This is a genomic window from Bradyrhizobium sp. PUT101 (assembly GCF_052043945.1).
In the GTDB taxonomy this organism is placed as follows: Bacteria; Pseudomonadota; Alphaproteobacteria; order Rhizobiales; family Xanthobacteraceae; genus Bradyrhizobium.
This window is the reverse complement of sequence record NZ_CP197207.1, coordinates 2782561-2835189: the sequence shown is the minus strand read 5'-3', so window position 1 is coordinate 2835189 and position 52629 is coordinate 2782561. Positions and strand designations below refer to the sequence as shown.

66 protein-coding genes, 1 pseudogene and 1 riboswitch (1 of these 68 only partly in view) are annotated in these 52629 nt (G+C 63.7%); of the genes and pseudogenes, 37 read left to right on the top strand and 30 right to left on the bottom strand.

Annotated features, from left to right (window positions below; all coding sequences use genetic code 11):
* Window positions 1-137: 137 nt before the first annotated feature.
* Window positions 138-794 (top strand): glutathione S-transferase family protein, encoded by a 657-nt coding sequence (locus tag ACSHT2_RS14040; protein WP_440642086.1) that lies wholly within the window; start codon window positions 138-140, stop codon window positions 792-794.
* A 278-nt stretch (window positions 795-1072) separates the two neighbouring features.
* On the opposite strand, the gene ACSHT2_RS14035 is transcribed toward ACSHT2_RS14040, so the two are convergent.
* Window positions 1073-1297 carry a hypothetical protein gene (locus ACSHT2_RS14035; RefSeq protein WP_024339451.1) on the bottom strand — a complete coding sequence of 75 codons (225 nt, stop codon included), beginning with the start codon at window positions 1295-1297 and terminating at the stop codon, window positions 1073-1075.
* Between the two features lie 184 nt (window positions 1298-1481).
* Here ACSHT2_RS14035 and ACSHT2_RS14030 point away from each other — a divergent pair, with 184 nt between their 5' ends.
* A complete protein-coding gene (locus ACSHT2_RS14030; RefSeq protein ID WP_440642085.1) occupies window positions 1482-1838 on the top strand; it encodes a hypothetical protein in 357 nt (118 codons plus the stop codon).
* Window positions 1839-1847: 9 nt separating this feature from the next.
* Here the strand turns inward: ACSHT2_RS14030 and ACSHT2_RS14025 are convergent, their stop codons facing one another.
* Window positions 1848-2951, bottom strand: coding sequence for a mandelate racemase/muconate lactonizing enzyme family protein (locus ACSHT2_RS14025; protein WP_440642084.1), 1104 nt, complete (start codon window positions 2949-2951; stop codon window positions 1848-1850).
* A gap of 172 nt (window positions 2952-3123) precedes the next feature.
* Between ACSHT2_RS14025 and ACSHT2_RS14020 the strand changes: the two genes are divergently transcribed.
* The 18 genes from ACSHT2_RS14020 (at window position 3124) to ACSHT2_RS13935 (ending at window position 16767) form a co-directional block, all read left to right on the top strand.
* Window positions 3124-3969 carry a GyrI-like domain-containing protein gene (locus ACSHT2_RS14020; RefSeq protein WP_440642083.1) on the top strand — a complete coding sequence of 282 codons (846 nt, stop codon included), beginning with the start codon at window positions 3124-3126 and terminating at the stop codon, window positions 3967-3969.
* A gap of 250 nt (window positions 3970-4219) precedes the next feature.
* The gene (locus ACSHT2_RS14015; protein WP_440642834.1) at window positions 4220-5146 is read left to right on the top strand and encodes an SMP-30/gluconolactonase/LRE family protein; all 927 of its coding nucleotides are present in this window, start codon (window positions 4220-4222) and stop codon (window positions 5144-5146) included.
* A gap of 198 nt (window positions 5147-5344) precedes the next feature.
* Window positions 5345-5938 carry a GNAT family N-acetyltransferase gene (locus tag ACSHT2_RS14010; protein ID WP_440642082.1) on the top strand — a complete coding sequence of 198 codons (594 nt, stop codon included), beginning with the start codon at window positions 5345-5347 and terminating at the stop codon, window positions 5936-5938.
* 224 nt (window positions 5939-6162) lie between these two features.
* Window positions 6163-7809: a GMC family oxidoreductase gene (locus ACSHT2_RS14005; protein ID WP_440642081.1), complete on the top strand. Its 1647-nt coding sequence runs from the start codon at window positions 6163-6165 to the stop codon at window positions 7807-7809.
* Between the two features lie 98 nt (window positions 7810-7907).
* On the top strand, window positions 7908-8165 hold the full coding sequence (locus ACSHT2_RS14000; RefSeq protein WP_440642080.1) for a BrnT family toxin: 258 nt from the start codon (window positions 7908-7910) through the stop codon (window positions 8163-8165).
* Window positions 8152-8445 (top strand): BrnA antitoxin family protein, encoded by a 294-nt coding sequence (locus ACSHT2_RS13995; RefSeq protein WP_271530967.1) that lies wholly within the window; start codon window positions 8152-8154, stop codon window positions 8443-8445. Before ACSHT2_RS14000 ends, ACSHT2_RS13995 begins: the two co-directional genes overlap by 14 nt.
* Window positions 8446-8950: 505 nt before the next feature.
* Window positions 8951-9373: a helix-turn-helix transcriptional regulator gene (locus tag ACSHT2_RS13990; RefSeq protein ID WP_440642079.1), complete on the top strand. Its 423-nt coding sequence runs from the start codon at window positions 8951-8953 to the stop codon at window positions 9371-9373.
* Between the two features lie 3 nt (window positions 9374-9376).
* Entirely contained in the window at window positions 9377-10261 is an 885-nt protein-coding gene (locus tag ACSHT2_RS13985; protein WP_440642078.1) for a hypothetical protein, read from the top strand.
* A complete protein-coding gene (locus tag ACSHT2_RS13980; protein WP_440642077.1) occupies window positions 10258-10641 on the top strand; it encodes a hypothetical protein in 384 nt (127 codons plus the stop codon). Before ACSHT2_RS13985 ends, ACSHT2_RS13980 begins: the two co-directional genes overlap by 4 nt.
* 65 nt (window positions 10642-10706) lie before the next feature.
* Window positions 10707-12977, top strand: a complete 2271-nt coding sequence (locus ACSHT2_RS13975; RefSeq protein ID WP_440642076.1) for an AAA family ATPase — start codon at window positions 10707-10709, stop codon at window positions 12975-12977.
* Window positions 12978-13134: 157 nt separating this feature from the next.
* Entirely contained in the window at window positions 13135-13395 is a 261-nt protein-coding gene (locus ACSHT2_RS13970) for a hypothetical protein (RefSeq protein ID WP_440642075.1), read from the top strand.
* Window positions 13379-13669 carry a hypothetical protein gene (locus ACSHT2_RS13965; protein ID WP_440642074.1) on the top strand — a complete coding sequence of 97 codons (291 nt, stop codon included), beginning with the start codon at window positions 13379-13381 and terminating at the stop codon, window positions 13667-13669. The genes ACSHT2_RS13970 and ACSHT2_RS13965 overlap by 17 nt, the downstream gene beginning before the upstream one ends.
* 49 nt (window positions 13670-13718) lie before the next feature.
* Window positions 13719-14768: a phage major capsid protein gene (locus ACSHT2_RS13960; RefSeq protein WP_440642073.1), complete on the top strand. Its 1050-nt coding sequence runs from the start codon at window positions 13719-13721 to the stop codon at window positions 14766-14768.
* Window positions 14762-15241, top strand: coding sequence for a hypothetical protein (locus ACSHT2_RS13955; protein ID WP_440642072.1), 480 nt, complete (start codon window positions 14762-14764; stop codon window positions 15239-15241). The genes ACSHT2_RS13960 and ACSHT2_RS13955 overlap by 7 nt, the downstream gene beginning before the upstream one ends.
* Window positions 15242-15299: 58 nt before the next feature.
* Window positions 15300-15488, top strand: coding sequence for a hypothetical protein (locus tag ACSHT2_RS13950; protein WP_440642071.1), 189 nt, complete (start codon window positions 15300-15302; stop codon window positions 15486-15488).
* 101 nt (window positions 15489-15589) lie between these two features.
* Window positions 15590-15925, top strand: a complete 336-nt coding sequence (locus ACSHT2_RS13945) for an HNH endonuclease (protein ID WP_440642070.1) — start codon at window positions 15590-15592, stop codon at window positions 15923-15925.
* Between the two features lie 213 nt (window positions 15926-16138).
* Complete coding sequence (locus tag ACSHT2_RS13940) at window positions 16139-16399, top strand: hypothetical protein (RefSeq protein ID WP_440642069.1); 261 nt, start codon at window positions 16139-16141, stop codon at window positions 16397-16399.
* Window positions 16400-16401: 2 nt separating this feature from the next.
* The gene (locus ACSHT2_RS13935; protein ID WP_440642068.1) at window positions 16402-16767 is read left to right on the top strand and encodes a hypothetical protein; all 366 of its coding nucleotides are present in this window, start codon (window positions 16402-16404) and stop codon (window positions 16765-16767) included.
* A gap of 488 nt (window positions 16768-17255) precedes the next feature.
* Here the strand turns inward: ACSHT2_RS13935 and ACSHT2_RS13930 are convergent, their stop codons facing one another.
* Complete coding sequence (locus ACSHT2_RS13930; RefSeq protein ID WP_440642067.1) at window positions 17256-17444, bottom strand: hypothetical protein; 189 nt, start codon at window positions 17442-17444, stop codon at window positions 17256-17258.
* A 321-nt stretch (window positions 17445-17765) separates the two neighbouring features.
* Window positions 17766-17969 (bottom strand): hypothetical protein, encoded by a 204-nt coding sequence (locus ACSHT2_RS13925; RefSeq protein WP_440642066.1) that lies wholly within the window; start codon window positions 17967-17969, stop codon window positions 17766-17768.
* Between the two features lie 101 nt (window positions 17970-18070).
* On the opposite strand from ACSHT2_RS13925, the gene ACSHT2_RS13920 reads away from it, so the two are divergent.
* On the top strand, window positions 18071-18223 hold the full coding sequence (locus ACSHT2_RS13920) for a hypothetical protein (protein WP_440642065.1): 153 nt from the start codon (window positions 18071-18073) through the stop codon (window positions 18221-18223).
* A gap of 29 nt (window positions 18224-18252) precedes the next feature.
* Here ACSHT2_RS13920 and ACSHT2_RS13915 read toward each other — a convergent pair whose 3' ends face one another.
* The 3 genes from ACSHT2_RS13915 to ACSHT2_RS13905 all read right to left on the bottom strand — a co-directional run bounded on the left by ACSHT2_RS13915 (window position 18253) and on the right by ACSHT2_RS13905 (window position 21572).
* Window positions 18253-19665 (bottom strand): tyrosine-type recombinase/integrase, encoded by a 1413-nt coding sequence (locus ACSHT2_RS13915; RefSeq protein WP_440642064.1) that lies wholly within the window; start codon window positions 19663-19665, stop codon window positions 18253-18255.
* A gap of 724 nt (window positions 19666-20389) precedes the next feature.
* Entirely contained in the window at window positions 20390-21232 is an 843-nt protein-coding gene (locus ACSHT2_RS13910) for an AAA family ATPase (RefSeq protein ID WP_440642063.1), read from the bottom strand.
* A gap of 94 nt (window positions 21233-21326) precedes the next feature.
* Window positions 21327-21572 (bottom strand): GlsB/YeaQ/YmgE family stress response membrane protein, encoded by a 246-nt coding sequence (locus ACSHT2_RS13905; RefSeq protein ID WP_028179892.1) that lies wholly within the window; start codon window positions 21570-21572, stop codon window positions 21327-21329.
* A gap of 155 nt (window positions 21573-21727) precedes the next feature.
* On the opposite strand from ACSHT2_RS13905, the gene ACSHT2_RS13900 reads away from it, so the two are divergent.
* The 3 genes from ACSHT2_RS13900 to sseA all read left to right on the top strand — a co-directional run bounded on the left by ACSHT2_RS13900 (window position 21728) and on the right by sseA (window position 24428).
* Window positions 21728-22903: a vWA domain-containing protein gene (locus tag ACSHT2_RS13900; RefSeq protein ID WP_440642062.1), complete on the top strand. Its 1176-nt coding sequence runs from the start codon at window positions 21728-21730 to the stop codon at window positions 22901-22903.
* Between the two features lie 124 nt (window positions 22904-23027).
* A complete protein-coding gene (locus ACSHT2_RS13895) occupies window positions 23028-23441 on the top strand; it encodes a rhodanese-like domain-containing protein (RefSeq protein ID WP_028179894.1) in 414 nt (137 codons plus the stop codon).
* A gap of 132 nt (window positions 23442-23573) precedes the next feature.
* A complete protein-coding gene (sseA, locus tag ACSHT2_RS13890) occupies window positions 23574-24428 on the top strand; it encodes a 3-mercaptopyruvate sulfurtransferase (protein ID WP_440642061.1) in 855 nt (284 codons plus the stop codon).
* Window positions 24429-24446: 18 nt separating this feature from the next.
* On the opposite strand, the gene ACSHT2_RS13885 is transcribed toward sseA, so the two are convergent.
* Entirely contained in the window at window positions 24447-25187 is a 741-nt protein-coding gene (locus ACSHT2_RS13885) for a hypothetical protein (RefSeq protein WP_440642060.1), read from the bottom strand.
* Window positions 25188-25541: 354 nt separating this feature from the next.
* Between ACSHT2_RS13885 and ACSHT2_RS13880 the strand changes: the two genes are divergently transcribed.
* Window positions 25542-26738, top strand: a complete 1197-nt coding sequence (locus ACSHT2_RS13880) for a L,D-transpeptidase family protein (protein WP_440642059.1) — start codon at window positions 25542-25544, stop codon at window positions 26736-26738.
* A 121-nt stretch (window positions 26739-26859) separates the two neighbouring features.
* Here ACSHT2_RS13880 and ACSHT2_RS13875 read toward each other — a convergent pair whose 3' ends face one another.
* Window positions 26860-27822: a D-2-hydroxyacid dehydrogenase family protein gene (locus tag ACSHT2_RS13875; protein WP_440642058.1), complete on the bottom strand. Its 963-nt coding sequence runs from the start codon at window positions 27820-27822 to the stop codon at window positions 26860-26862.
* Between the two features lie 129 nt (window positions 27823-27951).
* A complete protein-coding gene (locus ACSHT2_RS13870; RefSeq protein ID WP_440642057.1) occupies window positions 27952-28167 on the bottom strand; it encodes a hypothetical protein in 216 nt (71 codons plus the stop codon).
* 231 nt (window positions 28168-28398) lie between these two features.
* On the opposite strand from ACSHT2_RS13870, the gene ettA reads away from it, so the two are divergent.
* Both ettA and ACSHT2_RS13860 read left to right on the top strand, forming a co-directional pair.
* Window positions 28399-30048: an energy-dependent translational throttle protein EttA gene (ettA, locus tag ACSHT2_RS13865; RefSeq protein WP_319328119.1), complete on the top strand. Its 1650-nt coding sequence runs from the start codon at window positions 28399-28401 to the stop codon at window positions 30046-30048.
* 7 nt (window positions 30049-30055) lie between these two features.
* Window positions 30056-31282 (top strand): lytic murein transglycosylase, encoded by a 1227-nt coding sequence (locus ACSHT2_RS13860; protein WP_440642056.1) that lies wholly within the window; start codon window positions 30056-30058, stop codon window positions 31280-31282.
* A gap of 79 nt (window positions 31283-31361) precedes the next feature.
* On the opposite strand, the gene ACSHT2_RS13855 is transcribed toward ACSHT2_RS13860, so the two are convergent.
* Both ACSHT2_RS13855 and ACSHT2_RS13850 read right to left on the bottom strand, forming a co-directional pair.
* Window positions 31362-31646 carry a hypothetical protein gene (locus ACSHT2_RS13855; protein WP_028179902.1) on the bottom strand — a complete coding sequence of 95 codons (285 nt, stop codon included), beginning with the start codon at window positions 31644-31646 and terminating at the stop codon, window positions 31362-31364.
* A gap of 213 nt (window positions 31647-31859) precedes the next feature.
* The gene (locus ACSHT2_RS13850) at window positions 31860-32180 is read right to left on the bottom strand and encodes a hypothetical protein (protein ID WP_440642055.1); all 321 of its coding nucleotides are present in this window, start codon (window positions 32178-32180) and stop codon (window positions 31860-31862) included.
* 128 nt (window positions 32181-32308) lie between these two features.
* On the opposite strand from ACSHT2_RS13850, the gene ACSHT2_RS13845 reads away from it, so the two are divergent.
* The 3 genes from ACSHT2_RS13845 (at window position 32309) to bfr (ending at window position 33677) form a co-directional block, all read left to right on the top strand.
* On the top strand, window positions 32309-32620 hold the full coding sequence (locus tag ACSHT2_RS13845; protein WP_440642054.1) for a hypothetical protein: 312 nt from the start codon (window positions 32309-32311) through the stop codon (window positions 32618-32620).
* A gap of 162 nt (window positions 32621-32782) precedes the next feature.
* On the top strand, window positions 32783-33055 hold the full coding sequence (locus ACSHT2_RS13840) for a (2Fe-2S)-binding protein (RefSeq protein ID WP_440642053.1): 273 nt from the start codon (window positions 32783-32785) through the stop codon (window positions 33053-33055).
* A gap of 133 nt (window positions 33056-33188) precedes the next feature.
* Window positions 33189-33677 (top strand): bacterioferritin, encoded by a 489-nt coding sequence (gene bfr / locus ACSHT2_RS13835; protein ID WP_440642052.1) that lies wholly within the window; start codon window positions 33189-33191, stop codon window positions 33675-33677.
* A 133-nt stretch (window positions 33678-33810) separates the two neighbouring features.
* Here bfr and ACSHT2_RS13830 read toward each other — a convergent pair whose 3' ends face one another.
* Together ACSHT2_RS13830 and ACSHT2_RS13825 are read right to left on the bottom strand one after the other, a co-directional pair.
* A complete protein-coding gene (locus ACSHT2_RS13830) occupies window positions 33811-34413 on the bottom strand; it encodes an MSMEG_1061 family FMN-dependent PPOX-type flavoprotein (RefSeq protein ID WP_440642051.1) in 603 nt (200 codons plus the stop codon).
* Window positions 34414-34485: 72 nt separating this feature from the next.
* Window positions 34486-34830 carry a hypothetical protein gene (locus tag ACSHT2_RS13825; RefSeq protein ID WP_440642050.1) on the bottom strand — a complete coding sequence of 115 codons (345 nt, stop codon included), beginning with the start codon at window positions 34828-34830 and terminating at the stop codon, window positions 34486-34488.
* A gap of 282 nt (window positions 34831-35112) precedes the next feature.
* Between ACSHT2_RS13825 and ACSHT2_RS13820 the strand changes: the two genes are divergently transcribed.
* Window positions 35113-35382: a DUF2277 domain-containing protein gene (locus ACSHT2_RS13820; RefSeq protein ID WP_440642049.1), complete on the top strand. Its 270-nt coding sequence runs from the start codon at window positions 35113-35115 to the stop codon at window positions 35380-35382.
* 94 nt (window positions 35383-35476) lie between these two features.
* Window positions 35477-35692: a hypothetical protein gene (locus tag ACSHT2_RS13815; protein ID WP_124160074.1), complete on the top strand. Its 216-nt coding sequence runs from the start codon at window positions 35477-35479 to the stop codon at window positions 35690-35692.
* A gap of 9 nt (window positions 35693-35701) precedes the next feature.
* On the opposite strand, the gene ACSHT2_RS13810 is transcribed toward ACSHT2_RS13815, so the two are convergent.
* The 3 genes from ACSHT2_RS13810 to ACSHT2_RS13800 form a co-directional block, all read right to left on the bottom strand.
* Window positions 35702-36214 carry a collagen-like protein gene (locus ACSHT2_RS13810; RefSeq protein WP_440642048.1) on the bottom strand — a complete coding sequence of 171 codons (513 nt, stop codon included), beginning with the start codon at window positions 36212-36214 and terminating at the stop codon, window positions 35702-35704.
* A 183-nt stretch (window positions 36215-36397) separates the two neighbouring features.
* Window positions 36398-36646, bottom strand: coding sequence for a helix-turn-helix domain-containing protein (locus ACSHT2_RS13805; protein WP_440642047.1), 249 nt, complete (start codon window positions 36644-36646; stop codon window positions 36398-36400).
* Window positions 36647-36911: 265 nt separating this feature from the next.
* A complete protein-coding gene (locus ACSHT2_RS13800; RefSeq protein ID WP_440642046.1) occupies window positions 36912-37679 on the bottom strand; it encodes an SDR family NAD(P)-dependent oxidoreductase in 768 nt (255 codons plus the stop codon).
* A gap of 111 nt (window positions 37680-37790) precedes the next feature.
* Here ACSHT2_RS13800 and ACSHT2_RS13795 point away from each other — a divergent pair, with 111 nt between their 5' ends.
* Together ACSHT2_RS13795 and ACSHT2_RS13790 are read left to right on the top strand one after the other, a co-directional pair.
* Complete coding sequence (locus ACSHT2_RS13795) at window positions 37791-38276, top strand: J domain-containing protein (protein WP_440642045.1); 486 nt, start codon at window positions 37791-37793, stop codon at window positions 38274-38276.
* Window positions 38277-38336: 60 nt separating this feature from the next.
* Window positions 38337-38843: pseudogene (locus tag ACSHT2_RS13790) on the top strand (REP-associated tyrosine transposase); the annotation flags it as partial.
* Between the two features lie 148 nt (window positions 38844-38991).
* On the opposite strand, the gene ACSHT2_RS13785 reads toward ACSHT2_RS13790, so the two are convergent.
* The 3 genes from ACSHT2_RS13785 to ACSHT2_RS13775 all read right to left on the bottom strand — a co-directional run bounded on the left by ACSHT2_RS13785 (window position 38992) and on the right by ACSHT2_RS13775 (window position 40296).
* Window positions 38992-39243: a hypothetical protein gene (locus ACSHT2_RS13785; protein WP_440642044.1), complete on the bottom strand. Its 252-nt coding sequence runs from the start codon at window positions 39241-39243 to the stop codon at window positions 38992-38994.
* Between the two features lie 249 nt (window positions 39244-39492).
* Window positions 39493-39753 (bottom strand): hypothetical protein, encoded by a 261-nt coding sequence (locus ACSHT2_RS13780; RefSeq protein WP_440642043.1) that lies wholly within the window; start codon window positions 39751-39753, stop codon window positions 39493-39495.
* Window positions 39754-39912: 159 nt separating this feature from the next.
* Entirely contained in the window at window positions 39913-40296 is a 384-nt protein-coding gene (locus ACSHT2_RS13775) for a RidA family protein (protein ID WP_440642042.1), read from the bottom strand.
* 475 nt (window positions 40297-40771) lie between these two features.
* Here ACSHT2_RS13775 and ACSHT2_RS13770 point away from each other — a divergent pair, with 475 nt between their 5' ends.
* On the top strand, window positions 40772-41206 hold the full coding sequence (locus ACSHT2_RS13770) for a hypothetical protein (RefSeq protein WP_440642041.1): 435 nt from the start codon (window positions 40772-40774) through the stop codon (window positions 41204-41206).
* Window positions 41207-41395: 189 nt separating this feature from the next.
* Here the strand turns inward: ACSHT2_RS13770 and ACSHT2_RS13765 are convergent, their stop codons facing one another.
* The 3 genes from ACSHT2_RS13765 to ACSHT2_RS13755 form a co-directional block, all read right to left on the bottom strand.
* Window positions 41396-43189: a phospholipase D-like domain-containing protein gene (locus tag ACSHT2_RS13765; RefSeq protein WP_440642040.1), complete on the bottom strand. Its 1794-nt coding sequence runs from the start codon at window positions 43187-43189 to the stop codon at window positions 41396-41398.
* A gap of 261 nt (window positions 43190-43450) precedes the next feature.
* Entirely contained in the window at window positions 43451-43963 is a 513-nt protein-coding gene (locus ACSHT2_RS13760; RefSeq protein WP_440642039.1) for a mismatch-specific DNA-glycosylase, read from the bottom strand.
* Between the two features lie 257 nt (window positions 43964-44220).
* Window positions 44221-44676, bottom strand: a complete 456-nt coding sequence (locus tag ACSHT2_RS13755) for a mismatch-specific DNA-glycosylase (protein ID WP_440642038.1) — start codon at window positions 44674-44676, stop codon at window positions 44221-44223.
* A 110-nt stretch (window positions 44677-44786) separates the two neighbouring features.
* Here ACSHT2_RS13755 and ACSHT2_RS13750 point away from each other — a divergent pair, with 110 nt between their 5' ends.
* Window positions 44787-45962, top strand: coding sequence for a Swt1 family HEPN domain-containing protein (locus ACSHT2_RS13750; protein ID WP_440642037.1), 1176 nt, complete (start codon window positions 44787-44789; stop codon window positions 45960-45962).
* A 91-nt stretch (window positions 45963-46053) separates the two neighbouring features.
* Here the strand turns inward: ACSHT2_RS13750 and thiC are convergent, their stop codons facing one another.
* From thiC to ACSHT2_RS13720, 6 genes are all read right to left on the bottom strand, one after another.
* Complete coding sequence (gene thiC / locus ACSHT2_RS13745; RefSeq protein WP_440642036.1) at window positions 46054-47952, bottom strand: phosphomethylpyrimidine synthase ThiC; 1899 nt, start codon at window positions 47950-47952, stop codon at window positions 46054-46056.
* A 266-nt stretch (window positions 47953-48218) separates the two neighbouring features.
* Window positions 48219-48827 carry a thiamine phosphate synthase gene (locus ACSHT2_RS13740; RefSeq protein ID WP_440642035.1) on the bottom strand — a complete coding sequence of 203 codons (609 nt, stop codon included), beginning with the start codon at window positions 48825-48827 and terminating at the stop codon, window positions 48219-48221.
* Window positions 48814-49596: a thiazole synthase gene (locus ACSHT2_RS13735; protein ID WP_440642034.1), complete on the bottom strand. Its 783-nt coding sequence runs from the start codon at window positions 49594-49596 to the stop codon at window positions 48814-48816. Before ACSHT2_RS13735 ends, ACSHT2_RS13740 begins: the two co-directional genes overlap by 14 nt.
* Before the next feature lie 150 nt (window positions 49597-49746).
* Window positions 49747-49944, bottom strand: coding sequence for a sulfur carrier protein ThiS (thiS, locus tag ACSHT2_RS13730; RefSeq protein ID WP_440642033.1), 198 nt, complete (start codon window positions 49942-49944; stop codon window positions 49747-49749).
* Window positions 49935-50960: an FAD-dependent oxidoreductase gene (locus ACSHT2_RS13725; protein WP_440642032.1), complete on the bottom strand. Its 1026-nt coding sequence runs from the start codon at window positions 50958-50960 to the stop codon at window positions 49935-49937. Before ACSHT2_RS13725 ends, thiS begins: the two co-directional genes overlap by 10 nt.
* Window positions 50948-51076: riboswitch (TPP riboswitch) on the bottom strand. It overlaps the preceding gene by 13 nt.
* Window positions 51077-51206: 130 nt before the next feature.
* The gene (locus tag ACSHT2_RS13720; RefSeq protein WP_440642031.1) at window positions 51207-51752 is read right to left on the bottom strand and encodes a transglycosylase SLT domain-containing protein; all 546 of its coding nucleotides are present in this window, start codon (window positions 51750-51752) and stop codon (window positions 51207-51209) included.
* A gap of 232 nt (window positions 51753-51984) precedes the next feature.
* Here ACSHT2_RS13720 and ACSHT2_RS13715 point away from each other — a divergent pair, with 232 nt between their 5' ends.
* Window positions 51985-52200 (top strand): hypothetical protein, encoded by a 216-nt coding sequence (locus tag ACSHT2_RS13715; protein ID WP_440642030.1) that lies wholly within the window; start codon window positions 51985-51987, stop codon window positions 52198-52200.
* Between the two features lie 93 nt (window positions 52201-52293).
* Here the strand turns inward: ACSHT2_RS13715 and ACSHT2_RS13710 are convergent, their stop codons facing one another.
* On the bottom strand, window positions 52294-52629 hold the end of the coding sequence (locus ACSHT2_RS13710; protein WP_440642029.1) for an ATP-binding protein. Its footprint extends 978 nt past the window's final position; only the last 336 of its 1314 coding nucleotides appear in the window; its start codon lies off the right edge, out of view — the gene reads right to left on this strand; its stop codon occupies window positions 52294-52296.

Sequence of the window (52629 nt, the reverse complement as noted above, 5' to 3'; positions counted from 1 at the left end):
ATCCGTCCCGTGCTGCCATGCAATAAGGACGCCAGACGGCAGTTTGGGTCGCCGCAGAATTGGCACGTCGCTTGCTGCTCATGACACGGGAAGCACAGAGCGGGCCGGGCTGAAGTCGGGACCAGGGAAGAGGCCACATGGCGAAGGCGACACTGACCATCAGCAGCAAGAACTACTCGTCCTGGTCGCTGCGTGGCTGGCTGCTGACGAGATTCTCCGGGCTCGATTTCGAGGAGATCGTCACCGCGCCGGACGATCCGTCGGCACGCGCCGAGATTTTGCTGCTGTCGTCCTCGATCCTGGTACCGTGCCTGCGGCACGAGGGCGCCGTAGTTTGGGATACGCTGGCGATCGCCGAATATCTCAACGAGGTGATGCCGGCCGCCGGCCTGTTGCCGGCCGACCGCATCCAGCGCGCCCATTGCCGCTCGATCTCAGGCGAAATCCATTCCGGTTTCACCACGTTGCGCGCCTCGCTGCCGGTCAACCTGAAAGGACACTTTCCGGGCTTCAAGATCTGGTCGCGGGCGCAGGCCGACATCGACCGCGTCTGGTCCATCTGGCGCGACTGCCTGGAGAAATCGGGCGGCCCCTTCCTGTTCGGCGCGCAGCGCACCATGGCGGATGCGATGTACGCCCCGGTGGTGACGCGCTTTGTGACCTATGACGTCAAGCTCGAGCCGCGCCTGAAGGCCTATGCCGATACCATCATGGCCATGCCAGAGATGCAGGAATGGATCGCGGCGGCGAAGGAGGAGCCAGCCGAGATCGAGGAGCTCGAGGTCGAATATTAGGCAGGTGTTGAGCGGCCCTGCCTGTTTCGGGGGCGGGCCCTCTCGCGGCGGCCCCACAGCGATACCCTTGCCGCGATTAACCTTTGGCGCCGGTGACAGGCCCGGGCTTTCCCGCATGGTGCGCAGATATTGTACGCGCCTGCAGAACCGAGTCGACATCTAGCCGTGAACAGGTGCGTACACGGCCTCTCGGCTGATTCGGACGCGATTCGTTCGGGCCGCGTTCCGAAGGTTAAGGTGGAGCGCGGCGCCGTCGCATTTTGAAACAGAGACCGCTCTCAGGCGGCCCCGCGTTGCTTCACGCGCGGCAGGCGCCAGCCGATGACGGTTGCTTCGACCGCAATGCCGGCCTCGTGGTTCTGCCAGCGTCCCTCGACGTAGCGGCAGGCGAACGGAAGCTGATATGTTCCGCTGTGATCCTCGCAGAGCACTTCGAGTGGCAGGCCCGGCGGTGGTTCTCCGGCTCCGTCGAATTCCGCCAAACGTCTGTCGCGCGTTGCCATTCCAAAAATCTCCCCTAAACAAAGCCGCGGAAAGAGCGCCCAGTTCTCCCGCGTGCGGATCCTCGTTCCCCGTCCAAGGGAACGGACGCAAGCTCAACGCGAGAATGCGGTACGAGTGTGGTAGCGTTACGCTGCGGCGCGCAAACGGCGCACATTGCCGTGATCGATTGGACGAGGAACTCTCATGCTGCTGCGCAATGCCGGCATTTGTTTCGCGATGTTGCTGCTCGCAGCGCTGGCGCCTCTGGCGGTGTACGCTCAGGACGTGCCCGGCATCGAGATCTGCACGGTCGAGAAGACCATGGAGCGGCGCACCAGCTGCCTCCAGAGCAATGTCGATTTCCTGCAGAAGACGATCACCAAGCTCAGCCTCGATCATCAGCAGAAGCTGGATGCCGCCAATCGCCAGATCGATGCGTTGAAGACGAGCCTCGCCGGCTTGCAGAAGACGCTCGGCGAGCTTCAGGCCGCGCAGGCGAAGACCGCCGAGGACCTGAAGAAGAAGCAGGACGCGCCGCCGCCCAAGGACGCGGCGAAGTAAGCGCGCCGTTCACGCGACGCGATAGCGCTCCATCACGCCACGATCAGGCTCGTAGCCGAGCCCGGGGCCTGTCGGCACCGCGACATGGCCGGTGGCATCGACATCGGTGCGTCCGCTCCAGAGGCAGGCCTCGCGCTTGAGATAGAACATCTCGACCAGCCCGTCGTCGCGCGTCGCGAGCAAGTGCAGCGTCGCCAGCAGGCCGGGGCCAAAATAGGGGGAGTGCGGGACGATCTTGACGCCGAGCCGATCGGCCAGCGCCGCGACCTTCAGGAATTCCGTGATGCCGCCGACCTTGATGACGGAGGGCTGGGCGTGGCTGACCGCGCCCGCATCCATCATCTGGCGGAATTGATATTCGGTGCAGGCATTCTCGCCGGCGGCAACGCCGAGCCCGCCTTTGCTGCGCACCTCGGCAAGCGTGGCAAAGTCTTCCGGTGGCCAGACCGGCTCCTCCAGAAACATTGGCTGCGCGTCCCGGCATGTCTTCGCAAATGCGATCGCCTCCTCGCCCGTCAACGGGCAGTTCATGTCGACCATCAACGGAATGCCGGAGCCGATCGCCTCGCGCGCGGCGAATACTGCAGGGGCCGTGGTCTCGTGCAGCTTGATCGCGCCATAGCCGAGCGCGAGCGCCTTCCTGCATTCGGCGGCGATGTTGTCGGGCGAGCCGATCCGCAAGAGGCTCGCGTAGGCTGGAATGGCCGTGCGCCTGATCTCGCCCAGCAGCCGATGCAGCGGCACGCCTTCGACCTTCGCAGCCAGGTCCCACAATGCGATATCGAGCCCGGAGATCGCGAACATGGTGATGCCGTAGCGGCCGAACAGATGCAGATTGCGCTGGATCTGTTCCATCAGCGCGGGAATGCCGGCCGCATCCGGCACCTTCATCCCGCGGGCCTGCGGCGCGATCATCTCCTCGACGGCGCTGCGCGTGGTGCGGGGGCAGACATAGGCGAAGGCATCGCCCCAGCCGGTCAGCCCGGAATCGGTCGTGACCTCGACGAGGACCATGTCGAGCGCGGAAATCGCGGAAGCACCCTGGCGGAAGCTTGCGACACCGGCGTCATAGGGGATGCGGATATGGTGCGCCCGCACATCGGTGATTTCCATGACCCGGTTCCTCTTTCTCTTGAGCGGTTTCAACGAGTGTAGCCACGAACGCCGGGGCGTTGCCAGTGGCTATTGCCGGACTATGCTCACGCGAAGGACAGCAATGCCGATCAAGCAGAGCGCTGCTGAGCGGCGCATCATCGCCGCGCTTCGAACGAGGGCCTGAACCGCCATGAATCCAGCCCAGCGCGCGCTCTGGTATATCGAGAGCCATCTGGCCGAGCCGATGACGCTCGACGAGATCGCGGCGATCTCTGGCGTATCGCGGTTCCACATCGTGCGTGCGTTTGCCGCAGCCACCGGCCTGCCGGTGATGCGTTACGTGCGCGCACGCCGGCTGACGGAGGCGGCGCGCAGTCTTGCAAAGGGCGCACCCGACATCCTGTCACTGGCGCTGGAGGCCGACTACGGCTCGCACGAAGCCTTCACCCGCGCGTTCCGCGACCATTTCGGCACCACGCCCGAAGCGGTGAGGGCGGCAACGTGCGTGAGCCAGCTCAAGCTTCGGGAGCCGATCCTCATGAACTCCACTATGCTCGACCATCTTGCCCCACCGCGTTTCGAGACGGCAAAGGCCTTCCTGGTCGCCGGCCCCGCCGAGCGCATCTCCTGTGACAACGGCGCCATGATCCCCGGCCTGTGGCACCGCTTCAATCAGGAGGTCGCCGACATTCCCGCGCGGGTCGGCCAAGGAAAAATTCATGTCGCCTACGGCGTCTGCTGCAACGGCGATGACGCCGGCAATTTCGACTACATAGCCGGGGTCGAGGTCGCCGATTTCTCCGACCTGCCGCGCCGCTTCGGCCACATCCGCATTCCCGAGCAGCGCTATGCTGTGTTCACGCATACCGAGCACGTCGCTTCGATCCGACGCACGGTGAACACGATCTGGAATCAGTGGCTGCCGGCATCTGGCCTCAAAGCCGCGGACGCGCCGAACTTCGAGCGCTACGATGAGACGTTCGATCCTGCAACCGGCAATGGCGGTTTCGAGATCTGGCTGCCGGTGAGGGAATAGCAGGATCCGGACCCGAAGGGCCGCGTTAGCGCAAAGTGTGCAGCGGCTTTCCGAAGGGATCATGCTCGAGCGATGACGCAAAGCGCGCTGACCCTCATCGCGCTGTGCAGCGCAACGCTGGCATACCGTCCCGCTTGCTTGGCAAGCCCCGGTGACTTTGTCATAACCGCGGGCAAATCTTGCCTGCGGAGCCCGTGCCGGACATCCCGTGCAAGCCATAACAAGCAGCCGGGAGGGTCCCATGTCCAACATCTCCAACATCCGCGTTCTCGCCAGCGACCTCGAATTTCCCGAAGGGCCGGTCGTGATGCCGGACGGCTCGGTGGTGCTGGTGGAGATCCGCGGCCAGCGTCTGACGCGCGTCTATCCCGACGGCCGCAAGGAGATCGTCGCCAGGATTCCGGGCGGTCCGAACGGCGCAGCGCTCGGCCCCGACGGCAAGATGTACATCTGCAACAATGGCGGCTTCTCCTGGATCCCGACCCGCAACATGATCATGCCGGGCCCGCAGCCCGACGATTATCTCGGCGGCTCGATCCAGCGCGTCGATTTGCAATCCGGCAAGGTCGAGACCGTCGTGAGCAAATGCGGCGCGCATGATCTGCGCGGGCCGAACGACCTAGTCTTCGACAGGCAGGGCGGCCTCTGGTTCTCCGATCTCGGCAAGCGCCGCGCGCGCGAGATGGACGTCGGCGGCATGTATTACCTCAAGCCCGGCATGAGCGAGATCGTGGAGGTCGTGCACGGGATCCTGCCGGCCAACGGCATCGGGCTGTCGCCGGACGAGAACACCGTCTACATCGCGGAGACGCCGACGGGGCGGCTCTGGGCCTATGAGCTCTCCGCGCCGGGAACGCTCAAGCCGCGCGACGTGATCTACCGCGGCGAGCGGGGAAAGCCGATCTGCGGCCTCGGCGGCTACCAGATGTTCGATTCGCTCGCGGTGGAGGGAGGCGGCAATGTCTGCGTCGCCACCCTCGTCTCCGGCTGCATCTCGGTGATCGCGCCCGACGGGACCCTGGTCGAGCAGGTGCCGACCGGCGACCGCGTCACCACGAACATCGCCTTCGGCGGTCCCGAGCTGAAGACCGCCTACATCACCCTGTCCGGCAAGGGCGAGCTGATCGCCATGGACTGGCCGCGCGGCGGATTGCCGCTCAATTTCCTAAACAAGTAAACGGTGCTAGTGACCGTCATTGCGAGCGGAGCAATTACCAGACCCTCACCCTGAGGAGCGCGCCTTTGGCGCGCGTCTCGAAGGGCTAGGCCACCGGCCGGGCCTTCATCCTTCGAGACGCGCGTTCCGCGCTCCTCAGGATGAGGATCTGGCAGTGCGGGCTGGTTCGCCGCACAATGACAAAGGAGAAAGTCTCAAATGCCCTGGCCCGACCCCATCACCCTGCGCGGACAGCACGCCCGTCTGGAGCCGCTGTCGCATCAGCATCGCGAGGGGCTGGCCGCGGCCGTCAGGGACGGCGAACTATTCAAGCTCTGGTACACTGCGGTCCCGACGCCTGAGAGCATGGCCAAGGAGATCGACCGCCGCCTGGGGCTCCAGTCCGCGGGCTCGATGCTGCCGTTCACCGTGTTCGATGCCGGCGGCAGGATCGTCGGCATGACCACCTACATGAACATCGATGCCGCCAACCGCCGCGTCGAGATCGGCTCAACCTGGTACGCAAAGAGCGCGCAGCGCGGCCCTCTCAACACGCAGTGCAAGCTTCTGCTGCTGCGCCATGCCTTCGAGACCCTGAACTGCATCGCGGTCGAGTTCCGCACGCATTTCTTCAACCACCAGAGCCGCCGCGCCATCGAGCGCCTGGGTGCCAAGCAGGACGGCATTCTGCGCAGCCACCAGATCGCGCCGAACGGCACGCTGCGTGACACCGTGGTCTACAGCATCACCGCCGCCGAATGGCCGACGGTGCAGGCGCATCTGGAATTTCAACTCAACGACAAGCCGCGCTAGAATAGATGCCTTCTGATCGATACGAGCTCGCCGCGATGGTTCTCACCTCTCCCCGGAGGGGAGAGGTCGATTTGCGCAGCAAATCGGGCGAGGGGGCTCCGGTCCCACGAGAGACCGCACCCCTCACCCGGCGCTCCGCGCCGACCTCTCCCTATGGGAGAGGTGATCGCGAGCGCGGCAGCAGTTCAACTAAATCAATTGAACGATAAGGCGGCCGAAGCACCATGGACAGATTCGATTACGTCATCGTCGGCGCGGGCTCCGCCGGTTGCGTGCTCGCCAGCCGGCTGAGCGAAGATCGCAACACCAGCGTCTGCGTGCTCGAGGCGGGCCCGAGGGACTGGCACCCCTACATCCATTTGCCGGCGGGCTTCATCAAGACCTTCCACATGAAGAGCATCAACTGGGCCTATCAGCAGGAGCCGGGGCCCTGGACTGGCGGGCGCAGCATCTACGCGCCGCGCGGCAAGACGCTCGGCGGCTCGTCCTCCATCAACGGCCACATCTACAATCGCGGCCAGCGCATGGATTTCGACACCTGGGCGCAGATGGGCAATCGCGGCTGGGGCTATGCCGACGTGCTGCCGTACTTCCGGCGGCTGGAGAAGCGCGTCGGCGAGGGCGAGGACACTTATCGCGGCCGCGAGGGCGGCCTCACGGTCACCACCATGGACTGGCGCGATCCGCTCTGCGAGGCCTTCATGGAGGGCGCGGTCTCGCTCGGCATTCCCCGCAATCCCGATTACAACGGCAAGACGCAGGAAGGCGTTTCCTACTGCCAGCGCACCATCAACAACGGCCTGCGCGTCTCCGCGGCTACCGCGTTCCTCAAGCCGGCGATGAAGCGGCCGAACGTGCATGTGCACACGCATGCGCACGCGACCGAGATCATCTTCGAGGGCAAGCGCGCCGTCGGTGTGCGCTACATGAAGGGCGGCCGCGGCGGTACGCCGATCGAGGTGCGCGCCAACAAGGAGGTGATCCTCTCCGGCGGCAGCTATAATTCGCCGCAGCTTTTGCAGCTCTCGGGCATCGGCTCGCCGGATCTGTTGCAGCAGCACGGCATCGCGGTGCGTCACGCGCTCCCCGTCGGCGAGGGTCTGCAGGACCATTACGCCCCGCGCACGGTGGCGCGGGTCAAGGACATCAAGACCATCAACGAGCTCCGCCGCGGCCTCTCGCTCTGGATCGAGGCGCTGAAATGGGCGACCGCGCGCCGCGGCCTGCTGTCGCTGTCGCCGACCATGGTCTATTGCTTCTGGCATTCCGGCGAGAGTGCGGAGAGCTCAGACCTCCAGCTCACCTTTACGCCCGCGAGCTACAAGGAGGGCGTGCAGGGCCAGCTCGAGGACGACCCCGGCATGACCGTGGCGTCCTGGCAGCAGCGCCCGGAGAGCCGCGGCTACGTCCGCATCCGCTCCTCTGATCCGTTCGCGCCGCCGATCATCCAGACCAACTATCTCGACGCCGAGCTCGACCGCCGCGTCGTCGTCGGCGGCATGAAGCTCGCGCGCCGTCTGCTGAAGAGCGCACCGCTGTCGCCCTATTACGCCTACGAGGATTTCCCCGGCCCGAACGTCAACACCGACGACGAATTCCTGCACGCCGCCACCGAGCGCGGCACCACCACCTTCCACCCCGGCTGCACCTGCCGCATGGGCCCGGCGGATTCCACCTGGGCGGTGGTCGACGACCAGCTCCGCGTCCATGGGCTGGAGGGCCTCCGCGTCATCGACGCCTCGGTGATGCCGCGCATGATCTCGGCGAACCTCAACGCCTCAACCATGATGATCGCCGACCGCGCCTCCGACCTGATCCGCGGCAAGGCGCCGATGGAAGCCGCGCGGATTCCGGATGCTGCGGTGGCGTGAAGCTGCGCGAGCTCCATTGATGCTCGCCAACTGGCGGTCTCATATTTTGTAGCTACAGGATGTTGACGTTGGACTAAATAGTAGCTACATTATGCCGGATGAAAATTGTCTGGGATGAACCGAAGCGGCTCGCCAATCTCGACAAGCACGGGCTGGACTTCGCCGATCTCGACGAGTCATTCTTCGACCGTGCGCTGGTTGTCCCCTCGCACAAGAGCAAACGCTGGGTCGCGATCGGCGTGAACATTCGCGGCGTCATCGTTGTCGTGTTCGCCCGGCTGGGGCGAGAGGGTGTCAGCATCATCAGCATGCGGCCCGCGAGTCGTAGCGAAAGGAAACTCTATGCCGAGCGCTAGGAAGAAATCTGGCTATACCAAGAGAGATCTGCTTGCGGTCAGCGACAATCCTGAACTGACAAAGGCGGATTTCGCCAAGGCCCGGCCGTTCTCTGAAGTCTTTCCTGATCTCAGCGCATCCATCCGGAAAGGGCGCGGTCCGAACAAGGCGCCGACGAAGAAGCTCGTCTCGTTGCGCCTAAGCCCGGAGGTTGTCGAGCATTTCAAGTCGACCGGGCCGGGCTGGCAATCGCGGATCGATGAGACCTTGCGCAAGGCGGTCAAGCGCAAGGCCTCGTGACGGCCAATCTGGGCGACGCGGAGCTGTCCGGGGCTTGAGGCGCCGAACGACCGGTCATTCTTGTCCCGTCGGGCAAAACACCCCGCACCCCGTCAACCCCTCTCCGCAAAAATATTCCACTTTACCGAAATTACGGCATAGATCGAAACAGCCCGGCCCGACGAAGAGGGGCGGTTCGCGAGTCGTTCGAAACGCGGGCCGGGTTGCGGTGGACGCGGCAGCGTCGGCACGAGATGGTGCGGGCAGGGCGGGTAGTCCCTGTGAGCCCGAAACCGCGTGCGGACGGACGGCGCTGAATGCGTACGGCAAAACCGTGTGGACTTGGCGTCAACCCCGTTTTCCCGGTGTTTTTGCATGGTCTTGCCAGCTGGGCCCTATTAGGCCCTTGTTTCACCATCGGTCGCCGGACCGAAACAAAATGCAAAAAGTGGTCGATAACTTTGCGCCGGAGGATTGATCTGGCCTTATTGATTAGCTCCGCACGAAAACCGTGGGAGCCCAAGCGATGCGAAAGACGCCCCGCCCCGCCCCGACCGTCAAGGCGAAATTCGAAACCGCCAAGGTCAAGGGCAAGCTGATCAGGGAAGATCAGGACGCCAAGCACAGCACCGCCCGGCGGATTCATCGACCACAAAGCAAGAGCGGTGGCGGCGAAGACGACGATAGCCCTGTGGTAGAGCGTCCGCGCCGGATGCTGACGGTCGAGCAGGTCTTGGCCATCGTCCCGGTCGGTAGAACAACACTTTGGCGCATGGAGAGGCGCGGCAGTTTTCCGCCCAGCACATACATCAGCCGAAACCGCGCCGTCTGGTACGAGGACGAGATCATCGCTTGGCAGAATCAAGTCGACGAGCGGGTTGCGAACCGCCGTCGTGGGCCGGGTCGTCCTCGCAAGCGCCGCACTGAGCGCGAGCAGGCGGAGGCGTGAATCATGGCCGACGAGTATTTTCAAACAGGATCGAAAAAGGGTCGTGGCCGGTCGCAGCGGTCGAAGAACCTGATTCAGGCGATGTACGACATCGCGGAAGACGCCCAACCAATCACAGGGCGAGGCGTTGGCTACAAACTGTTCTCGCTGGGCCTCATCCCGTCGATGAGCACGAATAGCATGCAGGGCGTCTATCGCCTGCTGAAATTGGCCCGGGAAGAAGGGACCATACCCTGGGAGTGGGTTGTCGATGAGACGCGCGAGCTGGAGCAAGTCTCAACTTGGGACGATCCGGCATCCTTCGTTCGTTGCGTGGCTCGTTCCTACCGGCGGGACTTCTGGATTCAACAGCCGGAGCGCGTCGAGGTCTGGTCTGAGAAGGGCACGGTTCGCGGTGTGCTGCAGCCCGTGCTCGATGAGTATGGCGTTGGCTTCCGTGTCATGCATGGGTTCGGCAGCGCCACCATCATCAACGACGTGTCAAGATGCGACGATGCTCGACCCCTGACCATTCTCTACATTGGCGATTATGATCCAAGCGGGATGTGGATGTCGGAGCACGACATCCCCGACCGCCTAGAGCGCTATGGCGGCAACCACATCTTCGTCAGGAGAATTGCACTGCTTCGCGGTGACTGCGATCTGCTCGGACGGAAGCCTGCGTTCAATCTGAAAGAGAAGAAGAAGGACCCACGCGCGCCATGGTTTCGAAAAACCTATGGGCAGTTGTGCTGGGAGTTGGACGCGATGGACCCGAACGATCTGCGCGACCGCGTTGATGCTGAAATCCAAACGCATATCGAGCCTGAGGCGTGGGAGCGCTGCCGGATCGTCGATCAAGCCGAGCGTGAATCTCTGCGCCACGTTCTGGACAAGTGGAATCAATGACCACCAACCCGGCTGCACGCACACTGCACCCAAGCCCCGGCATCGTCCGGGGCTTTTTAGTCAGGGAAGCTGACAACGGAAGTCGAATGGATCATCAAATGGCCTACCAATATCTGCAAGTCGTCGCTCGTCGCCCCAAGCCCGTTCGCATCTACCACTGGCTGAACAGGCAGTTTGCGCGACTCGAATCCATGGTCGCCACGGTCGAGCAGACGCGCGCCAGCGACATTGACATGGTCAGCGATATGCAGCTGGCGACGCTGGTCACCGCGCTACGCAGCACGGCCAATCACATCGAGGCTGGCATCAAGCAGCGCGCCGAACAACGCCGGACGGCCCACGTTCGCCAACTCGACACAAAGAACAACCGCCCGGCGTGAGCAGCGCCGGACGGTTTTATTTTCTTTGAGCAAGAAGGACATCCATCGCCAGAAGGAAATCCACGATGGAAAAATATCATCCGGACGCGGTCGATTCAAGCAGCAATCCATTTCTGCGGTACGCCGCGCAGGTCGAAGAGATCAAAGCCAACGCGCTCGAAGATGCGGTGGCCGAGCCGTCGGTCGCAGTGGCGTTCATCAGAGCCATGTTCGCCGATACCACAGAGGCGCCGATCTACATCTGCACTCTGCCCAATGATCGGCATGACCGCAAAGAACCAGTCGAACGTTCAGCCAGAACCAACGTCGGGAGTCGCATCAGAAGTTTCATAGACAAGTGGGATCGGCCCGGACGCGCCTTATACTTCTGCACCGGCATCGTCGAGCGCGACGCCAAACGCGAGAAGGCCAACATCGTCCAGACGGTCGGCCTGCACGCCGACATCGATTTCAAGGACATCGACGACACTCGCGCTGATGTGGAGCGCAAGTTGTCGACGAGGTTGCGCTATCCGCCGAGCATCTTGGTGTTCTCTGGCGGCGGCGTCCACGCCTACTGGCTGTTCAAGGAAGCGCTCGACACACAGGCTAACATCGAGAGAATCGAGTCTGCGTTGCGCCAGCTTGCCGACGTCGTCGGCGGTGATCTGCAAGTCTGCGAAGTCTCGCGCCTGATGCGCTTGCCCGGCACCCATAACACCAAGCACGGTGCTTGGACCGAGGTGCAGGTCATCAACGAAACTGGCGCGCGCTATGAGCTGGACGATCTGGAGGAATGGCTTTCCGAGCAGAGCCCGATCATCCTGCGCAAGTCGCGGGAGCCTGCGAAGACCGCAGGGCAGGACAACGTCTATCTGCAGTACGCACGTGAGCACGCCTACAAGCCGCTGATCGATGTCGAACAGCGTCTCACCAACATGATGTACATGGGCGGCGGAGAAAACAGCATCCACACCACGCAGATATCGGTGACTGCCTCGCTGCTGAATCGCGGTGTGCCGATTGATGACGTGGTTGCCATCGTGATGGGAGCGACCCGCGCTGCAGCCGGTGAATACGGCAAGCACTGGAATTGGAAGCGTGAGGAGCGCGCCGTGCGCAAGATGAGCGAGACCTGGATCAAGAAGCATCCGGAGGTCGAGCAACAGCCACCGTTGGCGCAAGAAGCTGAACAGGAATATCCACCGGTCAAGGTGCCGGTAGAGATCATCATGGCGACGCCCTATAAATGGGTCGACCCAAAGACCATGCCACGCCGCGATTGGCTCTACGGTCGTCGACTGATCCGCAGATATCCGACGGCGACCATCGCGGCCGGTGGCACCGGCAAGACCTCGTTGCTGATTGCAGAAACACTGGCGATGGTGTCAGGTCAGCCGTTGCTTGATCAACGGCCGTCAGACAGACTGCGCGTCTGGCTGTGGAATCTGGAGGACCCGCGCGAAGAGATCATTCGTCGCGTCCAAGCTGGAGCCGATCTCTACGGGTTGAATGCGGACGATATCGGAGATCGGCTGTTTCTCGATGTCGGTCGCGAGAAGCCGCTGATCGTGGCGAGAATGCTGCCGCGTACCGGCGTTGCGATCATTCGACCTATCGTCGACGCGCTCATTGCCGAGATCAAGCGCAGGGAAATCGACGTCCTGATCATCGATCCGTTCGTGAGTTGCCATCAGGTCACCGAGAACGACAACAACGCCATCGATAGCGTCGTGAAGCAATGGGGCCGGGTCGCCGAGGAAGGCAACTGCGCCGTCGAGCTGGTGCACCATGTTCGGAAAGGTGAGCAGGAAGTCACAGTTGAGAGCGCGCGCGGCGGCGGCTCATTCGGCGATGCCTGCCGCATGGTCCGCGTAGTCAACAGGATGACGAAGCAAGAGGCTCAGGCGGCCGGTATCAAGGATAGTCAGCGAGCCTACTTCCGGACCTACATCGATAAGAACAACCTCGCCCCTCCGGCTGAGGCGTCGGACTGGTTCAAGATCGAGAGCATCGACCTCGGCAATGGTCCTAACGGGCCGGTCGGCGGCGACAGCGTCGGCGTGGTCACCACATGGAACTATCCGAAGCCGCTCGACGGGATGACGGGGGCCGACTTCGAGAGGGTCGCCGCCGCGATCCGGTCCGGGCAGTGGCGCCGGGACAGCCAAGCCGCCTCGTGGGTCGGCTATGCGGTGGCCAAGGCGCTGGAACTGGACCTGCTGAACGAGGCGGCTAAGGCCAAGGTGAAAGGGCTGCTGAAGGTCTGGCTGGGCACCGGCAGCTTGGTTGTGGTCAGGCGTCAAGACCCTCAGCGGAAGGCCAAGGACTACGTCGAGGTGGCCGACGATGCCTAGTTTGCGCCACCTCGAAAATCCATTCTCGACCTGCGTTGCGCCACCGTCACCTCCTAGAGGAGGAGGTGACGTGGCGCACGGCATTGCGCCACCTTGCGTCACCTCTGCGTCACCTTGGGTGACGCAAGGTGGCGCAAACCAATGAGGAGCCCAAATCATGCCCGGCATCCACGTCACCAAAGAACAGGCCCGCGCCTATGAACGCCGCCGCGCCCGGCACCGCCGCGAGTGGGTCAAGCGGCGCGAGGGTAGCGAAGGCCCGGCCGGGCCGTGCCGCCGGATTTCGCCTGAGGACAGCGTGACGGTGCTTGGTGTGGTCGAGAGGCCCGAGGACACCGGCCCGGCCGAACGAACGCGCCAGCGCGGCTCTGGCGGGCCGCAGGAGGCCTTAGGAGCTGAGGATGGCCCGGAAGCTTAGCAACTCGCCCACGGCCGTCCGCAAGCGCCGGGAACGCGACCGCGAGAACAAGGGGCGCAAGCCGCTGATCACTGACCCGAGATGGGCACTGTTGTGCGATGCGCTGAAAGTGTTCGCACGGGTATCGGAGATCGATCCCCGGCACCCGGCGTTGGCAAAGGCGATCAGGGCAATTCAGACCCTGCCGGGATGGGAAGACGATTCCGAGCTACTGAGCACCATCGTAACGGCGATTGTCGACGAATGGGCAAAACACTGGGCCCGTAGCGAATAGTGTCACAGCGTGACGCCGCAGCCGAATGTTCGGGCTTATGCTGCGCGGCATGCTGAAGCCATTCATCCCTGATCGAACCATCCGCTCGCGTCCGTCCGACGCCGTGATCCGCGCCGTCGTCGCGAGTGCCCGCAACGTCACCGACGCCCGAGGGATCGGTGCCGAGCGCACTGCGACCACGCTCTATCCGGGCCAGCAAGGCGTCATCGACATCATCACCAAAGGCACGGTCACGCCAACCACGTCGAGCGCCGATCTCACCCGGCAGGCCATCACCGATCTGCTGATCAACGCGGGCGGCGCGACTTCCGGTCTCGCACAACGCGCGCTGTCGCTGCAGTTCGATGGCACGCAGAGCATCTTGATCCCGACGCTGGCAGCGAGCGGTGATCATGCGACTTTCGTCGCCGAGGCTGGCACAATTCCAATTCGCCAACTCGCCATCGATGGCGCGCTGATCACGCCGTTCAAGCTGGCATGTGCGTTCCTGCTGACGCGTGAGCTGATCGAAGGATCGCCAATCAATGCCGAGCAGGTCATCCGCGCGCTGATCAATCGATCCATCGCGCTGGGTTGGGACACTGCCGTCCTCTCTGCCGACGCCGCGACAGCCTTGCGTCCGGCTGGTGTCTTGAACGGCATCGCCGCGCTCCCCGCCACGGCAGGCGGCGGTCAAGTCGCTGCGGTTACCGATCTCGCCGCGCTGGCTGCTGCCGTCGGTCCGGTCGCCGGATCACAACTCGCGTTCGTCTGTTCGTTGAGCAGCGCGATCAAGATCGCCGCCTATGTGCCGAGCCTCGCGTTTCCGGTTCTCGTTTCTGCAGCCGTTGACGATGATACTGTCATCGCAATTGCGGTAGGTGCATTCGCGACCGCAGCCAATCCCGAGATCAGCGTGGACGTATCGCGCGAAGCCGTGGTGCATGCGGAGGACACGACGCCGCTCGCCATCGGCACGGCAGGAAATCCGAACGCGATTGCTGCACCGGCTCGCTCGCTCTGGCAAACGGACACGCTCGGCATTCGGCTTACGATGCGCTTGTCGTGGGCGCTGTGTGCCAGCGGTGCGGTCGCGTGGACCGAGAATATTACGTGGTGATCGTCATGGATGCAGATCAGATTCTCGAACGCGCACGCACCACGCTCCACCGGCTCGCGGATTTCAAGGTTGAGCATCGTTTAGACGATGAGCTATTGCGGCGCGACTGGATTCCGCCGCGACTGCGCAAACCAGAGCAGCCAGCGTCGGGCTTGATCTTCAAGGACGCGCCGCAGGAGCCGCCACCACCTCCCGCGAACGAACTCGTCGACATCGACTATTTGCAGCGCGCGATGGAATCGATGGCCTCGGTTCTCGGCGAGGAAGTTGCGCTGATCGAGACGCGTATCGTTGAGCGGCAGAGCGATGAGATCGCGGCATTGCGCGATCTGGTGGAGACGCTGCGCACCCAGCTGGCCGATCTCGCCAACACGGTCAACGATCAGCAATCCCGGATCGATGCGCTCGAAAGCGACATCGCCGATGTGGTCGACCGCGCTGTCAAACAGATGAGAAAATCGAATGCCGCATGATCACCTCGAATCCGCGCGGCGCGCTGTTCGGTTGCTACCATCGTCCGAGCGAGCCGCGATGCTGATCACGTCTGTCACTCCGGATGAGGGCAGCGCGATGGACTTCTTGATCAAGCTGCTCGGCCTAGTCGAGAAAATGGCGAGCGGCCTTGGCGTCACGCGAAAATGGCGGTTGTCCGAATTGTTGCGCGATGCGGCTGATCGGCTCGAAGCCGCGAGCGGTGAGCGCGAATGGCATTTCGACTGACACCAATCGCCGGGTGTCCTGTTTCGCCCGGCGCGCGGCCCGGTGCCCATTCCGCTCAGCCATGTCGTGGGCGCCGGGTCGCGACGGTTCGGAGGCAAACGATGGCCTTTTATGATGATGTGGAGCGCTGGCGCGGCTCGGCTCGGTGGCGCCGACGCGTTCGCTTCCAACTCGCCACAAACCCGCTGTGCCGGATGTGCGCGGAGCAAGGCGTGGTCACCGCCGCAACGATTGTCGACCATGTCATTCCGCATCGTGGCGATCAGCAACTGTTCTGGCTCGGTGAATTGCAGTCGCTGTGCGCCTCGCATCATAGCAAGGACAAGCAGCAGATTGAGACGCAAGGTTTCTCGACTGCGATTGGTGCTGATGGGCTTCCGCTCGACGCGAGGCATCCATTCTATCAAGAAAGCAAAACATGGCCGGGGGGCGAGTAATTCTTTTTACCGCAGCTGACGGTTTCACGCGGCCCGCAGCACGAATTTTGCTAAACGTCCAGTTTTCCGAAACACGAGGTCAGGTCCAAAGCGATGCGAAACCGAGGCCGACAATCCGCCGCGTCCTTGATCTCACTCCCGGTCACCGGCTCGCCAGCGCGCTTGACCCCGCCATCATCGCTGACGAAGGCCGAGCGAGCGCTGTTCATCGAGTTGGTCGGCAGCGTTGATCACCGGCATTTCGTCAAGAGCGATGTTTTGCTGATCGTCAGCTACATCCAAGCTGCGATGCTGGCGCGAAGTCTGGCGCGCAAGCCGACCCGGATCAAGGAATGGGAGTTGGCGGTTCGTGCGCAGTCGGCACTGGCGGTGAAGTTGAGGTTGACGCCGAGCAGTCGGTCAGATCACAAGACCATCGCGCGCCGCCTGCCTGAACGCGACGGACCTTTCCCTTGGGAGAAGGAGGAGAATTGATCATGCGCCCACATACCCGCGCCGATCACGCTGTTTCTTGGATCGAAAGGTTCTGTCTCTCTCCGTCTGGCGACACGCGCGGCCAGCAGGTCGCATTGACCATCGACGAGGTCAACACCATGCGCCGCATCTACGACAACGGCGAGCGCGTGCCGGTCACCGGACGGCTTGCTGCGTTCCTGTCTTTGCTGCACTTGGCCGGGCCTGAAGCGCTAGTGAAGGACAACGGTCCGCCGACCGACGTCGCGACGAATTCGTTCACAGTGTGGAGTGCAAGCGGACCTCGACTGCGTGACGTGCTCGAACGTCAAGGGGAGCGTGTAGTATGTCGCGAGCTGGGCACAAGCTATCCCCCGAGGGCGGCGTGAAACCAACTGGGGCTCAAGCCCCAGTTGCCAAGCGCACCGGCCGTTGACGGCATAGGAGCAACACACCATTGGTCGCGGTAGGAGTTCCCAACGAGAACATCTATCGAGTGTCGGAAAGACATCGGCCGCGCTGGTGAAGGAAGCCAGAGGGTGCTGGCCGGGCGCGGTGATCAGGGCGGGCGGATTGCTGGCCGCGATGAAGGCAAACGGCGAGCGTGACGCTGGCAAGTGGTGGCGATAGGAAAATCACGGTCGCAGGCAGCTACCGTGATCGCGCCCCGACCCTCGCCGGTCGCGCCGAAGCCGGGCGGGCCGTTCACGGTCCAAGCGGTCAAGCGTGTAGGCGCGCGAGTTACCCTGCTCAGGCTTGATAATGACATTGTCATCATCAGACCTGTGGACATGCTTCGCGCCTGTCACCGCCCGGCGCCATTCCTTCAAGCTTCAGAATTTCGGCCGCACCTCCGCGCCGCGCCTGCCTGCGGACGTCAGGAGGAATTGTCTTTGCTTGCCGATGGTTCTATTGCCCGCTCAACTTCGTCTGCCAATGTGTTGAGATGTTCGGCCAACCGCGAGAACAACTCTCGCTTTTTGGGCTCTGTCGCGAGATCGCGGATCAGGGCGCATTCGGCCGCATCTGTGCGTAGCTTCTCCGCTTGGGTCCGCATGTCCTTCATTGATCGCCCCATCGTTGGGAAGGTGAAGAGCCGAGGAAGGGTTGTCCGAGGCGGCAGATACTCGTTTTGTTCGAGGACTGTTCTTACCTAGTAGAACTACGGTGTCCGACGGCGGACACCCGCCTGCAGCAATGTCAGCCGCTTCGTTACGGCCCTACGCCGTCGCCCTGGCACGGTCGGGAGCGAACCTTGAAGCTTGCCACCCGTCTATCAAGCAGCCAAAGCTCAGCGCTCTGATCGGTCACCAATTGCCCGGCGCGAAGCATCGCCGCCCGGTCGTTTGGACAGTTCAGATCGTGGCGGTCTACGATGTGCCCGCTCTCATCCAGAATATAAAGCCGGTAGCCTGGCATCGGCGCCGATCCACTCGCGCAATGTGGTCAGAAACGTCCGCGCGTTGACGGTGTCGTGTCCCTTCCGCTCCAGCCCCGCTATCATGGCCTCTTGCTTGGCAACGTGACCCGCACCGAGCGCGACGTGGCGCTCGACCATAGCCAAATCCCTGAGGAGCGTGTCGTGGTCCATGTGCCCTTCTAGAGCGCGGCGGGAGCGGACGATTGATCTGGATCAGTGTTCCTTTGATCCACGTCAACGGCCCCCCCTCAGCCCTCCGCAACGATCCCGCCATGACCCCGAACGACGAACCACCGCCCCCAAAGCCCGCGCCCAAGCCGACCGGAGGCAAGGCGCGGCGCATGGAGGAGGCGCTACGAAACATCGAGGAGTACGCCGACGACCTGCGGGAGCTGATCAGGAAGCTCCGGCGGCGGCTGCATTGACGGTGGCGCGGCGGCTCGCGGAGACCCTATCAAGCCGCCTCCCGCAGCCCCGCATCCACCGTCCCCACGATCCGCCGCAGCTCGGCCGCGATGCCGTCGAGCACGGCCCGCTTTTCTTTCATCCGCTTCGAATGGTTGTAGACCTTGCCGGTGACAGTCGGCACCATGACCTCGGCCTTCTTGCTCGCGGCATGGTCGAGACATTTGGCGATCCACGCATCGTCAAAGCCGAGATCGCCCGCCAAGGTCGCCGCCGTCCGGCGCAGATCGTGCGGCGTGAACCGCTTCAACCCTAGCAGCTCGCACAGGCCGGGCGTCTTGGTCTTGCCCTTGCATTTTTCGTTCATGGTGCCGCGCAGCGCGTCGGCCATCGCCTTGCGGTGCAGCGGCTGACCCGGATAGACCGGGCTTTCGAACACGTATCCTTGATCGTCGCTGGTCAGAGCTTCCCGGATGATCTCGACTGCGAGGCTGGGCAACGGCTGCTGGATGACCCGGCGCTTCTTGACCCGCTTCAACGGCACGTCAAAGCGGGCGTGCGTGCCGTCGAGATCGAACAGCTCGTCCCGGTGCGCGCCGAGCAGCTCACGCGACCGCAGCATGGTCACCAGCTCGAACTTCAGCGCCAGCCGGGTGCGGCGGTCCCAAGGCAGGTCGGCGCGGTCGAGCCCATGCCAGAAAATCCTGATCTCGTCTTCGGACAGCACCCGCGTGCGCGGATGCTCCGGGTCGAGCTTGGGCAGGTTGATGCAAGGGGAGGCGGTGACGTAGTCGCGGCCCGCTTCCGCCGCCCAGTTGAACAGGCCCGATGCGGCTTTTCGCATGTGGCGCGCATTGCTGACCGATGGCTTGCCGAATTTGCCCGCGACGATGTCATTGGAGAGTGTCGCGATGTCCTGCTTGGTGACCTCGGTGGCCAGCTTCTTGCCCAGCCGGGGACTGAGGAAGCGGCGCAGATGGCTGGCGACGGTTTCCCAGCTCTCGATTCGGGGCCGCATCTCGCCGTCCGGTTTCTTGACCTTGGTCTTCATCCAGTCGATGCGCTCCGCAATGATGTCGTCGACCGTCCGGCCGCGCTTGGTCTTCAGCACCTTCTGCAGTCGCAGGTCTTCGGCGATGTTCTCGCCGTTGCCGAGCCGCGCCTTGAGAGCGTAGACGACGCTGCGGGCGTGCTCAACCCGGAAGGTCTCAGGGTTGTAGACTCCTAGCCATTTGGAGGGCTGCTTGCCGGTCATCCGATCAGTGAACTTGAAGTAAAAGGTCGTGACGCCTGCCGGGATCATGTCGGCATATAGGCCACGAGCCTTGCGGTCGTATTTTTTGATGCGTTCGGTGACGCGCTGCTCGCACATCCGGTCGGTCAGGATGACGCCGCCACGGCGGGTGCGCTTCTCAACTGAGCCGTTTGGCTCAGTTGTTTCGGTGATGCTGACGGTGGTCATGTGCGTTGTGTCCTGCTTTGGCTTAGGGCCCGGCCCTAGATTTGGCGAAGCCCGCAGAAACAGCCCGCATCAAGCCTAATCAGAATGGCCTGATTTCATAGGGTTTTCTTAGTTTCGGCGTGTTTCACCCAATGCCAAAATAAGGACGTGTGGTCCTGGCCGTCGTTGCTACGGTCAAGCCTTTGCGAAGATGCGCGCGAGCCCAACCGGGCAGACGGCATCGCCAATTCGCAGGGCGAGGGAGGCCAGAGGGAAAGTTCGGCTCCCGGGAGAGCACGGCATAAGCCGTCCGACCACTGCGCAGGGAAGGCCGTGTGATTGGCACCACCTGTATGCTGCTGTGCAGTTTCTCTGCGCTACATTCGCGCAGCAGACCGCGGGTGCTGGGTCAGCACCCGGCCTTCCCTGCGCCCTCTTTCTTTTGGGGCGATGGAATGGAGCAAAGCTCGGGCGGAATGCGCCGCGAGGCTGCGAAGGTGTGTCTGCAATCAAGATGCGAGTCGGAGAACGACGCCGTTGCCCCTTGCTCCGCTCGCAATGACGATGTGGAGCAGGCGCTTGCCACACTCTCACTGTCATCGCCCGGCTTGACCGGGCGATCCAGTATTCCAGAGGCGGCTGTGATGGAGCCGAGAGGCTGCAGCGTACTGGATTCCCCGCCTTCGCGGGGAATGACACCAATGTTTGGAGCGACAGCGGAGCGCTATCGCAAGTGAGCCCGAGCCTACACTTCCCTTCTGCTCAGAAACGCCAGCCGCTCGAACAGATGCACGTCCTGCTCGTTCTTGAGCAACGCGCCGTGCAGCGGCGGGATCAGCTTGCGCGGGTCGCGTTCGCGCAGTTGCTCGACGCTCATGTCCTCGTTCAGCAGCAGCTTGAGCCAGTCGAGCAGCTCGGAGGTGGACGGCTTCTTCTTCAGGCCGGGCACCTCGCGCACCTCGAAGAAGATGCGCAGCGCTTCTTCGACCAGGCGCTTCTTGATGCCGGGGAAGTGGACGTCGATGATGCGGCCCATCGTGTCGGCGTCGGGGAACTTGATGTAGTGGAAGAAGCAGCGGCGCAGGAAGGCGTCCGGCAGCTCCTTCTCGTTGTTGGAGGTGATCATCATGATCGGGCGCTGCTTGGCCTTGATCGTCTCGCCGGTCTCGTAGACATGGAATTCCATGCGGTCGAGCTCGAGCAGGAGGTCGTTGGGGAATTCGATGTCGGCCTTGTCGATCTCGTCGATCAGCAGCACCGGGCGCTGCTCGGCGGTGAAGGCTTCCCACAGCTTGCCGCGCTTGATGTAGTTCTTGATATCGGACACGCGGGCATCGCCGAGCTGGCTGTCGCGCAGGCGCGACACCGCGTCGTATTCATAGAGGCCCTGCTGCGCCTTGGTGGTGGACTTGATGTGCCAGGTGAGCAACGGCGCGTTCAGCGCCTTCGCCACTTCCTCCGCCAGCACCGTCTTGCCGGTGCCGGGCTCGCCCTTCACCAGGAGAGGCCGCTCGAGCACGATCGAGGCATTGACGGCGACCTTGAGATCGTCGGTCGCAACATAGTCCTTGGTGCCGGTAAATTTCATCGCGCGTCCTTGTTGGTCGTCGTCGTGAGGCAATGCCTTGGTCACGACAAGCGAACGGCCGCACATGGCGGCCGTTCCTGGTTCGGTCAGGCCTTCAGACCCGTTTTATCAGCGAAAGGATGACCAGCACAATCACCGCGCCGATCGTGGCGTCCACGATGGCACCGACCGTGCCGGTGGCGAGCTGGATGTGCAGCTGGGGCAGCACCCAGCCCGCAACCAGTGCGCCGATGATGCCGACGACGATGTTGCCGACCAGCCCAAATCCCGCCCCGTGGACAATCTTGCCCGCGAGCCAGCCTGCGATCGCGCCAATGATGAGCGCTGCGAGAATTCCCATTTGCGAACGTCCCCAAAACAACCCCGTGAGGTGGCAATTCTAGAGCAAAAAGGCGTCGGGTCCACCCGCGCTCGCGATTTCGCTTCACCTCTCCCCGGCGAGCAGAAGGTGGAGCGCCCCTTGACGTCGGCCACCCGACGGGCAATCTGTCTTCCATGTTCCTGCAATTCTTCACCTCTCTGCGCGACGCGCAGGTCCCCGTGACGCTGCGCGAATACCTCACGCTGATGGAGGCGCTCGACGCCGACCTTGCGGACTACACGGTCGAGAATTTCTACTATTTGTCGCGCGCCTCCCTGGTGAAGGACGAGCGCAACCTCGACAAGTTCGATCGCGTCTTCGGCACGGTGTTCAAGGGGCTGGAAAGCCTGCTCGAGGCCATGGACAAGGCGGAGATCCCCGAGGAGTGGCTGAAGAAGCTCGCCGAGAAGTACCTGACGGAAGAAGAGAAGAAGCAGATCGAGGCCATGGGCTGGGACAAGCTCATGGAGACCCTGAAGAAGCGCCTCGAGGAGCAGAAGGGCCGGCACCAGGGCGGCTCGAAATGGATCGGCACCGCCGGCACCTCGCCGTTCGGCGCCCACGGCTACAATCCCGAAGGCGTGCGCATCGGTCAGGAGAAGAACCGCAATAACCGCGCCGTGAAGGTGTGGGACAAGCGCGAGTTCAGGGATCTCGACGGCAATGTCGAGCTCGGCATCCGCAACATCAAGGTGGCGCTGAGGCGCCTGCGCAAATTCGCGCGCACCGGCGCGCCCGACGAGCTCGATCTCGACACCACCATCCGCGAGACCGCCAATCACGGCTATCTCGACGTGCACATGCGCCCCGAGCGGCGCAATGCGGTGAAGCTGCTGGTGTTCTTCGACATCGGCGGCTCGATGGACGCGCATATCGAGCAGGTCGAGGAGCTGTTCTCGGCGGCGAAGAGCGAGTTCAAGCACATGGAGTATTTCTACTTCCACAACTGCCTCTATGAGGGCGTGTGGAAGCAGAACAAGCGCCGCTTCACCGACCGCACGCCGACCTGGGACGTGCTGCACAAATATCCGCACGACTACAAGGTCGTGTTCGTCGGCGACGCCTCGATGTCGCCCTACGAGATCATGGTGCCCGGCGGCTCGGTCGAGCACGTCAACGAGGAGCCCGGCTCGGTCTGGCTCGACCGCATCATCCGCACCTATCCGCATGCGGTGTGGCTGAACCCGGTGCAGCAGAAGCACTGGGACTATTCGGAATCGACCACCATCATCCGCCGCATCTTCGCCAACCGCATGTATCCGATCACGATCGAGGGGCTCGAAGGTGCGATGAAGGAATTGACGCACTAGCTCCCGCCGTCATTCCGGGGCTCGCGAAGCGAGAGCCCGGAATCCATCGGGCCGCAGCGCGTGTAGAGAAATGGATTCCGGGTTCGCGCTACGCGCGCCCCGGAATGACAAGAGGGAGAACCATATGCCCCAGACCATCACCCGCGGCATCAAGGCGCTGATCGACGAGGCCAATGCCGAGATCGAGACGCTCACCGCCAAGGACGCCATCGAGATCTCCAAGAACGGCGATGTCGTCATCGTCGACATCCGCGACCCCCGCGAGATCGAGCGCGACGGCCGTATCCCCGGCGCTTTCGCCTGCACCCGGGGCATGCTCGAATTCTGGATCGATCCGCAGAGCCCGTACGCCAAGCCGATCTTCCAGGAGGACAAGAAATTCGTCTTCCACTGCGCCGGCGGCCTGCGCTCCGCGCTCGCGGCCAAGACCGCGCAGGACATGGGCCTCAAGCCCGTCGCGCACATCGCCGGCGGCTACGCCGCCTGGCGCGACGCCGGCGGTCCGACGGAGAAATGGGAGCCGAAGAAGAAGGGGTGAGGGCTTCTCTCTCTCACCGTCATTCCGGGGCGCCCGAAGGGCGAGCCCGGAATCCATTCATCGACCGACACTGCCGCACGATGGATTCCGGGTTCGTGCTGCGCACGCCCCGGAATGACAAGGAAATAGCGAATGACGGCCACCGACCCCCTCGTCTCGACCGAATGGCTCGCCGCCCACAGGGGCGACGCCAACGTCAAGATCCTCGACGCCAGCTTCAAGCTGCCCGGCGTGCTGCCGCTGCCGAAGGACGACTATCTCGCCGCGCATCTGCCGGGTGCGGTGTTCTTCGACGTCGATGCGGTGTCGGATCATTCCAATCCGCTGCCGCACATGTTTCCGAGCGCCGAGCAGTTCGGCCGCGACATCGGCCATCTCGGCATCTCCAATGCCGATACCGTCGTGCTCTACGATGCCGGCGGCTGGGTCGCCGCGCCGCGCGCCTGGTGGATGTTCCTGTCCTACGGCCACGGCAATGTGCGCATCCTCAATGGCGGCCTGAAGAAGTGGCGTGCCGAGGGCCGCCCCGTCGAGAGCGGCGAGGTCAAGCCGAAGCCTGCGACGTTCAAGGCCAGCTATGATTCAAACCGCGTGCGCAGCATGCAGCAGCTGATCGCCAATGTCGAAAGCCGCAGGGAGCAGGTGATCGATGCGCGCGCCGCCGACCGTTTCGAGGGCCGCGCGCCCGAGCCGCGGCCGGGCATCCGCTCCGGGCACATCCCAGGCGCTCGCAACGTGCCGTATAATCTCCTGTTCGACGCCGCGACCGGCGAGATGAAGCCGCTCGAGGACCTCCGCGCTGCCTTCGCGGGCGCCGGCGTCAAGCTCGATGCGCCGATCGTGACGAGCTGCGGCTCGGGCGTATCGGCCGGCGTGCTGACGCTCGCGCTCTATCGGCTCGGCATCGCCGACACGGCGCTCTATGATGGGTCGTGGTCGGAATGGGGCCAGGCCGGCGGCCCGCCGATCGCGACGGGGCCGGCGTGAGATCGTCGCGGTGAAGCGTCAGCGCGTGCGCGCGGTCGTCGTTGTAGCAAAAGCTGGCTGTCCAAACGGATCGAGCTGCTGCTGCAACTGCTGAGGCTGCGGACGTCGCACCACGCGGTGCCGCTTCTTCGCCTGCGCCTTGCGTTTCGTCGCCTTGCTGTCGGAGGCGCTGCTATCCGACTTGTTGCTCTCGGCCTTGGCCTTCGCCGGCGGCTCCTTCACGGCCGTCGTGACGTCGAGCGCCGAGGAGGCGAGGGCGGCACTGGGGTCAGCAGGCGCCGGCTCGCTGGCGGTTGCGGCAGGCTTGGCCTCGGGGACCGAGGCCGTGGTATCGGCCGGGGTCAGCGTGTCGGTGGAAGCCGGCGCTGCGGCTTCCACGGTTGCTTCGGGCTCGGCTGGTTCGACAGCCGAGACTTCGGCCGGGGGCGCAACGGCCTGAGGCTGCGGATCGGCTTCGGCCGTCAGCGCGGCCACCTGCTCGGGCTCGCTCGCCGGCAGCCCGATGGTCGGCACCTGGTCGCGCAGGGACGGCGCCGGCTCGGCGGTCACCTCCGGCTCGATGCGCAATACCGCGAGCACAGGCCGGGCCGGTTCGGGGCTCTGAGCAAACACCTGCTCCTGCGGGCCATTCCGCCAGGCGGGGTTGCTGACATACTGCTGATGGGTCGCCCGCAGCAGCGCGGCGGCTCCCAGGCCGAACACCAGGATGGAGGTTGACAACAGGATCGCGGCAAACAGGAAGCGAAAGCCGGGAAGCATCGAGCGATTGCGAATTTCCGCCCCAGCGGCGACGTGACCGGGGGCCCAAGAGGCATCTGAACGCGGTGTCGGTACTGATTGCCGCGTTCGCCACACTCAAAAAGGTAGCGAATCAGGCCGATTCGACCATATCGCAACGCTCCCGCGTCGTTCCGTTAAAATCGCGGCCGAATAACGCGGCGATTGATGGCGCAATACGATTTCAGCCCCGTGATGCAACGGGGCAACGGTCGTCTTGCGGATCACAAATCGGCAAATCCGGCGCAAATAGGCCTGATATGTCTTGAATGTGCCGCTATCTTCCGTCATCTGGCCGTTAACGGTCCAATCGGGCTTGGGGACTATACAAGAGCGATGATGATCAAACATTTTCTGACGATATGCGCTGCCGCAACAGTCGCTGCGACGGGAACCTCGCTCGCTCAGGCTCAGAGCTATCCGGTCCAGCAGGCGCCGAGCTATGGTGCCCCGACCGAATATCGGCCCGGTGACCGCACACCGAGTTTCGACGCACTGGACGAAGACGACGACGCGATGCCGCAGGCCTCGCTGCCGCCGCCCGGTCCGGCTGACGATCCGCGCTACGGCCGCCCGGCCGGCGCGCCTCCGGTCTATTCGGCTGCCCCGCAGGGTCCGGTGATGTCGCCGGATGATCCCCGTTATGGTCGTCCGGCTGGCGCTCCGCCGGTCTATTCGGCGGCGCCCCAGGGCCCCGTGATGTCGCCCGACGATCCCCGCTACGGCCGGCCGGCCGGTCCGCCGCCGGTGATCTATGCCAATCGTCCGGGGCAGCAGGCGCCAGCCAATGACGGCCTGCGTCCGCCTGAGGCCGTCGGTAGTCCCGCCGCGACCGGGACGGTCCAGTCCACCCAGCCGCCCGTCGATGCCGATGGCCGGCCGATGACAATCGCGTCGCTGCCGCCCGAGGAGCAGCCCGATGCTGCGCCGGCGCAGCTGCCGCAGAACCTGCGCCGCCAGGAAGTCGCGTTCCAGACCAAGGAGCCGGCCGGCACGCTCGTGGTCGATACGCCCAACACCTACCTCTATTACGTGCTCGGCAACGGCCGTGCGATCCGCTACGGCGTCCGCGTCGGCCGCGACGGCTTCACCTGGACCGGCGTGCAGAAGATCACCCGCAAGGCCGAGTGGCCGGATTGGCATCCGCCGACCGAGATGATCGAGCGTCAGCCCTATCTGCCGCGCTTCATGGCCGGCGGCCCCGGCAATCCGTTAGGGGCCCGCGCGATGTATCTCGGCTCGACCGTCTACCGCATCCACGGCACCAACCAGCCCTCGACGATCGGCAAGTTCGTCTCCTCCGGCTGCATCGGCATGTTGAACGAGGACGTCTCCGACCTGTTCGATCGCGTCAAGGTCGGCACCCGCGTGGTGGTGCTGCCGGGCGGCCCGCCGCCGGGAACGGCGACTGCCTCCGCCGCACCGACGCCGAGCGCGGCCGGGCCGGCTCCGATGTCCGCCCAGGCCGGTCCGGTCCCGGGCACCCAGCCGACGGTGGTGCCGCCGCTGCCCGCGCCGGTCACTGTGCGCTGAGCGCTGCGAGAAGAGTACGAATTGCGATGGGCCTGCCTTGGCACGCCCATCGTCGTTTGAGGCCAGTGTCGTTTGAGGCCAGTGTCGTTTGAGGCCAGTGTCGTTTCAGGCCAGTGTCGTTTCAGGCCAGCCTGCGCGGCAACTCGCCGCCCTTGGTGAAGGCGTCGATCGCCTCGACCATCTGGCCGTAATGGATGCGCAATCCGTCGGTGGTGGCGTAGCCGAGGTGTGGCGTCAGCACGAGGTTGTCGAGCTTGCGGAAGGGATGGTCGACCGGCAGCGGCTCGACCGAGAACACGTCCAGGCCGGCGCCTGCGATCCGCCTCTGCTGCAACGCCTCTAGCAGCGCCTGCTCGTCCACGATCGGCCCGCGCGCGGTGTTGACGAGAAAGGCGGTCGGCTTCATCCGCGCAAGATCGGCAGCTCCAACCAGTCCCCGCGAGCGCTCGCTCAGCACCACATGGATGGTGACGATATCGGCCTTGGCGAACAGCTCCTCCTTGGTGGCGTAGCCGACGCCGGCCTCCTTGCACTTCTCCGGCGTGAGGTTCGGACTCCAGGCGATCACGTTCATGCCGAACGCTTTCGCGATCCCAGCCATCTTGCTGCCGAGCTTGCCCAGCCCCACGATGCCGAGCGTCAAGCCCTCGATCTCGACGCCGGCAAAGGTCTGCCAGGGCTCGCCGGCATGCATGCGCGCATTCTCGCGGCCGATGCCGCGAGTCAGTTCCAGGATCAGGCCCATGGTGAGCGGCGCCGTCGGATCGCGCGAATATTGTGTGCCGCCGATGGCCACATTGCGCGCCTTCGCGGCCTCCACGTCGATGGAGGCGTTGCGCATGCCTGAGGTCAACAGCAGCTTCAGCTTCGGCAGCTTGTCGAACAGGCTCTTGGGGAAAGCAGTGCGCTCGCGCATCGCGCAGATGACGTCGAAATCCGCGAGCGCGCTTGCCGCGGCCTGTTCCGAAGCGAAGGGGTGGCTGAACACGGTGACCTCGACCCGGTCGGACAGTTTCGGCCAGTCGGCGACGTCGAGCGCGAGGTTGAAATAGTCGTCGAGAATTGCACAGCGCAGCCGGCTCATCAGCGTTCATCCATGGCGAGAGGTGACGGCGCAAGTGGGCGCCATCGTCGGACCCGGTCCATGGTTGCGCGCAATCAGGACAGCGTGCAAGCAGCTTGCGACTTCAAAAATCCGATAGGAGATGGAGGCTCAGAGATCGCGGGACTTCAGGCGGAACGGCGCATCCATTCCGTGCTTGGCGCGCCAGGCGGGACCGGGTCCACGCATGTAGTGCAGTTCGGGCCGGTAGGGATTGAAGGCCGTGGCGAAGAAGCGCTTCCAGAAGCCCTTGATCTCCGAGACGAACCTGGAGACGTGGCCGGCTTCTGCCGGAACAGGAAGAGTGTTGGTCTCGATCAGAGCCATGGTCGGCCTCGCTGTGCTCCCGTTCATTCTGGCGGGTGGCGCTGTTTCCGCGCGAAAACCGAGCTTTGGCCTGATTGATTAAAAGATAGTTTCAATTGTCCGGATTGGCGCCCGGATGGTGTCCGTCCGTATTCATCCTTGGTGAACGGACGGAAAACATTGCCCTTTGGGGGCGGGATCGTTACATCGGCGGCAAGCAAATCTCCTCAAATTGAAGGTGTCACGGGACCGATGGCGCGCCAGTTCATCTATTTCATGCAGGGCCTGACCAAGAGCTACCCGACCCGGAAGGTGCTCGATAACATCCACCTGAGCTTCTACCCCGACGCAAAGATCGGCGTGCTCGGCGTCAACGGCTCGGGCAAGTCGACGCTGCTCAGGATCATGGCCGGCCTGGACAAGGAATACACCGGCGAGGCCTGGGTCGCCGAGGGGGCCCGTGTCGGCTATCTCGAGCAGGAGCCGCAGCTCGATCCGAAGCTCTCGGTGCGCGAGAACGTCATGCAGGGCGTCGCCAAGCAGAAGGCGATCCTCGACCGCTACAACGAGCTCGCAGTCAATTATTCGGACGAGACCGCCGACGAGATGACCAAGCTCCAGGACGAGATCGAGGCGCAGGGCCTGTGGGATCTCGACAGCAAGGTCGACCAGGCCATGGACGCGCTGCGATGTCCGCCCGACGATGCCGACGTGACCAAGCTCTCGGGCGGCGAACGCCGCCGCGTCGCGCTATGCAAGCTGCTGCTCGACCAGCCCGAACTCTTGCTGCTGGACGAACCGACCAACCATCTCGACGCCGAGTCCGTGTCGTGGCTGGAAGGCCATCTGCGCAACTATCCCGGTGCGATCCTGATCGTCACCCACGACCGCTACTTCCTCGACAATGTTACGGGCTGGATCCTAGAGCTCGATCGCGGCCGCGGCATTCCCTACGAGGGCAACTACTCGTCCTGGCTGGTGCAGAAGCAGAAGCGTCTGGAGCAGGAGGGCCGCGAGGACGCGGCACACCAGAAGACGCTCGCCCGCGAGCAGGAATGGGTCGCGTCTTCGCCGAAGGCGCGCCAGGCCAAGTCGAAGGCGCGCTATCAGCGCTATGAGGATCTGCTCAAGAAGGCGAGCGAGAAGCAGACCCAGACCGCTCAGATCATCATTCCGGTCGCCGAGCGGCTCGGTGCCAACGTGGTCGATTTCGACGGCCTCAGCAAAGGCTTCGGCGATCGTCTGCTGATCGACAATCTCACGTTCAAGCTGCCGCCCGGCGGCATCGTCGGCGTGATCGGCCCCAACGGCGCCGGCAAGACCACGCTGTTCAGGATGATCACAGGCCAGGAGAAGCCGGACGCTGGCACGATCACGGTCGGCGAGACCGTGCATCTCGGCTATGTCGACCAGTCGCGCGATGCGCTCGACGGCAAGAAGACCGTTTGGGAGGAGATTTCCGGCGGCAACGAATTGATCCTGCTCGGCAAGAAGGAAGTGAACTCGCGCGGCTATTGCTCGGCGTTCAACTTCAAGGGCGCGGACCAGCAGAAGAAGGTCGGCGCGCTGTCCGGCGGTGAACGCAACCGCGTGCATCTCGCCAAGATGCTGAAGTCCGGCGCCAACGTGCTGCTGCTCGACGAACCGACCAACGACCTCGACGTCGATACGCTGCGTGCGCTCGAAGAGGCGCTGGAGGACTTTGCCGGTTGCGCCGTCATCATCAGCCACGATCGCTGGTTCCTCGACCGCATCGCGACCCACATCCTGGCCTTCGAAGGCGACAGCCATGTCGAATGGTTCGAGGGCAATTTCCAGGATTACGAGAAGGACAAGATGCGCCGCCTCGGCCAGGACAGCATCATTCCGCACCGTGTGAAGTACAAGAAGCTGACGCGGTGATGTCGGCATGATGCGGCGGGCGCTCATCGCTGCGGTGATCGTGGTCACCTGCGGCTGGTCGTCCGCCCGGGCAGCAGACGCGGCCTTCACGCAATTCATCGCCTCGCTCTGGCCGGAAGCGCAGGCCGCGGGCGTCTCGCGCGCGACGTTCGAGCGAGAGACGCGCGGGCTCGAGCCTGATTACAAATTGCCCGATTTGATCCTGCCGGGACGGCCCGCGACCGGCGCGCCGTCGCAGGCCGAGTTCGTGCAGGTGCCGGCCGACTACGTCAAGGAAGCGTCGATCGCCCGGCTCGCCGGCGAGGGGCAGCGGCTGCTGCAAAAATATCGCACCGCGCTGACCGAGATCGAGAAAAGCTCCGGCGTGCCCGCCACCGTCATGCTCGCGATCTGGGGCCGAGAGACCGATTACGGCCGCTACACGCTGCCTTACGATCTCGTTCGCGTGCTGGCGACGCAGGCCTATGTCGGACGCCGCAAGGACCAGTATCGCAACGAGTTCATTCTCTCGCTCAAGATTCTCGGCGAGGGCATGGTGACGCGCAAGGACATGCGCTCGTCCTGGGCCGGCGCCACCGGGCTGACGCAGTTCCTGCCGTCGGAATATTACAAGCATGGCGTCGACTTCGACGGCGATGGCCGCATCGACATCTGGCACTCGGTGCCGGATGCGCTGGCCTCCGCCGCACAGCAGCTCGTCAACAAGGGCTGGCAGAGAGGGGTGCGCTGGTCCTATGAGGTGCAGGCCCCGGCGAAGGTTGATTGCACCACGGGCGTGCCGGAGGTGACGAAGCCGATCGGTCAATGGCTGCGCGAAGGCTTTGTGCCGGTGCGTGGCCAGAAACTCGGCGCCGCCGAGCAGGCGCAGCAGGCCTCGCTGCTCCAGCCCGAAGGCATCTACGGCCCGTCGTTCCTGACCACGAAGAATTACTTCGTCATCAAGGAGTACAATTTCTCCGACCTCTACGTGCTGTTCGTCGGACATCTCAGCGACCGGATGACGAGCCCGCTGCCATTCGCAACGCCGTGGTCGGCTTCGAAGCAGCTGCGCACGAAAGACGTCGAGACCATGCAGCGCGAGCTGACGCGCATCGGGCTCTACAAGGACAAGATCGACGGCAAGGCCGGCATGCAGACGCGCGCCGCGCTCGGCGCCTATCAGAAGTCGGCCGACCTCAAGGTCGATTGCTGGCCGAGCGAAGCGGTGCTGCGCTCGATCCAGGCGGGGCGATAGCGCAGGACCAAAGAAAAAGCCCGGCCGATGGTCTCGGCCGGGCCTCGATCGCGGCGCTTGGGAGCGCCGTGCGATCAGATCAGTAGCAGACGCGAACCGGGCGAACGACCCAGCCATAACCGTCCCAATAACGCTGGCGCTGCCAGTAGCAGGGCGGGGGCGGCGGGCCGGGCTCGGCCACGTAAACGGGACCACCATAGGCCGGACGGCTCGACGCGATGGCGCCGCCTACGATGGCGCCACCGATCAGCCCGGCCGCGATACCGGCACCGATGTTGTCACCGGCTTTCGCCGGCGGCGTTGCGGTCACCAGCGAACCGGCGACCGTTGCAACCGTGAGGGCGGCAACCAAAGTCTTCTTCATGCTCTTGGCTCTCCTGGGAGATGGACTTCCCCTGTAAGGGATGGCCCGGGTTTCAAAGGTTCACGCACACTCTGATGGAATTTGGCCTTGCGGTTAGGAAGCGCGCAAATGGTCAATCCACGGTAAACGCACACAGAGCTGTGACGAGAAAAAGCGGTCTTTTTCGGGCTCCGAGATGAACGGCGCATCCGTAGTGAACCGGTCAAGGACGCCTCAGCCACAAACTCTGACGCGGCGGACGCGCCAGGCATAGCCGTCCCAGAAGCGCTGCTTCTGCCAGACGCAGTTGCCGTAATAGTCGTCGGCGACATAGCCCGGACCGGGGGCGTAGTAGCGGGGCGGATAGTAGCCCGGTTCGTAATAGCCGGGACCTGGTCCGTAATAATACGGAGAGGCCAGTGCGCCACCGACGATGGCGCCGCCGATGATCCCGGCCGCCACGCCTGCTGCGACGCCGCGCTGGGCATGGGCAGGTGTTCCGGCCGTCAGGGCTAGAGCGAGGATGGCAGCGACTGCCAGGAACGACTTCTTCATGCGCTTGACCTTATCACACGCGGGAACTCTTTGGCGCGTAAGGTTCCATATTTCGTTTGAATGATCAATGAACGGCACCTCCGCCGGAGACGACCAACCGGCATGGCCCCCAGTTTCATCAGGAGACGATGATGGGCAACGCGATGGTCAATGCATTGATTGCCGCTGTGGTGGTCTTCGCGATCGGCTACGGCTGGATCGCTCACCTCCAGAATAGGAGCCAGCGGCGCTCGCGCGCCGGGGTCGGCGGTGATGGCGGTAGTAGTGGCGGCAACACCTATATGGGGACAAGCGACGGCTTCTCGTTGGGCAACTGGTTCTCCAGCGACCGTTCGGGGAGCTCGACCGATGGCGGCAGCTGTTCCAGCAGCGATGGCGGCAGCAGTGGCGGGGATTGCGGAGGTGGCGGCGATGGTGGTGGAGGCGGTGGCGGCGACTAGCTCCGCCACGATCTTGATCAAGCGCAATACCCTATTTTAGAGCCGTTCTAGGCTGATTGCCGGGCCAGTTTGGAATAGCTTCAAATACCGGTTTTTCCTTTTGCATCCGGCCGGCCCGTTAAATATCGATGATGGCGCATCACCGAAGGGCCTGCCGCTTCCATGATCGTTTGTTCCTGTAACGTGCTGAGCGATGACGATATCCGCGCCGCCGTCGCCGAGTCCGACGCCGCCGTGCGCCATGCCAAGCAGGTCTATGGATGTCTCGGCTGTAGCGCCGAATGCGGCCGCTGTGCCCGCACTATCAAGACCATCATCGACGAAGCGCTTGGCCCCTGCGCCCAGTCTGGCTGTGCCGGCTGTCCCCACGGCCACACCGTCGCCGCCAATGACGAGACGGCCGAACCCGCCCAGTTCGCCCTCGCGGCCTGCTGAAGACTTCCGCATCCTCGGCTGAGCTTTTCCCCGGCTGCGTCCGCATAGCTGGTTGCCGGCGCACGCAAACTAATTTAGAAGCATTCTAAATACGGTTTAGGGCCGATTTGGACTGCAAGAGCTGGAGTGAACCATGCAGGGCGACGCGAAGGTCATCGACTATCTCAACAAGGCACTGCGTCACGAGCTGACTGCGATCAATCAGTACTGGCTACACTACCGCTTCCTCGACAATTGGGGCCTCTTGGACATGGCCAAGGTCTGGCGCAAGGAGTCCATCGAGGAGATGGAGCATGCCGACAAGCTCACCGCGCGCATCCTGTTCCTCGACGGCTTTCCGAACATGCAGGTGCTCGACCCCCTGCGCATCGGCCAGAACGTCAAGGAGATCATCGAATGCGATCTCGCCGCCGAGATGAGCGCGCGTGCGCTCTACCAGGAAGCGGCGACCTACTGCCACGGCGCCAAGGACTACGTCACGCGCGACCTGTTCGAGAAGCTGATGAGCGACGAGGAGCACCACATCGACTTCCTCGAAACCCAGCTCGACCTGATCGTTCGCATCGGCCTCGAGCTCTACACCCAGAAGCACGTCGGCGGGCTCGAGGGCGAGGCGCATTAAGCTCCGCCCGCCTCCCTCCATTTTGTTATGGCCGGGCTTGACCCGGCCATCCACGCGTTGCTTCCACGACAAAGACTTGGATGCCCGGGACAAGTCCGGACATGGCGGCGAGCCTAAGTGGCGAACGCATCGCCTACAGCTGCGTCTTGTAGCGCTCTTCCACGATCTCCTGGCTCTCGCGTTCGCCCAAGCCCGTCTGGTCGTGAATGACCTCGATAATGCTCGGCATCACCGAGCGCTGCACCTTCTCGGATGACCACAGCTTCGAGCGCAACAGCGCCTTGCCGCAGTGGAAATAGACTTCGCTGACCGCGACGTTCAGCACCGCGCGCGGCGGCTTGCCGAACTCCACCATCGCGGCGAGCAGATCCGGATCGGCCGACAGGGTGCCGCGTCCGCCGACGCGTAGCGTCTCGTCGATCCCCGGCACGAAGAACAGCAGCTGTACGAATCCCGAGCCTTCGACGACGTTGCGAAAACTGTCGATGCGGTTGTTGCCGGAGCGGTCAGGCATCAACAGCTGGTTGGGACCGACGACGTGGACGAAGCCGATGCCGCCGCCGCGCGGCGAGGCATCGACGCTGCCGTCCGCTCCCGAGGTCGCGAGCACGCAGAACGGCGACATCTCGATGAACTTCTTCGCATGCACATCGATTGCCGGACGCGCCTTCGCGATCACCCTGGGGCTCGGTTCGGCATAGATGGTGGCAAGGTCTTCGGCGGAAAGATTGGTCAACCGGCGTGCCTCCGTATCAGCTTGTCCTCAAGCTAGCCGATCAGGCGCCTCCAGCCAACGAAATCCGGCGCGCTAGACTGCATCCGCCGGCACGAAGCAACTGATGATGATGGCGCCGCGATGGTGGACGTACCACACCACGGCCTGGCCGACCGGATTGCCGCGATCGCGGATGATGGCGCGCTCGGGCACTTCCATCCATTGCCCCTCGATCGGCACCCAATAGACGCCGCCGCGCACGTCGTATTCGGTGCGATGGCCATCGGAGATGTCGCAGCAGGGCACGCCGTTCGGCGCGATCACGCTCTTGAACCAGGCGCGAATGTCGGGCGGGACGTGGTCGTATTGGCCGTTGTCGAACGCGAACGCGGCGTTCGCCAGCGCGGTCAGCCAAACGCACAGTGCGAGCCTGTGCATGCGATCCTCCTCATCGCGTATCGTGCCATTGGCGCGCGATTGTCCCGCGCGTCGATTCGTATTGTTGACGCAATTAAGCCCGAGCCGTCAGCGCAATGCATGCTCAAATAATATGCGGCGCCCGGGCGCCGCACATGATGCGTTGCGAGATGAGACAGCTTGTGGCGGTGCGCATCCTCGGAGTTGATCAGCGTGTCGCTATGGAACGTCGCAGAAGCGCGAAGGCGGATGTAGGATTTCGGCTCAGACCTTCGTCTTCAAGAAAACGTCGGGAGAGAGTGCATGTGTCGCAACATCAAGACGCTGTTCAACTTCGAGCCGCCGGCGACGGAGGACGAGATCCACGCCAGTGCGCTGCAGTTCGTGCGAAAACTGTCCGGGTTCAACAAGCCGTCGCAGCCCAACGAGGCGGCATTCGAGCGTGCGGTGGCGGAGGTCGCGGAGGCGGCACGAAAGCTCCTGACGTCGCTGCATACCCATGCGCCGGCGCGCGACCGTGAGGTCGAGGCGGAAAAGGCGAGAGAGCGCTCGCGGCTGCGCTTCGGTTCGTGAGCTTGAACAGCGCGCTCCGTGATGTGGCTCACGGTATCTGCGGCCTCAGCTTGCGATGGTCTCGGCCGGGGTTTTGACCGCCCGGAGCACGACCATGAGCCGCCCCCTTCTTCCCTTGAAAGCAGGTGCCATCGTCTTCACGCTGCTATGGACCGCGTGGATGATGTGGTGGAGCGGCTCGTTCTCGAGCGCGAACATGGTCATCCTCGCCCTCTGCGGCGCGGCGGTCGGCTATCTCTGGTATCGCGCCATGCGCTGGCAGTTCGAGCGCATGGGCATGTTGCCGCGGCGCGAGGATCGGCCGAAATAGACTCGTCTGCTAGGCCTTGTGGCCGTGCTTCTTCTTTTTCTTTTTCCTCTTGTCGTCGCCGTCATCGCCCTCGTCATCGACGATTGCCTCGTCAGGCTCCTGGACGGCAGCCTCGAGCGCTTCGCGCTCAGCGGCTTCGCGCTCGCGCTGGCGGCGGCGTTCGTCCCAGGCGTCGAAGAGCTGGTCGAGCCACGGCAGCACTTGCTCGATCGACGGCAATTGGCCGGGCGGACCCGGTTCGCCACGCGGGCCCTGCGGCCCCGCCGGTCCCTGCGGTCCGGCAGGTCCCGGCGCGCCGGTTGCCCCGCGTGGGCCGGCTTCGCCCTGCTTGCCTTGCGGACCGGGTTTGCCGGGCGGGCCGGCCTTTCCGAGCGGCCCCGGCTTGCCCTGTGGTCCCGGCTTGCCGCGCGCCCCGTCCGGGCCGCGCCGGCCCGGATGACCCTGCGGCCCCGGTCGCCCCGGCTCGCCTTGCCGCCCGCGCGGACCCTGAGGTCCCTGCCGTCGTCCCTGATCGTCTGCCACGCCGCTGCTCCCTTCACCCGAAGCAAGCTACTTAGCGGCGTTTGACGACAGCGGCAATTCCGCCCGCGCATCGTGCCAAGCTTGATCAACATCTCGGTCGCGGTGATCGCGCTTGCGGTCATCGCCGGCATGTATCTGCGGCACGAGCTGCGCCGCTCGTCGCGGGCGGACTGATGTCACCCGTCAGTCCTGATAGGCAGGCACGTCGATGCCGGAGGCGGCATAGAGCCTGATCTTGTTGCGCAGCGTGCGCACCGACAGGCCGAGCACGCGCGCTGCACGCGTGCGGTTTCCGTCGCAGCGTGCGAGCGTCTGGAGCACGAGCTCACGCTCGACCTCGTCGACCGTGGCGCCGATCAGCATCGGAACGATCTGGTTAGGGGCTAGGAATTGCGCGCCCGGTTCGGACGCAGCGACATGAACAGTGGTCATCAACACACTCCCCGATCAACGCCCGCTTCCATCATTGGAAGCGGATCGAGAACCAACGACCCCAAGCCGTAATTTCACGGTGGTCCTGTTTGGTTAATGAAAGGTTAATCGGGAGCGAACCCACCAATTGACCCCGGGAATGCCGCGAAGCCGCCGCGATTGGCGCAGGATGCATCGCGATGCGGGCCTATCTCGCGCCGCGCCTGCCACATCCACCGCTGTCATGCCCTGCCACCGGGTTTCGTCTTCGAGAGACTGTGCGTCCTCACACCGTCCGGTACCCGCCGTCCACCATCACGATCGTTCCGGTGACATAGGCCGACAGGTCCGACGCCAGGAAGATCGCGGGACCGACGATGTCCTCGGGCTTGCCGGTGCGCGCAAGCGGGGTGTGATCGAGGAAGGCCTGCACCAGGGCCGGATTGGTCGCGCGCACATTGGCGTTGATGTTGGTCTCGATGAAGCCGGGACCGATCGCGTTGACGCGCACGCCTTCCTTGCCGAGCTCGGCGGCGAGCGCCTTGGTGAAGCCGAGCACGCCGTGTTTCGAGGTGGTGTAGGCCGCCGAGCTCGGCGTGCGCAGATGCACGAAGGACTGGATCGAGCCGATGTTGACGATGCGGCCTTTGCTCGCGCGCAAGGGCGCGAGGAACGCCTGCGTCATGTTGAAGACGCCGTTGAGGTTGAGCGCGATGATGTCGTTCCAGTCCTTCGCCACCGTCTCGGTCTCGGCGGTGAAGGCGTTGCGGCGGGTGATGCCGGCATTGTTGACGAGGATCGAGACCCGTCCGACCTTGCCCTCGACCTGCTTGGCCAGGGCGAAGCAGTCCTCGCGCCGGGTGACGTCGAGCGGAAAGCTCTCGGCCTTGCCGCCCGCTTGCCGGATCTCCTGAGCCGCCTCCGCCACCGTCTCGGCATTGACGTCGAGCAGCACGACCTGCGCCCCCTCCCGTGCGTAGCCGGCCGCGATCGCCCGGCCGATGCCGGAGCCGGCACCCGTGACGACGGCGATGTGGTTTGCGAGCAATGCCATGACATATTCCTCCCGATTTCTTTTCGAAGTTTCACGAAAAGCTAACTCGAAATTAAGGGGGCGGAAACGGCGGCCTTGGCATACTGATCCTGATTGCTAAACGTTGCGCGCATGATGGAACGGCTGGACTCCTGGAAACTCGCTCTCGAACGGCTGCGGTCGGCGCACCCGCCCGATTGGGCCGAGGCGGGCCGGCTCCTGGCCGAGATCGTGCGGATGAGCAGCGACGTCACGCTGCGCCATGCCGCCGAGCAGGCGCTGCCGGTGCTGCGCCAGGCCGCGGACAATGACGATCACGGCGTGACGCTGGCGGCCCAGCGTCGTCTCGGCGTGGTGCTCGAGGTCGTCCACGATCTGACCGCCCCGCGCTTCGGCCGCCGCAACGCCATGCCGAAACAGCTGTCCAGCGAGGAGCGCGCCCGCAAGGTGCTCGGCCTGCCGCTCGCGGTGCAGCTCACCTGCGAGGACATCAACCAGGCCTATCGCCGCGCCGCCAAGGGCATGCATCCCGACCGGGGCGGCAGCGCGCAAGGCTTCATCGACCTCGCCGCCGCGCGCGATCTCCTGATCCATCCCGGCGCGCACAAGGACGCGTGAGCATCAATGTGCTAGACTGTAGCCCGGATGAGCGAAGCGATATCCGGGTCAGGTCTCGCCATGGTTCTGTACCGCAGAAATTTTCTTCCCGGCGGCACTTATTTCTTTACGGTGACGCTTTTCGACCGTCGGTCAAGCGTCCTTACTGACAATATCGACTCTCTGCGCAGCGCCTTCCGAACCGCTCGCAAGGAGCGTCCGTTCGAGATCGACACTATCGTGATCCTTCCGGATCATCTGCATGCGGTCATGAGACTTCCGCCGGACGACGATGACTTCGCAGGACGCTGGCGCCGGATCAAGGGGCACTTCAGCACTGCTCTGCTTCATGCAGGTGTCGACATAGCTCGCCACTCCAATGGAGAACTGGCGCTATGGCAGCGGCGATACTGGGAGCACACGATCCGCGACGAAGACGACTTCGCACGTCATGTCGACTACGTTCACTTCAACCCTGTCAAGCACGGTTACGTTCGGCGTGTCGGCGATTGGCCGCATTCGTCCTTCCACCGCTACGTGCGGGCGGGATTGCTGCCGGAGGATTGGGCCGGTGAGGTCGGAGGAAGCGGGGATGCATTGAACGTGCTGAGGAGGGCCGACTGGGAGGATAGACCGGCTCCCGGATATCGCTTCGCTCATCCGGGCTACGGGAGCCGGGCGAAACAGCCGGGCAAGGAGCGTCCCTTGCCCGGTTGTTCGTCCGCGAATCGAATTGTCACCAGGTGCAGTGGCCGGCCTTCAGCGCGCCGTCCTTCAGCGCGAGGGCGTCGACGAAGGTCGGCACGCTGTCGCTGGCGCGGTGGTAGCCGGCCGGCCACGGCGTGGTCGGGATGCTCTCGTCCCAGATCTGGCAGAAGCCGGTGTCCTGCCAGCGGATCAGGTGATAGCTGGCTTCGGCAGGGCTCGCGGCGACGAAGGCCGCGACGGCTAGACCGGCGGCGGCGCACAGCACGGAAATACGACGCATGATCAGCTCCTCAAATGAAAAACGTGATGCGCCTCCCGACAATGACGGGAGGGGGCGCCGGGCGGTTTCGGGGGGATGCGCCCCGGACAAGATGTAAGTAGTTCCGCCGGCCGGTCAGGTTCAAGGGAGCGCTGCGGAAAATGCGCAATCCGGGCTGGAGGAGAGCCGTCTGCAAAAGAGAAGGGCGGACCACTCGCGCGGCCCGCCCCGTGAAAACTGAATCCGTCAACGCGGTCCGGTGCGTCGCGCTCAGAGCGTGCAGCGGCGCTCGGCGCGCATCTTGATCTGGAGGTCGGATGCCTCCTGGAAGGTCGGAAGCGGCTTGCTGACGACCTTGTAGGTCGACGCGCCGATCTGGAAAGGCTTGTACTTGAGGTCCTCGTTCCAGACCTGGCAGATGCCGGAGTTGTCCCAGCGGATCACGTAGTAGCCGACCGTCGCGGATGCGGGCACGGCGAACACGGAACTAGCGATGCCGGCAACGGCACAGAGCGCGAGAGCGCGACGCATGAAATATCTCCTTGTGGGGAAGTGGGATCGGTGGGGAAGTGGGATCGGAAAATTCGTGCGGTAAAAGCAGGTCCTTTGCAAGCCGGGGAACGGCCGCTCACGGACATGTCAGATGCAGCCGCGCATTTGGTTTGGCCGCGTGCCCGACAAGTCACACGCTCACCTCGAAAGCGACGCCACCGCCTCGATCTCGATCAGCATCTTCGGGTCGGGCAGGGCCTGCACCACGCAGGTCGTGCGCGCAGGGTAGGGCGGCGGGCCGAAGGCACCGGCATAGAGCGCGTTCATGGCGGCGACGTCGGCGGCGCGGGTCAGGAGCACGTTGACCTTGACGAGGTCGCGCACGCTGGCGCCGGCCTCCCCCAGCACGCGCTTGATGTTGACGACGACGTTGGCGAACTGGGCCTCGAAGCCGTCGGGCAGCGCGCCGCTGGCATCGAAGCCGGGAATCCCCGAGACGAACAGGAGATCGCCGACGCGCGTCGCAAAGGACAGCGGCGGCGCCTTGACGTGCGGCGGGGGCGCGAAGTGCTGGATCGGCATGGGGTCACCTCGGGAGGGTCGCTGAGGCATCAGCGTAGCGGCAGGCGCGGCGCGCTCCAAACGAAAAGTGCGAAAACAACCCCATGCACAGTAGACGCCGCACGGAAATCATTGATGTTTTCCAGAATTCGCGAAAGGCGAAGCCCCCGCTTGCTCCGTCGGGCAAAACAGGGGCATTATGGCAGCGTGGAAATCAGTCCCTTGCCGTCGCCCCAAACTCCGTCATGCCCGGGCTTGTCCCGGGCACCCACGTTCTTTGTGCCGAGAGGAAGACGTGGATGGCCGGGTCAAGCCCGGCCATGACGATGCGGAGACACCCTGCCTCGTATGCTGACACGTGAGCTGCCTTGCCCTGCACAGGGCAATCGGCCCCTGCCACGTCCTCCGCTCCATCATGTTGCCGCCGCGATCGATCGGGTAAATTCCTCGCGTCTGATTCGAATCCTGCCTTGAAAAATAGCCCCCGGAGACACCCATGAAGATCGCATCCACCTTTCGCGCCGCGCTGCTCGTCATCGTCGCCCTGGCCGGCCTTTCGACCGCGGCGCGGGCCGACAGCGGCTTCGTGACGCTGACGATCTACAAGGCGGGCTGGATCATCGGCGGCTCCGGCGGCTCGGGCGTGCTGAACTTCCGCGGCCGCTCCTATGCGCTCTCCACCGGCGGCCTCGACTACGGCCTCGTGTTCGGCGGCTCGAAAACCGTGCTGCGCGGCCGCGTCTCCAACATCAACCGCCCCTCGGACGTCGCCGGCGTCTACGGCGCCGCCGGTGCCGGCCTTGCGGTCGGCCGCGGCGCGCGCGCCATCGTGCTGAGCAACCAGAAGGGCGCGGTGCTGGAGCTGACGGGAACGCAGGTCGGCCTGATGGCGAATGCCGATCTCTCGGGGCTTGCGATCACGATGAGGTAACGCGAGGTGCTGTAGGGTGGGCAAAGGCGCGAGAAGCGCCGTGCCCACCATCTCTCGGCGGTCGCCAGCGGCCATCCTTCGAGACGGCTGCTTCGCAGCCTCCTCAGGATGAGGTCTGTGATCGCGGTGACGGTGCAGGTGGGCACGCTGTCGCCTTGCCCACCTGCGAAGTCTCGCTTTCGGATGATTTCAGCTGAAGCCCGTCATGCTGGAAAAGATGGCGACGCGCTTCTGCTTCAAGCTCCCTCGCTTGTACTTTTTGATCCAGCTGTCGTCCTCCGCCAGAAACAGGCTGGCCCGGTCGCGTTTCCGCTTCTCGTCCTCGTCGAGCTTCAGCGTGGATTCCTGAACCGAGCGAAAATAGTAGTGATAGAAAAGGCGATTGAACTCGGTGAAATAGATATCTGCCACGCGGCGGTCTCCGCGGATGACCAGCATGTTCTCGTCATTGTCGTTGGTAGACGGCTTGCTGAAGTTCGCTGAGCCCGTCACGACGATCGGATCGTCGGAGAGTGGATCGGCCAGAAGAAATTTCGAATGAATGTAACTGACGTGCTTGTTGAGTTTCAGCGATTTGGCGTTCGTCTCGCGGGTCCATTGGTAGAGAGGATCGCGCAAATAGGAACCCCACGCCTTGTAGACGTTGTTGCCGGCGTTGAGGCCGACGAACTTTTTTTTGCTCCTGGGGTTCGGCTTGTCCTCCTTTTCGAGGAGGAAGAAGGCGATGTGGCTCGCCGAGGTGTTGTCGCTGAAAAGCTCCTTGAACACCTCGCTGATGCCGAATGCGAGCGTGATGCAGGAGACGTTCTTGGCGTCGTCGATCATGTGGGCGTACATGTCCAGAACGTCCGAGCCGCTTCGCGGGCTGAAGATCGAGGTGGTGCCGGATTTGACGTCGGTCAATGATGCCGGCGTCTCCTGCAACTCTTCGACGGCGGCCCTGAGCTCCTTGTTCTTGCGCCTGACCGTCGCAGCGTCCTCCCCGGCCTTCGGGCCTGGATCTTCGCTCAGGAGATCCCAATAGGCTTTGAACTCGCTTGCGATACGGGCGTCGCGGACCCAATGCCCGACATTGGTCTGGCCGTGGATGCCGCCGTCGGAAAGGTTGGTGGATCCCGTCCACACTTCGGTGGGCTCGGCGCGTTTCCCCTTCAGGAGGACCATGAACTTGTTGTGCTGGATTTCGTTCGGTTTCGCTTCGCGCAGGATGACGTTCCTCTTCGCGATGCCGGCCTCCTTCAGCGTTCTGAGATTGTCTTCGCGCGGAAAGCTTTCGTGGAACACGCCCTTTTTGTCGGTGCTCTTGTTCACCTTGGCATCGACGATGAGCTGCAGTTCGACGCCGCGGTCGGCTGCATCCTTCAGTGCCTGGGCAACGGGCAGATAGCGAAATTCGTAGAAGCAGCACAGCAACGTGTCGTTCTTCTTGGCGTTGGCGATGAACTCCAGCATCGCTTCGTCGAGGCGCCGGCTCAGCCACTCCATGGCTTCTTTCCGCCTTTCTGGATCGAGTTCGACCGGCTTCTTGTTGTCGAACTTGCGGGCATAAGCCTGGCTGCTGGCGATTCCGCGATTGAAGAACACGTCGTGCTTCTTCGACGAGAACAGCGGCTCGGTGCGCACCTTGATTGAAATCGGCGGAGCGCTCCGATCCAGGTTCTTCGGCTTGCCCTTCAGCGGATGGAAGAAATATTCGTAGGTTCGTTTCGGCTTGGCGGTGAAGTCGTCCCAGACGAAGCTCTGGACCGGCTGGTCGAAGGTCTTGACCATCGTCACTTCGTCAGGGTTTGGAATGACGGACGGAAAGACCTTGTACCCGAACATGAAGTATCTCTCCTTCTCCGCCGGATCGCTTCGCTCAACGGCGAAGCCGAGCAACCCCTTGGTGTCGGCGTCCTTGAAGTCGATGCCGAATGAAACCGTGTTGGTGCCGGACACGGCGAACACCTGATAACCATTGGTCTTTCGAGATTTGAATCGCATGCAATACCCCTGCGGCTGCCAAATATGGATCAATTACAGGGAGCCTTATAGCACCGAACAATCTCTAATTGATGCGGGGCAGGTTGCATTTTTTCACGAATGAGGGGGGCGGGGATTGGTGTGGAGGGTGGGTTAGCTGCTCACGAAAGTGGTCCGTCACTGCGGCACGACGCAGGGCGTAACCCACCATGTCCGCGGCCGCGGACATGGTGGGTTACGCCGCGCCGCCTGCGCCTTGCGCAGTCGCGCGTCCAACCCACCCTACGGAGCGATCCACGCCGCAAGCTCGCGCCACGGCTCCAGCGTCCAATGCCCGGACGCGGCGCCGGACGGCGAGGGCAGCACGAATGTCTCCGGCCAGCTTCCATCCAACGGCTGCCGTCCCAGCGCAATCGCAGCTGACGGCCGGCCGTAGAACAAGCTCGCCGCCTTCTTGCTCGTGAACGCGATCGTCCGCGGCCGGTACTGTTCGATCTTGGCCCTGAAGCCTGATACGTCGATCGTCTCCGCCGCGATCTGGTGATCCATCCCGGCGCCGGTCTTGCAGAGATCGGTGAAGCCGATCCCGAGCGCGATCAGCGAAGCGAACTCGCCCGGCTGATAGCGCCGCGGCGTGATCCCGGCCTCGTGGATCGCGCGCCAGAAGCGGTTGCCGGGATGGGCGTAGTAGTGTCCGAGCTCCGCCGAGCGCGTCGAGGCGGCGGTGCCGACGAAGACGAGGCGGAGGTCGGGACGGAGCTGGTCGGGGAGGCGGTGGGGCGGCACGTCAGTCATTCGCAGCCGTAGCCCGCATGAGCGAAGCCATATGCGGGACGACAAAGGTCCCGGATGTCGCTTCGCTCATCCGGGCTACGCGGCCTAAATTGATCGAGAAACAGGCGCAATCGCTCGACGTCCTCAACGGCGTCGGGCGAAAGCAGGATCATCCGATCCTGCGCGCCGCCGGCCGTGGCAACTCCTTCGCCGAACCCCAGCTCGCGACCCAGTCCTTCACCTCGTTGAGCGGCACGGCGGTTCGGCTTTTTCTGAAATCATCCAGTCGCCGGCGATCCTCGGCGATGTCGGGGCCGGCGATATCGACCACGGAATCGAGCAGCGCCACGGCTTCCGCGAGCACGGCGGCGACATCCTGCCCGCGCTCGTCGGCCATCTCGCGCAAACGCGCATCGGTATCGGCGTCGATCTCCAGCGTGCGGCGAATGATGTTCATGCCTCAGGATAGGCGCGGAGGAAGATTTTGTCGAGGCGCCCGTCTCGCAGAAATCAGTGAAGCCGATCCCGAGCTCGATCAGCTCCGCAAACTCGCCCGGCTGATAGCGCCGCGGCGTGATCCCGGCCTCATGGATCGCGCGCCAGAAGCGGTTGCCGGGATGGGCGTAGTAGTGCCCGAGCTCGGCCGAGCGCGTCGAGGCGGCGGTGCCGACGAAGACGAGGCGGAGGTTGGGGCGGAAAAGGTCGGGGAGGCGGTGCGGGGAGAGTTCAGGCAAATCGCGGCTCCATTCGAGCTTGTAGCAAAGCCTATCGACCTGTTAGATTTTTAGTTGAGCGTGGTTCAATGGCAATCAGAAGGCGTAAATTGCGGGAAGGGGGTAGCGTAATGGACTGGGAATCAGCAAAGGAGAAGGAGGGAGGAGCTGTCGAGATTCCCAAACGCTGGCTTCTTCTGCACTACTATGAGGCTTTAAACATTCTGTTCAGAATGGAAAACGCGTTGCGTGTCTTTGTCTACGTTGTCTTGAAGAATAGGTACGGAGAAAAGTGGGCCGAAACTGCCTTGCAGACAGTTGACGAGGAGCAGTCGACCATTGCGGCCGTTGCGAGTAAGCGTGTGGCGCAAGCTAAGGGATACGGCTACCTCGGTTACGAAGTCGGCTCTCCTCTGATGTACCTCAACAGTGGAGAACTAACACGTATCATTACGTCGGACTCCTATTGGGATCTATTCAAGCCTCATTTCCGTGGGAAGAGGGAAATCATAAAGATAAAACTCGACGAGATCGGGACCGTGCGCAACTCTCTGGCGCACTTCAGGCCCGTCAAGCACGACGATATCGCGTTGATTAAACAAAATGTAAATCACGTGTTCGTCGGAATCGAGCAGTATCTATCTGAGATGACACAGGCCGATCGAGTAGTTCCTACAAACACGGAAGGCGATTGGTACAAAAACTTGTCTTCGATCGAGTCACGAACCTGTAAGACGCAACTATTTCAAGACAGGTCTGACCGCTGGATTCGGGTCGAGATCAATTATGACTCCGCCATCCTGCAAAGCTCCAGCACAGATCGATTCCGGAGTTTTCAGGTCACGAATCTAATTCCGCCTCGAATTGTCGAGAGCTTTCTAAAACTGTTCTCTTTCGTGACTTTCATGACGGAGTATGTTCCGCACGTTCGAATGTCGGCGGATGGTGTGCCAAGATTTAGAAAGTTGATTTCTTTAGTCGTCAGCAAGGCAGTTCTTCTTTCCGCCCATGCCGAGGTGGCCAATCATCTCAACAACTTGCTTGCTAAGATCGACACCGAAACTGAATTAGTTCAGCAGGACAATTTGGCGCGAGGGCAAATTATCGATTCAGTTCACGTCTGGTCGTACATCGAAAATGATAGATGGACAACTAACGCGGCAAATATGAAAAACGAATTCACGAATAGCGATCCGTCAGAGTATTGGGGTGAGATGAGTTCGTATCGTGGCGACTTTGTCGCTGGGGTAACAAAATATCCCTGGATGCCGTCCGATATCTCGAAAGAGGAGGATATTTTTTTCTAGGCAAGGGCGGATGCGTGCGCTCCCTACATCTCTCTCGATAAGAAAAGGCCGAGCTCTCGCTCGGCCCTTTAATTTTGGATTTGTGCACCCCTCACAACACCCGATTGCTCTCCTTCACCTTCTCCGCATCCAGATACAAGCTCTCGCCCATCTCCTTGAACTTCGCGCTCATCCTGGCCATGCCGTCCTCGGCGGTGCCGCTCATCGACATGCCCACGCTGTTCGGATCGTTCAGCGTCGCCGCGTAATCGCGCACGTCCTGCGTGATCTTCATCGAGCAGAATTTCGGGCCGCACATCGAGCAGAAATGGGCGACCTTGTGGGCTTCCTTCGGCAGGGTCTCGTCGTGGAAGCTCTTTGCCGTGTCCGGATCGAGGCCGAGGTTGAACTGGTCGGTCCAGCGGAATTCGAACCGCGCGCGGGAGAGGGCGTCGTCGCGCAATTGCGCGGCGGGGTGGCCCTTGGCGAGGTCGGCGGCGTGGGCGGCGATCTTGTAGGTGATGACGCCGGTCTTGACGTCGTTGCGGTCGGGCAGGCCGAGATGCTCCTTCGGCGTGACGTAGCAGAGCATGGCGCAGCCGAACCAGCCGATCATGGCGGCGCCGATGCCCGAGGTGATGTGGTCGTAGCCCGGCGCGATGTCGGTGGTCAGCGGCCCGAGCGTGTAGAACGGCGCTTCGCCGCACTCCTTGAGCTGCTTGTCCATGTTGATCTTGATCTTGTGCATCGGCACGTGGCCGGGGCCTTCGATCATGACCTGGCAGCCCTTGTCCCACGCGATTTTTGTCAGTTCGCCGAGCGTCTCCAGCTCGGCAAATTGCGCGCGGTCGTTGGCGTCGGCGATCGAGCCGGGACGCAGGCCGTCGCCGAGCGAGAACGAGACGTCATACTTGCGCATGAGGTCGCAGATCTCGTCGAAATGGGTGTAGAGGAAGCTCTCCTTGTGGTGCGCCAGGCACCACTTCGCCATGATCGAGCCGCCTCTGGAGACGATGCCGGTGACGCGGCTGGCGGTGAGGTGGATGTATTGCAGGCGCACGCCGGCGTGGATGGTGAAATAATCGACGCCCTGCTCGCACTGCTCGATCAGGGTGTCCTTGTAGAGCTCCCAAGTCAGCTTGACGGGATCGCCGTTGCACTTCTCCAGCGCCTGGTAGATCGGCACGGTGCCGATCGGTACCGGCGCGTTGCGCAAGATCCATTCGCGGGTGGTGTGGATGTTGCGGCCCGTCGACAGGTCCATCACGGTGTCGGCGCCCCAGCGGATCGCCCACACCATCTTCTCGACCTCTTCCTCGACCGACGAGGTCACCGCCGAGTTGCCGATATTGGCGTTGATCTTGGTCAGGAAGTTGCGGCCGATGATCATCGGCTCGAGCTCGCTGTGGTTGATGTTGCAGGGGATGATGGCGCGGCCGCGCGCGATCTCGTCGCGCACGAACTCCGGCGTGATGAAGGCGGGCACGGAAGCGCCGAAGCTCTCGCCATCGGCGAGCGCGGCTTCGGCGCGTTCGAGCTGTGCCTTGCGGCCGAGATTCTCGCGCGCGGCGACGTAGATCATCTCCCTGGTGATGATGCCGGCGCGGGCGAATTCGAGCTGCGTGATCTTGTGGCCGTCGAGGCCGCGTAAGGGCTTGTGATAGGCCGAGAAGGCGCGCGCGGCCTTGTCGGTGGAGAGGTTGCCGTTGTCCTCCGGCTTGACCTGCCGGCCCTCATATTCCTCGACGCCGCCGCGCTCCAGCACCCATTGCTTGCGGTTGCGGGCAAGGCCGGCATTGACGTCGATGGTGACGGACGGGTCGGTGTAGGGGCCGGAGGTGTCGTAGACCGGCAGATTGGGCTCGCCCGCGCCTTCGGACAGGATGATCTCGCGCAAGGGCACGCGCAGGTCGGGCGCGGCGTCGGGGGACGCGAAGATCTTGCGCGAGGATGGAAGGGGACCGGTGGTGACGGCGGGGACGGTCTGTTGCGGATTGGAGCGGATGTTCATGGGGATCCTCCGGTTTAATGGGCGTCGTTCCGGACGGACCGCCTTGCGGTCCGATCCGGAACCTCGAGGTTATTGAGCGAGATTCCGGGTTCGGCTCTGCGAGCCGCCCCGGAATGACGCCGGTGGAAGGTTCTCTGTCATCCCCGCGAAAGCGGGGATCCAGTACGCCGAGGCGGTGCGGCTAGGGCCGAGAAGCTGCGGCGTACTGGATCGCCCGGCCAAGCCGGGCGATGACGGCGGAGTGTGGGATGAGAGCGGAGCGCACATCATGCCGCCTCCTTCGACAGGCCGAGCCACTGCCGCACGCGGGCATCGGGATCGGCGTTCTGGGTGACGTCGGACACGACGGCAATCGAATCCGCGCCGGCGGCAAAGATCTCCGCGGCGTGCTCGAACTTGATGCCGCCGATGGCGACCAGCGGGATGTTGCCGATGCGCTTCTTCCATTCCGTGATCTTGGGAATGCCCTGCGGTTCGAAGCGCATCGATTTCAGCGTGGTGAAGAAGATCGGGCCGAGCGCGACGTAGTCGGGCTGGGCTTCGAGCGCAGTGGCAAGCTCGGCATCGTCGTGAGTGGAGATGCCGAGCTTGAGGCCGGCCTCGCGGATCGCCTTGAGGTCGGCCTCAGCGAGATCCTCCTGGCCGAGATGCAGATACTCTGCGCCGGCGACGACCGCCGCGCGCCAATAATCGTTCACCACCAGCTTGGCCTGCGTGTCCTTGGTGATCGCCAGCGCGTCGGTGACGATCTGCAGCGCGTCGGCGTCGTTCAGCTCCTTCGCGCGCAGCTGGATGGTGCCGACGCCGAGTTTCGTCAGGCGCTCGACCCACGCCAGGCTGTCGACGACGGGATAGAATCGATCAGGATACGGCATGCCAGAACGGGGTCCCAACGACAGGGGTGGAAGGGGAGGCGAAGTCGCGGGCGTTCATCAGCCCGGCTTCATAAGCGGTGCGGCCGGCATCACAGCCGAGGCGGAAGGCATTAGCCATCGCGACGGGATCGGCGGCCTTGGCGATCGCGGTGTTGAGCAGCACGGCGTCATAGCCGAGCTCCAGCGCCTGCGCCACGTGACTGGGCGCCCCCAGGCCGGCGTCGACCACCAGCGTGATGTCGGGCAGGCGCTCGCGCAGCAGCTTCAGCGCATCGCGGTTGGTGATGCCCTTCGCGCTGCCGATGGGCGCCGCCCACGGCATCACCACCTTGCAGCCGGCGTCAACAAGACGGTTCGCAACAGAGAGATCCTCTGTGCAATAGGGGAACACTTCAAAGCCGTCCTTGATCAGGATGGTCGCTGCTTCGACGAGGCCGACGACGTCAGGCTGCAGCGTGTCGTTGTCGGCGATGACTTCGAGCTTGATCCAGTTCGTGCCGAACAGCTCGCGTGCAAGCTTTGCCGTCGTCACGGCCTCGCGCACGGTGCGGCAGCCGGCGGTGTTCGGCAGCACGGTAACGTCGAGCTCGCGGATCAGCTTCCAGAACGCGTCCCCGGTCTTGCCGCCGGCGGATTCGCGCCGCAGCGACACCGTGACGATGTTCGCGCCGGAGGCGCGGATCGCCGCCTGCATGATCGCGGGCGAGGGATAGAGCGCGCTGCCGATCAAGAGGCGCGAGGCGAAGGTCTTGCCGTAGAAGGTCACCATGTTGAATTCCCCGTCATTCCGGACGGGCCGCGGTACGCGGACCGATCCGGAATCTCGAAGTTGTGGCGCGAGATTCCGGGTTCACGCTTTGCGTGCCCCGGAATGACGGGCCAAAAAGAGCCGTCGTCGCGAAGAGAGTGTGCCATCCCATCACCCTCCCTGCCGCGGCGTGATGATCTCGATCTCGTCGCCGGCCTTCAGTGCGGTCTCGGCCCAGCGGCTTTTCGGCACGACGTCGTAGTTGAGCGCGATGGCGAAATGGGTGCCCTCATAGTCGAGTTCGGCGAGCAGCGCGTCGACGCTGGCGGAAGTCACCTCGCGCTGCTCGCCATTGACGATCACGCGCATCGCATCACCTCGTTGTCGATCTGGCCGCGCTGGACATAGGCGAGCGTCAGCTCGGCGAGGGCAGGCGCGATCAGGAAGCCGTGGCGGTAGAGCCCGTTGACGCTGATCTTGCCGTCGCGAATGCCGATGCGCGGCAAATTGTCGGGATAGGCGGGCCGCAAGCCCGAGCCGAATTCGAGAATGCGGGCCTCGCCGAAGGCCGGATGCACGGTGTAGGCCGCACCCAAAAGCTCCAGCGCCGAGCGCACGCTGACGCCGGTGTCCTCCGCTTCGATCGAGGTCGCGCCCAGCATGAACAGGCCGGCCTCGCGCGGGATGACGTAGAGCGGCCAGCGCGGATGGATCAGCCGTACCGGCCGCGCCAGCTGCACCTCGTCGGTCTCGATCAGGATCATCTCGCCCTTGACGCCGCGAAGCTCGGGCTGCTCGTCGCGGGCACCGAGGCCGCGGCAGTCGATCACGATGCCTTCAGGATCCAGGTTTGCGAGATCGTTCGCGGTGACGTCGCTGCAAAACTTGATGGTGCCGCCGGCGGCGCGGATGCGCTCGTGCAGCTTCGGCAGCACGCGGCGCGGCTCGACATGGCCTTCGGCCGGGAAGAACAGCGCGTCGCGGAACCGGCCCTCCAGCGAAGGCTCCAGCGCGGCGAGCCCTGCGGCGTCGAGCCGCTGATGGCCCTCGGTCATGCGGGCGAAGCGCTCGAAATCGTTGCGCTCGCGCGGATGGGCGACGACGAGCGAGCCGTTGAAAGGCGTGTCGGGCAGCTCGCGCCGCCATAAATCGAGCGAGCGCAGCCCGAGGCGGCTGATGATGGGCTCGGCGACCTCGGCCTCGCAATAGGGCGCGAGCATGCCCCCGGCCCAATGGCTGGTGGCGTCCGTCATCGCCTCGTCACCGCGCTCGTGCAAGGTGACGGCGTGACCGGCCTGTGCGAACAGCAGGGCCTGCCAGGCTCCCGCAATGCCTGCGCCAATGATGGATACCGGGGAATCCGGTCGCTTGGTCGTTTGCAACATCCCTGTCCCTTCGCCGGCATGACCCGGATCAGGTTCAAAGGGTCACCGCGGTCCTGGGCGGTATTGCCCATTTAGCGGTATCTCAGCTCCTCCTCGGAGCACCCCTCGGAACGGGTCTAATGTATGCCAGTGACGGGCGGTGTCAACGCGGTAACAGTCGTCATGCCCGGGCTTGACCCGGGCAGCCACGTTTGGACGCGGATGCAAAGACGTGGATGGCCGGGTCAAGCCCGGCCATGACGGCGATTACCGAGCGGGAACCTGCGCCCGCGCGTTGCGGAAGCCTTGTGCGAGCTTGCGGCGCGGCGCGGTTCCGAACATCGGCTGCGGGTTGCCGTTCGGCTCCAGCCAGCTCTCGTTGCTGGCCTGTTGCACCATCGTCTGCTGCTGCTCCTGGCGCTGGCGCTTTGCAGCATAGTAATAGCCGCCCGCGAAATAACGCACGGCTCGGGCGTGGTCGCCGTTGGCGGCGCGATAGGCGCCGGCGAGGTATTTGACCGCATAGGTGAGGTTGGTGTTGGGATCGCGCAGGCCGGCGGCATCGCCGGTGTAGCCGACGCCGCGGGCGGTCGCGAGCTTGATCTGCATCAGCCCGATGGTGCCGCCACGGCCGACGAGGTGCGGCTGGTAGCGGCTCTCGCGCATGATGACGCGATGCACCAGCGCTTCCGGCACGCCGTTGGCGCGGGCATGGGCCGCGACCATCGCGGCATATTCGGCTTCGCCGGCGAATGCGGCCTGCGGCAAAATCGATCCGGCCGCGAGCAGCGCGACAACGCGTAAAATTTTCATCAGATATCCCGTAAATGGCCTGGGTCCGGCTGCCGTTAGGCAACCCGAACGCGGCGATGATGTGACCAAACGACGCCGTTAACGTTTTTGCGGCGCCGTGCCGCCGTTACGGCTCAAAGCTGGCGTAATCGGCTTTCGGGGCGGACGACCCCCCGCGCGAGACAGCACGCCTGTCTATTCGCGCCGGCTCGCGAAAGCGAGTATGCAAGCGCTGCAAATCGGGAGAGGTGCCATGACAAAAGCGAACCTGGTCGCTGCACACACCGTCGGCATCCCCAGACACAACCCTTGCGCCCAGTGCGGCACGCCGATCGCGCAGCCCGACTGGATCGAGCCGGGCGAGGGGCGCGTCTCCTACCTCTGGACCTGCCACGCCTGCAACTATCGCTTCGAGGCGGTGGCAATCTTCGCGCGGGAAGCCATCGAGCACCCGTCGCTCGCGGCGTGAGGCTTCGACATGGATCGCGAGCCCTTCACCTCTCCCACGGGGAGAGGTCGGCGCGTCGCGCCGGGTGAGGGGTTGCGTTCTCTCGTGGGGTCTCTACGCCGCTAACCGCGGCGCCTGCCACACCGGCAATTGCATCCGCACGATCAGCCCATGCGGCTTGCGGTCGTGCAGCGACAGCTCGCCGCCATGGGCGATCGCGATCGCGCGCGCGATCGAGAGGCCGAGCCCGAAGCCGGTGGACTCGTCCATGGTGCGCGCATCGTCGCCGCGCACGAACGGCTCCAGCATCTCCTGCTTGCGCGCATCCGAAATGCCGGGGCCGTCGTCCTCGACGCCGATGACGAACGTACTGCCCGAGACGTCGAGGCGGATCGTCACCTCGGCACCGAAGCGCACCGCGTTCTCGACGAGGTTGGTGATGCCGCGATG

Coding starts and splice junctions, on each gene's coding strand:
- ACSHT2_RS14040 (WP_440642086.1), top strand. CDS start 138: ATGGCGAAGGCGACACTGACCATCAGCAGCAAGAACTACTCGTCCTGG.
- ACSHT2_RS14035 (WP_024339451.1), bottom strand. CDS start 1,297: ATGGCAACGCGCGACAGACGTTTGGCGGAATTCGACGGAGCCGGAGAA.
- ACSHT2_RS14030 (WP_440642085.1), top strand. CDS start 1,482: ATGCTGCTGCGCAATGCCGGCATTTGTTTCGCGATGTTGCTGCTCGCA.
- ACSHT2_RS14025 (WP_440642084.1), bottom strand. CDS start 2,951: ATGGAAATCACCGATGTGCGGGCGCACCATATCCGCATCCCCTATGAC.
- ACSHT2_RS14020 (WP_440642083.1), top strand. CDS start 3,124: ATGAATCCAGCCCAGCGCGCGCTCTGGTATATCGAGAGCCATCTGGCC.
- ACSHT2_RS14010 (WP_440642082.1), top strand. CDS start 5,345: ATGCCCTGGCCCGACCCCATCACCCTGCGCGGACAGCACGCCCGTCTG.
- ACSHT2_RS14005 (WP_440642081.1), top strand. CDS start 6,163: ATGGACAGATTCGATTACGTCATCGTCGGCGCGGGCTCCGCCGGTTGC.
- ACSHT2_RS14000 (WP_440642080.1), top strand. CDS start 7,908: ATGAAAATTGTCTGGGATGAACCGAAGCGGCTCGCCAATCTCGACAAG.
- ACSHT2_RS13995 (WP_271530967.1), top strand. CDS start 8,152: ATGCCGAGCGCTAGGAAGAAATCTGGCTATACCAAGAGAGATCTGCTT.
- ACSHT2_RS13990 (WP_440642079.1), top strand. CDS start 8,951: ATGCGAAAGACGCCCCGCCCCGCCCCGACCGTCAAGGCGAAATTCGAA.
- ACSHT2_RS13985 (WP_440642078.1), top strand. CDS start 9,377: ATGGCCGACGAGTATTTTCAAACAGGATCGAAAAAGGGTCGTGGCCGG.
- ACSHT2_RS13980 (WP_440642077.1), top strand. CDS start 10,258: ATGACCACCAACCCGGCTGCACGCACACTGCACCCAAGCCCCGGCATC.
- ACSHT2_RS13975 (WP_440642076.1), top strand. CDS start 10,707: ATGGAAAAATATCATCCGGACGCGGTCGATTCAAGCAGCAATCCATTT.
- ACSHT2_RS13970 (WP_440642075.1), top strand. CDS start 13,135: ATGCCCGGCATCCACGTCACCAAAGAACAGGCCCGCGCCTATGAACGC.
- ACSHT2_RS13965 (WP_440642074.1), top strand. CDS start 13,379: ATGGCCCGGAAGCTTAGCAACTCGCCCACGGCCGTCCGCAAGCGCCGG.
- ACSHT2_RS13960 (WP_440642073.1), top strand. CDS start 13,719: ATGCTGAAGCCATTCATCCCTGATCGAACCATCCGCTCGCGTCCGTCC.
- ACSHT2_RS13950 (WP_440642071.1), top strand. CDS start 15,300: ATGCTGATCACGTCTGTCACTCCGGATGAGGGCAGCGCGATGGACTTC.
- ACSHT2_RS13945 (WP_440642070.1), top strand. CDS start 15,590: ATGGCCTTTTATGATGATGTGGAGCGCTGGCGCGGCTCGGCTCGGTGG.
- ACSHT2_RS13935 (WP_440642068.1), top strand. CDS start 16,402: ATGCGCCCACATACCCGCGCCGATCACGCTGTTTCTTGGATCGAAAGG.
- ACSHT2_RS13930 (WP_440642067.1), bottom strand. CDS start 17,444: ATGAAGGACATGCGGACCCAAGCGGAGAAGCTACGCACAGATGCGGCC.
- ACSHT2_RS13925 (WP_440642066.1), bottom strand. CDS start 17,969: ATGGACCACGACACGCTCCTCAGGGATTTGGCTATGGTCGAGCGCCAC.
- ACSHT2_RS13920 (WP_440642065.1), top strand. CDS start 18,071: ATGACCCCGAACGACGAACCACCGCCCCCAAAGCCCGCGCCCAAGCCG.
- ACSHT2_RS13915 (WP_440642064.1), bottom strand. CDS start 19,665: ATGACCACCGTCAGCATCACCGAAACAACTGAGCCAAACGGCTCAGTT.
- ACSHT2_RS13910 (WP_440642063.1), bottom strand. CDS start 21,232: ATGAAATTTACCGGCACCAAGGACTATGTTGCGACCGACGATCTCAAG.
- ACSHT2_RS13905 (WP_028179892.1), bottom strand. CDS start 21,572: ATGGGAATTCTCGCAGCGCTCATCATTGGCGCGATCGCAGGCTGGCTC.
- ACSHT2_RS13900 (WP_440642062.1), top strand. CDS start 21,728: ATGTTCCTGCAATTCTTCACCTCTCTGCGCGACGCGCAGGTCCCCGTG.
- ACSHT2_RS13895 (WP_028179894.1), top strand. CDS start 23,028: ATGCCCCAGACCATCACCCGCGGCATCAAGGCGCTGATCGACGAGGCC.
- sseA (WP_440642061.1), top strand. CDS start 23,574: ATGACGGCCACCGACCCCCTCGTCTCGACCGAATGGCTCGCCGCCCAC.
- ACSHT2_RS13885 (WP_440642060.1), bottom strand. CDS start 25,187: ATGCTTCCCGGCTTTCGCTTCCTGTTTGCCGCGATCCTGTTGTCAACC.
- ACSHT2_RS13880 (WP_440642059.1), top strand. CDS start 25,542: ATGATGATCAAACATTTTCTGACGATATGCGCTGCCGCAACAGTCGCT.
- ACSHT2_RS13875 (WP_440642058.1), bottom strand. CDS start 27,822: ATGAGCCGGCTGCGCTGTGCAATTCTCGACGACTATTTCAACCTCGCG.
- ACSHT2_RS13870 (WP_440642057.1), bottom strand. CDS start 28,167: ATGGCTCTGATCGAGACCAACACTCTTCCTGTTCCGGCAGAAGCCGGC.
- ettA (WP_319328119.1), top strand. CDS start 28,399: ATGGCGCGCCAGTTCATCTATTTCATGCAGGGCCTGACCAAGAGCTAC.
- ACSHT2_RS13860 (WP_440642056.1), top strand. CDS start 30,056: ATGATGCGGCGGGCGCTCATCGCTGCGGTGATCGTGGTCACCTGCGGC.
- ACSHT2_RS13855 (WP_028179902.1), bottom strand. CDS start 31,646: ATGAAGAAGACTTTGGTTGCCGCCCTCACGGTTGCAACGGTCGCCGGT.
- ACSHT2_RS13850 (WP_440642055.1), bottom strand. CDS start 32,180: ATGAAGAAGTCGTTCCTGGCAGTCGCTGCCATCCTCGCTCTAGCCCTG.
- ACSHT2_RS13845 (WP_440642054.1), top strand. CDS start 32,309: ATGATGGGCAACGCGATGGTCAATGCATTGATTGCCGCTGTGGTGGTC.
- ACSHT2_RS13840 (WP_440642053.1), top strand. CDS start 32,783: ATGATCGTTTGTTCCTGTAACGTGCTGAGCGATGACGATATCCGCGCC.
- bfr (WP_440642052.1), top strand. CDS start 33,189: ATGCAGGGCGACGCGAAGGTCATCGACTATCTCAACAAGGCACTGCGT.
- ACSHT2_RS13825 (WP_440642050.1), bottom strand. CDS start 34,830: ATGCACAGGCTCGCACTGTGCGTTTGGCTGACCGCGCTGGCGAACGCC.
- ACSHT2_RS13820 (WP_440642049.1), top strand. CDS start 35,113: ATGTGTCGCAACATCAAGACGCTGTTCAACTTCGAGCCGCCGGCGACG.
- ACSHT2_RS13815 (WP_124160074.1), top strand. CDS start 35,477: ATGAGCCGCCCCCTTCTTCCCTTGAAAGCAGGTGCCATCGTCTTCACG.
- ACSHT2_RS13805 (WP_440642047.1), bottom strand. CDS start 36,646: ATGACCACTGTTCATGTCGCTGCGTCCGAACCGGGCGCGCAATTCCTA.
- ACSHT2_RS13800 (WP_440642046.1), bottom strand. CDS start 37,679: ATGGCATTGCTCGCAAACCACATCGCCGTCGTCACGGGTGCCGGCTCC.
- ACSHT2_RS13795 (WP_440642045.1), top strand. CDS start 37,791: ATGATGGAACGGCTGGACTCCTGGAAACTCGCTCTCGAACGGCTGCGG.
- ACSHT2_RS13785 (WP_440642044.1), bottom strand. CDS start 39,243: ATGCGTCGTATTTCCGTGCTGTGCGCCGCCGCCGGTCTAGCCGTCGCG.
- ACSHT2_RS13780 (WP_440642043.1), bottom strand. CDS start 39,753: ATGCGTCGCGCTCTCGCGCTCTGTGCCGTTGCCGGCATCGCTAGTTCC.
- ACSHT2_RS13775 (WP_440642042.1), bottom strand. CDS start 40,296: ATGCCGATCCAGCACTTCGCGCCCCCGCCGCACGTCAAGGCGCCGCCG.
- ACSHT2_RS13770 (WP_440642041.1), top strand. CDS start 40,772: ATGAAGATCGCATCCACCTTTCGCGCCGCGCTGCTCGTCATCGTCGCC.
- ACSHT2_RS13765 (WP_440642040.1), bottom strand. CDS start 43,189: ATGCGATTCAAATCTCGAAAGACCAATGGTTATCAGGTGTTCGCCGTG.
- ACSHT2_RS13760 (WP_440642039.1), bottom strand. CDS start 43,963: ATGACTGACGTGCCGCCCCACCGCCTCCCCGACCAGCTCCGTCCCGAC.
- ACSHT2_RS13750 (WP_440642037.1), top strand. CDS start 44,787: ATGGACTGGGAATCAGCAAAGGAGAAGGAGGGAGGAGCTGTCGAGATT.
- thiC (WP_440642036.1), bottom strand. CDS start 47,952: ATGAACATCCGCTCCAATCCGCAACAGACCGTCCCCGCCGTCACCACC.
- ACSHT2_RS13740 (WP_440642035.1), bottom strand. CDS start 48,827: ATGCCGTATCCTGATCGATTCTATCCCGTCGTCGACAGCCTGGCGTGG.
- ACSHT2_RS13735 (WP_440642034.1), bottom strand. CDS start 49,596: ATGGTGACCTTCTACGGCAAGACCTTCGCCTCGCGCCTCTTGATCGGC.
- thiS (WP_440642033.1), bottom strand. CDS start 49,944: ATGCGCGTGATCGTCAATGGCGAGCAGCGCGAGGTGACTTCCGCCAGC.
- ACSHT2_RS13725 (WP_440642032.1), bottom strand. CDS start 50,960: ATGTTGCAAACGACCAAGCGACCGGATTCCCCGGTATCCATCATTGGC.
- ACSHT2_RS13720 (WP_440642031.1), bottom strand. CDS start 51,752: ATGAAAATTTTACGCGTTGTCGCGCTGCTCGCGGCCGGATCGATTTTG.
- ACSHT2_RS13715 (WP_440642030.1), top strand. CDS start 51,985: ATGACAAAAGCGAACCTGGTCGCTGCACACACCGTCGGCATCCCCAGA.